Origin of the sequence: Synechococcus sp. L2F (genome assembly GCF_024345695.1) — a bacterium.
Lineage (GTDB): Bacteria > Cyanobacteriota > Cyanobacteriia > PCC-6307 > Cyanobiaceae > MW101C3.
Window position 1 is genome coordinate 283,375 of the sequence record NZ_JAGQBP010000003.1, and the last position, 55,011, is coordinate 338,385.

Genomic DNA, 55,011 nt, shown 5'->3' on the forward strand with positions numbered 1-55,011 from the left:
AGGCGAGGGTGGGCCCGGCCCCCCGCTCCCAGACCCGCATCACCAGATGGCTGGGGCTGATCGCTTCCACGAAGTGCACGTTGGTGCGGGCGGGGAAGGCCGGGTGGCACTCCAGCAGCGGGCCGAGCCGTTCCAGATCCACCGCTGCCACCGCCTCCACCGGCAGCACCACATGCGGGTTGCCCATGCCGGCGGCGGCCACCGCGAAGCTCTCGCCCGCCACGTTCAGTTCCCCCTGGGGCAGGCCGGCCGAACCGATCGCCAGGGTGGTGGGCACCTGCTCAGGCACCAGGAACGGCGTGCCCATGTCGACGCGCACGGAGCCATCGGCCAGCAGCTCCGGCACGATCAGGCCGGCCAGGGTTTCCACCACCCAGCGGCGGCCCGGTGCATCGCCGTCGCTGTCGGCCAGGAAGCGGGCCAGGCAACGGATGCCATTGCCGCACATCTCAGGCTCGGTGCCGTCCGCGTTGAAGATGCGCATGCGCAGTTCTCCATCGTTCTCGGGCGGGAGCGCCAGGATCACCCCGTCGCCGCCCACACCGAAGCGGCGGTCGCAGAGCAGGCTCACCCGTTCTGGGGTGAGATCAAAACAGAAATCAACGGTGGTGGCGTTGCGACCGTCGAGCAACAGAAAATCGTTGCCCAATCCCTGATACTTGCTGAACGCCAGCATCCCGTTCTCCCAGCAGGCCTGGGTCCGATCTTATGGAGATCACCGCCCTTGATTCGAGCCTTCCGGGCGTACGCCAGCTGCAGCACTGGATCCGGGGCCGCAACCAGCTGGAACTGCTGCTGGTGGATTCCGTGCAGGTCACCGGCTCGTTGCTCTGGCAAGACCCCGAATTCCTGGCTTTGCGCGGTGAACACGAGGGCGACCCGGTTCTGATCAATCGCCGCATGGTGGTGTCGATCCGCTCCACGCCCTGAGCCGGGGGCGCCGGAAACGGCTGTGGCACGATCGGGCGTGAGAGTGAACGGCTGATCCCTGCGGCCGCCGCCAAGTCCGTCGTGCCCGAGAAGCTCGTGTCCGAGAAGGTCATCGCCGAGACCGGCCCCACCGATACGTCCCCTTTAGCCGAGAGCGGCCGCGCCACCGCTCCAGAGGTGGGTCGCTACCAGCCCGCGGCGATCGAGAGCCGCTGGCAGGCCCGCTGGCAGGCCGAGGGGCTGGATGCCACGCCAGACCCCGGCCCGTCGTCTGCCGACGCCCCCGCGGCGACGGAGCAGACCTTCTACGCCCTTTCGATGTTCCCCTACCCCTCGGGGAACCTGCACATGGGCCATGTGCGCAATTACGTGATCACCGATGTGATCGCCCGCGTGCAGCGCCAGCGGGGGCGCAGGGTGCTGCATCCGATGGGCTGGGACGCCTTCGGTCTGCCGGCTGAGAACGCCGCGATCGAACGGGGCATCGACCCCGGTGACTGGACCGATCGCAACATCACCCAGATGCGTCAGCAGTTGCAGCGCCTCGGTCTGTCGATCGACTGGAGCCGTGAGCTGGCCACCTGCCACACCGACTACTACCGCTGGACCCAGTGGTTGTTCCTGCAGTTTCTCGATGCCGGCCTGGCCTACCGCAAGGAGGCCACCGTCAACTGGGATCCGGTCGATCAGACCGTGCTCGCCAATGAGCAGGTGGATGGGGACGGCCGCTCCTGGCGATCCGGCGCGCGGGTGGAAAGGCGGCAATTGCGGCAGTGGTTCCTGCGCATCACTGCCTACGCCGATGCCCTGCTCGACGACCTGCCCCAGCTGCAGGGCTGGCCGGAGCGGGTGCGCACGATGCAGGCCAACTGGATCGGCCGCTCTGTGGGGGCAGAGCTGGAGTTTCCCGTGCTGGCGCCGGACGGCACCACCCAGGACACCACCATCACCGTGTTCACCACCCGTCCGGACACGGTCTACGGGGTGAGCTATCTGGTGCTGGCGCCCGAGCATCCGCTGGTGGCCACGCTCACCGCGCCCGAGCAGGAGGACGCGGTGCGTGTGTTCTGCGAGCGGGTGGGGCTGCAGAGCGAGCAAGAGCGGCTGGCCGACGACCGACCCAAGCGGGGCGTGCCGCTCGGCCGTTCGGTGCGCCACCCGTTCACGGGGGAGGCGATTCCGCTCTGGATCGCCGATTACGTGCTGGCCGATTACGGCACCGGTGCCGTGATGGGCGTACCGGCCCACGACCCGCGTGATTTCGTCTTCGCCCGCCAGTACGAACTTCCCGTGCGGCGGGTGATCGTGCCGGAGGGAGCCGATGAACACGACTGGGACGGCACCGCCTGGACCGAGCCCGGTGTGCTGATCCATTCCGGGCCGTTCGACGGGCAGCCATCGGGGCAGGCGAAGGCCGCGATCGTGGCCCATGCGGAAGCACAGGGCTGGGGCCGCGCCCGGGTGCAGTTCCGCCTGCGCGACTGGCTGATCTCCCGCCAGCGCTACTGGGGCTGCCCCATTCCGGTGGTGCACTGCGACCATTGCGGCGTGGTGCCGGTGCCGGCCGAGCAGTTGCCGGTGGAGCTGCCCCGCGGTGTCGCCTTCAGTGGCAAGGGAGCCTCACCGCTCGGCCAGTTGCACGACTGGGTCAACGTGCCGTGCCCCAGCTGCGGCCGTCCTGCCCGGCGCGAAACCGACACGATGGACACCTTCATGTGTTCCTCGTGGTATTACCTCCGCTTCAGTGATCCTCACAACGAATCACTACCGTTCGCCAAGGCGACCGCCGATCAGTGGCTGCCGGTGAACCAGTACGTGGGCGGGATCGAGCACGCGATCCTGCATCTTCTCTATTCCCGATTCTTCACCAAGGTGCTGCGCGACCGCGGCCTGCTCAGCTTCGATGAACCCTTCCAGCGTCTGCTCACCCAGGGCATGGTGCAGAGCCTCACCTATAAGAATCCGCACACCGGCAAATACATTGCTCCGGCCGATGTGGCCGATCCCAATGATCCCCGCGATCCGATCAACGGCGATCGGCTGGAGGTTTTCTTCGAGAAGATGTCGAAGTCGAAGCACAACGGCGTGGATCCCGCGGCCGTGATCGATCGCTACGGCGCCGACACCGCCCGCATGTTCATCCTGTTCAAAGCCCCGCCGGAAAAGGATCTGGAATGGGATGACGCCGACGTGGAGGGCCAGTTCCGTTTCCTGCAGCGGGTGTGGCGGCAGGTTCAGGGCGCCCGCAGCCGTGGCGTGTCGATGGCGGCCACGGTCACTGCCAGCGCCGATCCTGGCGCCGCGGCTGATGCGTCCGAGAGCGACCGGGAGCTGCGCCGTTGCGTGCATGCGGCGATCGCTGCGATCAGCGATGACCTGGCCGACGGGCGCTATCAGTTCAACACCGCCGTGTCGGAGCTGATGAAGCTCAGCAATGCCATGGGCACTCACCTGGAGGCTGTCTCGGCACCGGTGGCCGAGGAGGCGGTGCGCACCCTGCTGGTGCTGCTCGCGCCCTTCGCCCCTCACCTGGCCGCGGAGCTGTGGGAGCAGCTGGGCGGGGCCGGCAGCGTGCACCGGCAGGGTTGGCCCGAGCTGGATCCCGCTGCCCTGGTGCAGGACACCATCGCCCTGGTGATCCAGGTGAAAGGCAAGGTGCGGGGCAGCCTCGATGTGCCCGCCGATGCCGATGCCGCCACCCTCGAGCGCCTGGCCCTCGACAGCGACATCGCCCGTAAGTGGCTGGACGGCCAACCGCCACGCCGCGTGATCGTGGTGCCCGGCAAGCTCGTGAACCTGGTGCCCTGAACCTTGCTCCCCTGCGCCCTTGCCCCATGGCCGGTTCAGGCCAGCAGGGCGGCGGCGTGGTGGCGCAGGTGGTCGTCGATGAAGCTGGCGATGAAGAAGTAGCTGTGGTCGTAGCCGGGCTGTAGCCGCAGCTCCAGTGGGTGGCCGGCGGCGGCAGCGGCGCTGCGCAGCTGATCGGGCTTCAGCTGCTGGTCGAGGAACGGGTCGGCGCTGCCCTGATCCACCAGCAGCGGCAAGCGCTCGCTGGCCTGGGCGATCAGGCTGCAGGCCTCCCAGGCGGCCCAGCTGCCACGCTCAGGGCCCAGGTAGCGGCTGAAGGCTTTCTCCCCCCAGGGGCAGGTGCTGGGCTGGGCGATCGGCGCGAACGCCGACACCGAGCGATAGCGGCCCGGGTTGCGCAGGGCACAGATCAGGGCCCCGTGGCCGCCCATCGAATGGCCGCTCACTCCGCGCCGCTCGTTGAGCGGCAAGGCACTCTCCAGCAGGGCAGGCAGCTCCGCCACCACGTAGTCGTGCATGCGGTAGTGGGTAGCCCACGGGGCTTCGCTGGCATTCAGGTAGAAGCCTGCCCCCAGGCCGAAATCCCAGGCGCCGTCGGGGTCATCGGGCACGCCCTCCCCCCGGGGGCTGGTGTCCGGGGCCACCAGGGCCAGGCCAAGGGCGGCTGCCAGCCGCTGCGCGCCCGCCTTCTGCACCATGGTCTCGTCGGTGCAGGTGAGCCCCGAGAGCCAGTAGAGGGCCGGCACCCGGGCGCTGGCGAGCGCCTGCGGGGGCAGAAACACCGACACATGCATGCTGCACCCCAGCACGCTGGAGCGATGGCGGTAGCGGCGTTGTGCGCCACCGAAGCACCGGCTTTCACTGATGGCTTCGAGAAGGGAGTCGCTCATGGACGAAAACGCCGCAGAAGGGGACGGATCGGTGCTGGGCTGCCGATGGCCAGTGACGATGCCGGAACGCCTGTGCTGAGGCCAGAGCGGCCGTCGATCGGGGTGGCGCGGTGTGCCCCCAGGTTCCAGGTTCAACCGGCGAAATCAATCACCGTGCGGATGCTGGCTCCGGCGTGCATCAGATCGAAGGCTTCGTTGATGCGATCCAGCCCCATGGTGTGGGTGATGAAGGTGTCAAGCGGGATCTCGCCCCTCTGGTAACGCTCCACGTAGCCGGGCAATTCCGTGCGGCCGCGCACGCCGCCGAAGGCCGACCCCCGCCATACCCTGCCGGTCACCAGCTGGAACGGACGGGTGGAGATCTCCTGGCCGGCGCCGGCCACACCGATGATCGTGGATTCACCCCAGCCCTTGTGGCAGCACTCAAGGGCGGCGCGCATCACCGCCACGTTGCCGATGCACTCGAAGGAATAATCCACGCCTCCATCGGTGCGCTCGATCACCACCTGCTCGATCGGGGTGGTGCTGTCTTTTGGATTGATGCACTCGGTGGCACCGAGCTGGCGGGCGATCGCGAACTTGTCGGGATTGGTGTCGATGCCGATGATCCGCGCCGCTCCGGCCATCACCGCGCCGATCACCACCGCCAGACCGATGCCACCGAGGCCGAACACGGCCACCGTGCTGCCCGCCTCCACCTTGGCGGTGTTCAGCACTGCGCCGATGCCGGTGGTGACACCGCAGCCCAGCAGGCACACCTTGTCGAGCGGGGCGTCGCGGTTGATTGTCGCCAGGGCGATTTCCGGCACCACCGTGTATTCCGAGAACGTGGAGGTGCCCATGTAGTGATGAATGGTCTGGCCGTCCTTGGAGAAGCGGCTGGTGCCATCGGGCATCAGGCCCCGTCCCTGGGTGCCGCGGATCGCCTGGCAGAGGTTGGTCTTGCCGGACAGGCAGAAGCTGCAGCTGCGGCATTCCGGCGTATAAAGCGGAATCACGTGATCCCCCACCGCCAGAGAGCTCACCTCCGGCCCCACGGCCTCCACCACACCGGCGCCTTCGTGGCCAAGCACGGCGGGAAAAATCCCTTCCGGATCGCTGCCGGAGAGGGTTAAGGCATCGGTGTGGCACACGCCTGTGGCCACGATCCGCACCAGCACCTCTCCAGCTCGTGGCGGTGCCACGTCGATCGTGGTGATCTCCAGGGGCTGACCGGCCGCCCAGGCCACCGCCGCACGTGAACGGATCATGGACTGCCCCCCGAAACCAGCCCCATCCTGCCCCCAGGGGCTCCGGCTCAGGAGCGGCGAAACACCAGGGAGGAGGGCGTGCCCCAATCGCCGCTGGCCACATAGCCGCGGGGATTGCCGCAGAGGTGGCGCAGGATCCAGAACAGGGGCTCGGGGCTGTCGATGCTGAGCTGCCCCTGAAGGCTGGCCAGATCGTGGGGTTCGCCATCGGCCAGCAGTGCTTCCAGCCGGCTCTGCAGATCCAGGATCACGGCGGCCGCCTTCTTGCCCGCCTCCACGCCCGGCTGGTCGTAGGCGTTGATGTTCACAAGCTCCGCGTAGAGCCCCACAGCGCGTTCGAACAGCGCCACCAGGGCGCCCAGCAGGCGGGCATCGAAGCGCCGCATGCTGAGCGTGATGCTCTGCCGCCCGCCTTCAGACAGGGCAGCGCGGGTGCCCTGCAGGAAGCCGTCCAGGTAGTCACCGGGATGTTCCCCGTGCAACGGCGGCACATCGGTGGGATCTTCCAGCACCTCGATGAAGGTGACGAAGAAGTTGTCGATGCCGTCGCGGAGCTGCTGGACGTAGGCGTGCTGGTCGGTGGATCCCTTGTTGCCGTACACGGCGATGCCCTGGTAGGCGGGTTCACCGTTGCGGTCAAGCCGTTTCCCCAGCGACTCCATCACCAGCTGCTGTAGGTAGCGGCTGAACACCTCGAGGCGGTCGCGGTAGGGCAGCACCACCATGTCGCGGTGGCCCTTGCCGTTGCCCGCCACATACCAGGCCGCGGCCATCAATGCTGCCGGGTTGGCGGTGAGCTCGGGCACCCGGGTGGCCTCATCCATCTCAGCGGCACCGGCCAGGAAGCCGCGCAGATCTGCCTGGATCAATGCGGCCGGCAGCAAGCCCACGGCGCTGGTGATGCTGGTGCGGCCGCCCACCCAATCGAACATGTCGAAACGGCGGAGCCAGCGCTCCTCCACTGCCAGCCGGTCGAGCTGGCTGCCCGCCATCGTGACCGCCACCGCCTGATCGGCCCAGCTGCCGCCCAGCGCTTCCAGCCGGGCCCGCGCCTGCTCCATGCCAAGCCGCGGCTCCGGCGTGCCGCCCGATTTACTCACCACCACCATCAAGGTGGTGCGCAGCCGCTCGCCGAGGCCGGCCAGGGTGCGGCTGAATCCCTGCGGATCGACGTTGTCGAAGAAGTGAAAGGGCAGGCCCTGACCCTGCTGCTGCAACGCCCGCAGGATCAGCAGCGGGCCGAGGCCGGAACCGCCGATGCCGATCCACAGCACATCGGTGAAGGGCGCCAGGCCCGGCGGCTGGATCTCACCGGAGAGCACCTGCTGGGCGAAGGCTTCAATGCCGTCGATCTCCTGGCGGACGTGGGCGCCGATTCCTGGCTCGGGCGCCAGCTGCGGCGCCCGCAGCCAGTAGTGACCCACCTGGCGTCCTTCATCCGGGTTCGCGATGGCTCCGGCCTCCAGCGCGGCCATGGCCGCGAACGCGGAGGTGAAGGCGGGGGCCAGCTCCTCGAAATGTTGAGGCCCCACTGCCATACGGCTCACATCCAGCCACATCCCCAGCCCTTCGTGGTGCCAGAGCAGCGAACAGAACCGTTGCCACTGTTCCGCCGAAGGCTGCGGCTTGAAGTCTGGAAACGTGGTCATGCGCCCTGGTGGAAGTGACAGGTTCTGGCGATGAACCTATCGGTGGAATCGCCCTCTGAACCGTGACACAGCCCATCGCCGTGAGCCGGAACACGCAAGCGGCGTAATTGTATGGACGGCCACACAAACGGCCCAAGGTGCGGGAGCAGCCAGTGGACGACGGTAGAGTTTATTTAACAATTGACTCCAAAACCCGGTTTGAAGGCTGCCTTGAAGCTACGCATTCCGCTTGGCTCCCTTCGCACACCGGCGTTGCTGCGAGCCTCCAGCTGGGTCCTCGCCCTCGGCCTGATCAATGCCCAGGTGGCCACCGTTCGCCACCCCGATGCTGCCTCGTTGCTCAAGCTGCACGAAGCTGCCCTCAGCACCAGTCTCAATGCCCGCAGCGGCAAACCCGCCAAGCTGGCGATGCAGGGTCTGCGGGCGAATCCGGTCGATTTCACCCCGGAAGAGCTGCGTGAGCTGCAGCGCCGTTTCGGCGTGCATGGTCCCCAGCCGAAGCTGGCCCAGTTGCTCACCCACGGCCTGGATCAGCTCACCCCGCTGCGTGCCCACACGGTCAGCCGCATTGAGGAGCTGAGGCCGGTGATCGTGAGCGAGTCACGTCGGCTCGGCGTGAACCCGATGCTCGTTGCCGCCGTGCTTTTCGACGAGATTCAGCGGGCGAAACCCGGTGAAGATCTGCCGATGGCGGCCGATTCCGGCCTCTTCAAGACCCACGGGCCTGCCCAGCTGGGGGTCGATGAGTTCGTGCATCAGGGCTTGCTGCCTGCCGATGCCAGCCCCGAGGAACGGGCTGCCGCCCGGCGTGAGCTGCTGGTCCCCGAGCGGAATGTGCAGCTGCTGGTGGGTAAGTTTCACCGCCTCTCCACCCTGCTGGGATTCCCCACCGACCGCCTCCTGCAAGCCAGCGCTGGTCCCCGCGATGCCAAGGCGCTCGCCACCCTGGCCTACCTCCACAACGGCAAGCTGGATTACCCCGCCCGCATCCTGAGCTACATGCAGGATCCCGCTCTCCACGCCCTCATCTACGGCGAGCGCAAGCCACAGTTTTCTCCGCTGATTTGAGGCGCATACGCGATTGGAGCGTCGGTCCCAGAGCTGTTCGTAACGCCAGGTAGGCCTCCGTCAGCCGGACTTGCAAAGCATGCCGAGGGCTGCGAGACGCGTCTGCAGTTCCGACCATCTGAAGCTGCGGGGATCTGCCCGTTCACCCCCCAGATCCACATACCGGTGGGTGGTGATGTTCTGGGGAGCGATGCCGAAACGGCGCATCCAGTCGGTCAGCACCACCGCCAAGGCGTCGTACTGGGCGTTGCTGTAGCCACTGTGCTCCGCGTCGGCATCCTCACCATCAAGCGGTGTTTCCAGGCTCAGGTGCAGGGCGAAGTTGTTCACCGACCCCCCAACATCCGGGTTGGTCATCACCCACTGGCCGTTGAAGGCGGAGTTGCCAGCGCCGAAAGCACGATAAGCAGGATCGAGCGCCTGCACCACCTGCCCGTTCTCCCCGATCATCAGGTGGTAGCTCACCTGGTCTTCGTCGCGGGGGTGGGGGGTAAGGAAGGTCTGCACCGCCGATTGCATGCCGTAGACCGTTTCGTGCAGCACCACCACGCGAGGTGTGGGGTCCACCGGATTGCCGAACGCATCGCTGCGGAAGCGGCTGCCGTAGTTGGTGGGATCGATGGTGAGGCGCTCCATCTCCAGCGGCAGTGCGGCCACCTTCGCCTCCAGGCGACGGCTCAGCGCCGGATCGGCCGTGCATTGGCGCTTCAGAGGGCTCACCCAGCGGTCGTGGGCCGGTGGCGTGGGGGCTGGGCGGGCATTGAGCGACGGCGTGGCGGCCGGGGCCGAGGACCCGGAACGGGGGGCCCCTACCTGCTCGAGCAGCTCCAGCAGGGAGGGGCTGGCGTCGGAGGGGTTGCTGGCGGAGATCTCGCGCCCCAGCCAGCCCAGGCCACCGAGGCCCAGCACGGCTAAAGCAGCCAGCGCCACCGCCCCGCCCCGCTCGGGCGCCAGCTGGCGGGCGCGCACCACCAGTCCGCGGACGTGGTTCAGCATGGAACCAACTGCAACCATTGCGTGCGCAGGGCCAAGGCCGCCGCCGGGCCGTCGGGATCCGGCTGCAGTCTCCAGCTCTGCACCGCCGGCGCTGTGGGCTGCAGAGAAAGACAACGCAGCCTGCCGTGCCGCCCGATCGTGAGGCTGTGCCTGCGGCCTTCCTGCCACCGGTGCGTGAGTTCGCTGGGCGTGTGCAGCCGCCAGCCATCCAGGGCTATCAGCTCGTCCGCCACGCACAGGCCCGCCGCTTCCGCCGGGCTGTGGCGCGCCACCTTCTGAACGCTCAGGCTCGAATTGGACGTGCTGCAGGCCAGGCCGGTGAAGGGAGCGGTGTCCTTGTGCGGCACCAGCACCAGGCCCACGCTGTGCAGCGCCTCGTGCAGGGGCGGGTCCTCCTGCCCCTCCAGCCAGGCCGGCAGTTGCTTGCGAAGTTCGGGCAGCTGGGCGGCAAAAGCCTCGATCAGATCGGCTTCGCTGTAGCCCCGCCGCCAGCGGCCGTGCGTCTGCCAGAGCGCGCGCAGCACGGCGGCCAGGGACGAACCGGCCCGGCGCAGCTGCAGATCCAGCACCAGGGCCACGACGGCACCTTTGAGGTAGTAACTGATCTGATTGTCTCCGCTGTAGGCGTCCTGCCGGTAGAGCTTCACCCAGGCTTCCTGGCTGCTTTGGCGCAGGGTCTGGCCGAGCAGGCGGCCGGGAGTGAGCAGGTAGCGGCTGAGCTCAGCGCCCAGGTCGTCCCACAGGTCGGCGGCGGTGCCGATGCCGGCGAGCCGCGGCAGAAACTGGTCGTAGTAGCTGGTCACCCCCTCGGCGAACCAGAGGGTGGGCACGACCATCGGGCGGTCGTAGTCGATCGGGGTGAGCTCCGCTGGCCGGAGTCGCCGCACGTTCCATTGGTGCAGGTATTCATGGCCCACCAGTTGGAGAAACCTGCGGTAGCCGCCGGGCTTGGCCAGCTCCTCCAGGCCGTACTGCAGCACGGTGGCGTTGTCGTGCTCGAGGCCGCCGAAGCCCCGCTCCAGCAGGTGCAGCACAAACAGGTAGTCAGCAGCGGCCGGAGCCGCTTCACCCATCAGCCGGCAGCAGGCGGAGCACACCCCCGCCACGTCGTCGAGCAGTTGTGGGTAGCGCTCCAGCAGCGGATTGGGGTCTCCCCCCACCGCCGACCAGCACACCCAGCGGTGCGGCACCCCGTGCACTTCGAACCCATGCCATAGGTGCGGGCCTGCCTCCACCGGGGTGTCCACCAGCTGGTCGAAGCTGGCTGCGATCCAGCGGTGTTCGCTCGGTCCGTCCAGACAGGGCAGCGGCACGAACGGCTCCCAGCCCTCTGGCAGCAGCAGGTGCAGGTGGTGCGGCGTCCAGCGTGCGCCGTTCACCTGCAGGGCCAGGGCGGCCAGAGTCAGGCAGGCGTGGTCGTCGTCGAGGTGGCAGGTGCGCACCGTGAGTTCGGTGGCCATGGCGCCGTAGTTCACCTCCACCGGAAGGAGCGGTTTGAGCTGGGCGGTCCACACCGACGGCTCGCGCCGCACCAGCGGCACCACGGCTCCCGCTTGTACCAGCTCCAGGTTCTGCAGCTGGCGCACGTAATCGCGCTGCAGGTAGGAGCCCGGGGTCCACACCGGCAGGTGCAGCTCCAGGGCCTGGTGGATGGGGGTGAAGCGAAGCCGACAGCGGATCAGATGCTGGCGAGACGCCGTCAGATCCAGCGTGAGCTCCACCGGATCCAAGGGCGTCAGGCAGCGAGATGGACGTGAGCCTGGGGCAGCTCGCGCATCGCCTGGGCCAGGGCGACGCGGGCGGCGTAGCTGCGGGTGACCGCCGCCAGGAAACGCTGCACATCAAGGGAGCGGCTCAGCCGTTGCAGATCTCCCACCACGGCCAGGGAGCCATCACGCTGGCGCTGCCAGCCGAGTGCAGCGCCATCCAGGCGCACCTTCACAGCCACCGGCACCTGCTCGTCGTTGAAGCCCTGCAGCACACCATCGATTTGAGGGCTCGCACCGAGTTCCTCAAGGGTGGCGACCAAGTGATCGAGATCGCTCACGACCGTTGGCAGGATGGAAAGGTGGGACATGAACCCGATGCCTGCTGCGGCAGACCATAGCGACGTGAATGCCGGTATCCAGTGGCCGTTGTCACAGCCCTGGCCGGCGGCGCATCCTCCGCTGCGGCTGGGAGTGATGGCCTCAGGCCACGGCTCGAACTTCGAGGCGCTGGTGGCCAGTGGCCGCCACGGCGACCTCAACGCCAGCGTGGAGTTGCTGGTGGTGAACCAGCCGGGCTGCGGGGCCATCGAGCGGGCCGAGCGGCTGGGCATTTCCTGGCGTCTGCTCGATCACCGTCGCTTCAGCAGTCGGGAGGCGCTCGATGGCGCCCTGATCGAAGCCTTTGGGCAGGCACAGGTGGATCTGGTGGTGATGGCCGGCTGGATGCGGATCGTCACCCCCGTGCTGATCGAGGCCTTTCCGCAGCGCCTGGTGAACATCCACCCGTCCTTGCTGCCCAGTTTCCGCGGTGTCGACGCGATCGGCCAGGCGCTGGCGGCAGGGGTGACCCTGGCGGGCTGCAGCGCCCACCTGGTGACCGCCGAAGTGGATGGGGGTCCGATCCTGGCCCAGGCTGCCGTGCCGGTGTGCCCCGGCGATGACCATGCCCGCCTGGCGGCCCGCATCCAGCAGCAGGAGCATCGGATCCTGCCGCTGGCGGTGGCACTGGCCGCCGAGCGGCTGGCGCAGGCTCAGGGGTAGAAGGGCAGCAGCGGCAGGCCGGTGCAGGCGGGCAGCCCCGCCAGCAGGTTGAGGCACTGAACGCCCTGTCCGGCCTGGCCCTTCACCAGATTATCGATGGCGCACATCACGATCAGCTGGCTGGTGCGCGCATCCACCTGCACCGACAGCAGGGCCCGGTTGGTCTGCCGCACCCACTTGGTGGAGGGGTAGGTGCCCACCGGCAGCACCTCCACGCAGGGGCTCTGGCGGTAGGCGGCCTGCAGCAGGGTGGTGCAGTCGGCGGCGGTGAGGCCGGGATCTCGCAGGCGGCCGTAGACGGTGGCCAGCAGCCCGCGCACCATCGGCATCAGGTGGGGGGTGAACTGCAGCCGGATCGGTAGACCGGCCGCGCGGCTGGCTGATTCCTCGATCTCACTGGTGTGGCGATGGCCCACCACGCCGTAGGGCGCCACCGCCTCGCCGGCCTCGGCCAGCAGCAGGTTCTCCTTGGCGGCCCTGCCCCCGCCGGAGGTGCCGGTCTTGGCGTCGATGATGATCCCGCTGGTTTCAATCAGGCCCTGGCTGAGAAACGGCATCAGCGCCAGCAGGCTGGCCGTAGGGAAACAGCCGGGGGCCGCCACCAGCCGGGCAGCGGCGATCGCCTCCCGCTCCCACTCCACCAGGCCGTACACCGCTTCTTCGCACAGGGCGTCGTCGTGGCGGGGATGCTCCTGGGCTTCCGCTGCATACACACTTTTCCACTGGTTCAACGAGCGGTAGCGGTAGTCAGCGGAGAGATCCACCACCTTCACCCCGCGCGCCAGCAGATCGGGCACGAGACGCGAGGCCAGGCCGTTCGGCAGGCTGAGCACCGCCAGGTCGGCCTCCGCGGCGATGGCGTCGGGTTCAGGCACGCGCACCACCAGGTCCCTGGCCAGCGGCAGAAACGGCGTGATCGCATTCCAGCGCTTGCCGGCACTGCGTTCTCCACCCAGAAAGGTCACCTCCAGGTGGGGATGGTCATGCAGCAGCCGCAGGCTCTGCAGACCGCCATAGCCACTGGCGCCGATCACGGCCACGCGCCGGGCTGGTTCTGTAGGAGCCATGCGGTAGCAATTGGGAGGGGAAAGCGTACTGGTCGTCCAGCGATCTCTTCACGGTGCGCAGGTGTGCTGGTGGAGAATGAAGGTTGATGGTCCACGTCCCCTGGCTCTCCGTTCCGACCCACTCCACGATCGCGGCAGCGTTGAGGCGTCATCGCCAGCGGCGCAGGTGGGAGGCGGCGATGCTGCAGAAGCGGCCATCCGGTTTGATCCCGTAGCGGATGCCTTGGCGGCCATTCGCAACGGCGAGATGGTGGTGGTAGTGGATGACGAAAACCGTGAAAACGAAGGCGATCTGATCTGCGCGGCCCAGTTCGCCACGCCGGAACAGATCAACTTCATGGCCACCGAAGCCCGAGGCCTGATCTGCCTGGCGATGGAAGGGGAGCGCCTCGATGCGCTGGAACTGCCGCTGATGGTGGATCGCAACACCGACAGCAATCAGACCGCCTTCACCGTGAGCGTGGACGCGGGCCCCGAGAACGGCGTGTCCACCGGCATCTCTGCCGACGATCGGGCCCGCACCATCCAGGTGGCGATCCATCCCCAGAGCCGTCCCCACGATCTGCGCCGGCCCGGCCATATCTTTCCGCTGCGGGCCAAGCGTGGCGGCGTGCTCAAGCGTGCCGGCCACACCGAGGCGGCGGTGGATCTTTCACGTCTGGCTGGGCTGTATCCCGCCGGCGTGATCTGTGAGATCCAGAATCCCGACGGCTCGATGGCCCGGCTGCCGCAACTGCAGACGTATGCCCGCCAGCACGGATTGCGGCTGATCAGCATCGCCGATCTGATCAGCTATCGCCTCACCACCGAACGGTTCGTGCGGCGTCAGGCGGAAGCCATGATGCCCAGCGCCTTCGGTACCTTCCGCGCGATCGGCTATCGCAACGAACACGACGGCAGTGAACACGTGGCGATCGTGAAGGGACACCCGGAACGGGCCACCGGGTCGGTGCTGGTGCGGGTGCACTCGGAATGCCTCACCGGGGATGCCTTCGGTTCCCTGCGCTGTGATTGCCGCCCCCAGCTGGAAGCCGCTCTGCGCATGATCGAAGAGGCCGGCGAAGGCATCGTGGTGTATCTGCGCCAGGAAGGGCGCGGCATCGGCCTGATCAACAAGCTCAAGGCCTACAGCCTGCAGGATGGCGGCCTCGACACCGTGGAGGCCAACGAGCGCCTGGGTTTCCCCGCCGATCTGCGCAATTACGGCGTAGGCGCCCAGATCCTCAGCGATCTGGGGGTGAAGCGGCTGCGGCTGATCACCAACAACCCCCGCAAGATCGCCGGGCTGGGAGGCTATGGCCTCCAGGTCGACGACCGCGTGCCGCTGGAGATGGACGCGGGCCTGCACAACGCCGCCTACCTGAGCACCAAGCGCCTGAAGCTGGGGCATCTGCTGATGCAGCCCCCCGGCCTGGAGCCCCCCCAGCCCACCAGCCTCGGCCTCACCGCGGTGCTGGCCTGGCAAGGCAGCGGCAACGATCCCGCCCGCACCGAAGCGGAGCACTGGCCCCAGCTGCGTGCCTGGGCCCAGCAGCGCAGCCTCGATCTGCGGCGGGAGGAGCATCCCCGGCTGCTGGCTCTGCTCCAGCAACCGGAGCTCGCGCTGCTGCTGGCTTCCACCGACGGCCACGCCCTCGGTCGCGGCGATCTCACGGCCTTGCTCGGCCTGCTGGCGGAATGGCCTGGCTGCAGGGCGATCACCCTGCTGCTCACCCCCGATGCCCAGCGGAGCAGCCACCCCAGCGCCACGCTGGAGCCGGAGCTGCGGCCGCTGCTGGAGTTGCGCCAGGACGGGCCCACCCTGCCCCGCCAGCCCGGCTCGCTGCTGCGCTGGCAGTGAGCCAGATCAATCAGTACCGGGCCCGCACCGACCGGCGCTTGGCACTGATCGGCGCTTGCTACTGATCGCCGGTTGGAACCGCCCAATCCGTCCAGGTCGTTGGCCGGCGGACGGGCCGATCCGGCCACAGGCGTTCAGGCCAGGATCGTCACCTTGTTGATCTTGGTGCCCTTGCGGATGGCGAGCACCACATCCAGATTCGCTGCCTGGCCAAACACGGTGTGAACCCCGTCGAGGTGCGGCTGGGCGTCGTGGCACAGGAAAAACTGGCTGCCGCCGGTGTTCTTGCCGGCGTGGGCCATCGAAAGGGTGCCGGCCTGGTGCTTGCGGCTGTTGATCTCACAGGGGATCTTGTAGCCGGGGCCACCGGTGCCGGGGGCGCCGGCGGCGCCGGGTCGGGTGTTGGGGCAGCCGCCCTGAGCCATGAAGCCATCGATGACGCGATGGAAGGCCAGGCCGTCATAGAAACCGGCTTCGGCCAGCTTCACGAAGTTGGCCACCGTTGCGGGGGCATCGGCGTCGAACAGCTCGAGTTCCACGATGCCGGCATCGGTCTCCATCTGGGCTTTGGTCACGGCAGGCTCGGGAAAAACGGACTTTATCCACTCTCAGGTAGAACAGTGCCCCACCCTCCGCTCGGGGATTCCCCCTCACCCCTGACGTCATGAGTGCCACCGCTCCCGCTCCCAACGGCTCCGGTCACGACCTGGGCGGTGCCCGGCTCGGCATCCTCGGCGGCAGTGGCCTCTACGCCATGGAAGGCCTGGAGGATGTGCGGGAACTCTCGCTCGACACCCCATTCGGAGCCCCTTCCGACAGCCTGCGGCTGGGCCGGCTCGGCGGCCTCGAGGTGGTGTTCCTGGCGCGCCACGGTCGCCATCACAGCCTCACCCCCACCGAGGTGCCCTACCGGGCCAACATCTGGGCCCTGCGTTCGCTCGGCGTGCGCTGGATTCTCTCCTGCTCGGCTGTCGGGTCACTGCAGGAGCCGCTGCGCCCGCTCGACATGCTGGTGCCGGATCAGTTCATCGATCGCACCCACCAACGACCGCTGAGCTTCTTCGGCAACGGCGCCGTGGCCCACGTGGGCATCGCCGATCCCTTCTGCCCCAGCCTCAGCCGCCTGCTGGCCGATGTGGCCGACAGCCTCATGCCGGCCGGCCGCCAGTTGCACCGCAGCGGCACCTACCTCTGCATGGAAGGCCCCGCCTTCTCCACCCGCGCTGAATCCAACCTCTACCGCAGCTGGGGCTGCTCGGTGATTGGCATGACGAACCACAGCGAGGCCCGCCTGGCGCGCGAGGCGGAGATCGCCTACGCCACCCTGGCCATGGTCACCGATTACGACTGCTGGCACAGCGACCATGACTCGGTGAGCGTGGAGCTGGTGATCCAGAACCTGCACGCCAATGCACAGCTGGCGCAGCAGGTGGTGAAGGTAGCGGCCGAGCGCATCGCTGCACAACGGCCCGCCAGCAGCGCCCACAGCGCCCTGCGCAATGCCCTGATGACGCCGATGGAGCGGGTGCCGGCTGAAACGCGCGAAAAGCTTGACCTGTTCACCGCTCCCTACTGGGGCCCCTTCGTGCCTGACGAAGCTGCCGCCTAGATCAGCCTGCCCTCCAAGGGCCGCCCCGGGCACTCAGTGGCTGAGCTGGGCGCCGAGGGCGGCCAGAGCAGGCCGCAGGTGACCGCCGGCCGCATCGAGTGCGGCCGCCGCCGCTGCGGCATCCAGATCGGTGACCGCCATCAGCAGGGCCCGCTTAACGGATCCGCCCGCTGCCTCGAGCAACTGGATGCCGCGCGGTCGCTCCACCCCGGCCAGATCCCGCAGGATGCGCAGGGCCCGGTCTTCCAGCTTGCTGTTGGTGACCGCCACATCCACCATGCGGTTGCCGTGCACCTTGCCCAGCTTCACCATCACGCCGGTGGAGAGGATGTTGAGGGCCATCTTGGTGGCGGTGCCGGCCTTGAGCCGGGTGGAGCCGGTCACCAGTTCAGGGCCGGTGAGCAGGCGGATGTCGATGTCGCAGGGCATCGGCGCCTGGGAGGTGGGCACACAGGCCATGCCGATCGTGAGGGCGCCGAGACGGCGCGCATGCAGGAGAGCGCCATGCACGTAGGGGGTGGTGCCCCCCGCGGCGATTCCCACAAGCGCGTCGTCGCTGCAGAAACCGCGGGCTTCCAGGTCGGTCTGCCCGGCTTCGGCGCGGTCTTCCAGTCCTTCGGAGCTGCGCAGCAGGGCCGGCGCCCCCCCGGCGAGCACCCCTTGCACGAGCTCGGGCGGGCTGCAGAAGGTGGGAGGGCACTCGGCGGCATCCAGCACACCCAGGCGGCCGGAGGTGCCGGCACCCAGGTAGAAGAGCCTGCCACCTGCGCGCAGCCGGGCCACGATCGCGTCAACGGCGGCGCTGAGCGCCGGTGCCGCTGCGGCCACCGCCAGCTGGGAGCAGCGCTCCTCTTCGCAGAACAGTTCAACAATGGCGCGGGTTTCCAGCTGATCCAGCGCACTGCTGGCGGGATTCGGCTGTTCGGTGAGCAGGTGACCGCGGTCACCTGCGGCCACGCCGAAGGCTGAAGACTGGCTCATAGCAAGCCTTCAAGCCGGCGCCGAAAGGCTTCCAGTTCATCGCTGGCCGCTGAGGCCTCGGCTTCGGGCACGCCGTCGTCGGTGGAGACCAGGCCGGCGGTGGTTTCTGCCGCACCGCTTGCTGCAGTGCTGGTCCCGCTGGCCTCCTCGTTCCAGTTGCTCACATCCATGTTGCGTTCCGGGGGCGAGATCCACAGCCGCTCCTCCGGCGACTGGGGCAGGAAGCCCGTTGGCACGAAGCGTGCCTCGTAGCCAGCCTGGGCGCAGAACAGCTCCATCTCCTCCCGCTCCAGCGCCTCTACCGAAGGCAGCGGGAAATCCTGCGCTTCCAGCAAGCCCGCGTAGCGCTCGGCGTCGTCGGGGTCTTCGAACAGCAGCACCACCGTGTGGCCGCCGAGTTCAAGCGAATGGATGCCTTCGTTGTCTGTGCCGGCGTCAAACAGCAACACATGGACCGTCATGGAGCGCTCCAACGCCATGGGGTCAGTGTCTCACCCCGCGCCAGTGGTCAGCTCAGGCACCGGTCAGCCGGCTTCTGCTTCCGCTTCGGCCTGCTCGGCCAGTTGCTCCAATCGCCGGTAGAGCGCTGCCTCGGCGTCATCGAGCTGCTCCGGCACGACGATCCGAATCTCCACCAGCTGGTCGCCACGCTGGCCACGGTGGGCGAGCCCCCTGCCCCGCAGCCGCAGCAGACGTCCGCTGGAGGATCCAGGCGGCACGGTGAGCTGCACATCGCCCTGCAGGGTGGGCACCACGGCACGGCAGCCGAGCGCGGCGGCGGGAGGGAAGAGATCCAGGGTGTAGAGCACACGCAGGCCATCGATGCGCAGACCCTCAGGCGTGCATACCCGCAGTTGGATGAAGTGGTCGGCCCCTCCGGGCGCCACCCCGGCCAGCCGCAGGCGCCAGCCGTCCCCGGCCAGCGGCGGGGTCCAGAGCTCCACAACGGTGCCGTCGGGCAGGGACAGTTCCAGTCGTTCCCCGGCCAGTGACTGCTCCGGGGTGAGCTCCACGGTGGTTTCCAGATCAGCGCTGGCCTGCACCGGCGGCGGAGACGCTGGCGCCTGGGTCACCCGCCCGCCGCCATGTTCGCGGCTGCGCCCGGCCGGCGCTGAAGCAGGCGCCGCGCTCGGTTCCGCCGACTCCTCGTCAGCGAGGTCGGTCGGGCCGTCCTCAGGCTCGTCGTCGTCGTCGCTGGCAGCCGTTGTGGTGCGACCGAACAGGGCCTCCAGGTACTCCTCGAATGCTGGGAAGCCACTGGCGAAGCGATCACGGCTGCCGCTCTGCGCCCCGCCGGCTTCCTGCCCCCGTTCCCAGGCCTGGCGACGCTTGGGGTCACTGAGCACCGCGTAGGCCTCATTGACTCGCTTGAAGCGTTCCTCGGCTACGGGATCGTTGCCATTGAGGTCGGGGTGCCAGCGGCGCGCCTGCTGGCGGAACGCCCGCTTGAGGGCAGCGGCGTCCGCACCGGGTTCAAGCCCCAGGGTCGCCCAGTAATCAATGGCCGCCGGGGGGGAGGCGCTGCGGGTCACCGAGGTCAGTCCTCCGACCAGGGGTCATCGGCGGCCGCTCTGACGCGGCGGGGCGGCGGTGCCGACGGCTCCTCATCGCTGGAGGGGCGGTAGCGGTTGTCATCGGCGAAGCTCTGGCGACCGCGGCTGGAGAGGTTGCGAGGGCTGGCGTCGTCAGCTGCTTCGCCATCCACGTCGCTGTAGCGGGGCGTGCCGTAGCTGGTGGTGGGATAAGAGGAGCTGCCATAGCTGGGGGGGCTGTAGCTCGGCGGCTTGTAGGTCGGCGAGCCGTAGCTGGGCGGCCCATAGTCAGTTGGGCCATAGGCCGCCGGAGCGTCGTAGGCGCTGCGGTTCAGCGGTGCGGAGTCCCAGGCCTCACGGCGCGGGCGATCGCGGCCGCCCGGGCGGTCCCAGTCGTCATCGTCGTCGGCGAACAGATCATCCTTGAGGGAGCCGAGCGTGTTCTTGAGGCCTTGCAGCGGCCCGGCCTCGCTCTTGCGTTCACTCACCAGCCGCCGGTTGAGCCCATAGAGGGCCTCCTGCAGCTGGCTCACGGCCAGATCCAGTTCCACCGGATCGTCGCCACCCACCAGCATCTGCACATCGCGGAGCGCCATCTCCACCGATCGCTGCTGCCGCTCCGCCCCATAGGGCCCCAGCTCCAGCGCCGCATCGCGCAGCCGCCGCTCGGCCTGGGCCACCAGCGTCTGGGCGCGGTTGCGGCGGTCCACCTCGGCCCGCTTGCGCCGGTCTTCCACCGCCTTGCGTTCCGCCTCCTCCAGCAGGGCGTTGATCTCGTCCTCGCTGAGGTTCGAGCCCCCCTGGATGCTGACGCTCTGCTGCCGGCCGGTGGTGCGGTCGGTGGCCGACACCTGCAGCAGCCCGTTGGCATCGATGTCGAAGGACACCTGCACCTGAGGCACACCACGGGGAGCGGGGGGGATGCCGGAGAGGCGGAAGCGGCCCAGTGATTTGTTGTCGGCCGCCATCTGCCTCTCGCCCTGCACCACGTGCACCTCCACCGCCGACTGGTTGGCCTCCGACGTGCTGAACACGTCGGAGCGGCGCACCGGGATCGCGGTGTTGCGCGGAATCAGCACCTTCATCACACCGCCGATCGTTTCCAGTCCCAGCGAGAGGGGGGTGACGTCGTTGAGCATCAGGTCGCGCAGTTCACCGGTGAGGATGCCGGCCTGCACTGCCGCGCCGATGGCGACCACCTCATCGGGATTCACCGACTGGCAGGGCTCACGCGGGATGAGGGTGCGCACCATGTCCTGCACCATCGGCATGCGGGTGGAGCCGCCCACCAGCACCACATCGTCGATCTCTTCGGCGGCCATGCCCGCATCCCGCAGGGCGCGCTGCACCGGCCGCAGCAGTCGGTCGAGCAGATCGGGGCAAAGCGCTTCGAACTGGCGGCGCTCCAGCACCACCTCGATGTGCAGTGGTCCTTCCGGACCGGTGGCGATGAACGGCAGGGACACCGGGGTGCTCGCCACCCCGGAGAGCTCCTGCTTCGCCTTCTCGGCCGCCTCGGTGAGGCGCTGCAGTGCCTGGCGGTCGCGGCGCAGGTCGATGCCGTTGCTGCTCAGGAAGCCGTCGGCGAGCCAGTCAACGATGCGGCGGTCCCAGTCGTTGCCCCCCAACTGGGTGTCGCCGCTGGTGGATTTGACGTCGAAGACCCCATTGGCGATGCGCAGCAGTGAGACGTCAAAGGTTCCGCCGCCGAGGTCGAACACCAGCACCCGCTTCACCAGGCTGCGATCGAAGCCATAGGCCAGGGCCGCCGCCGTGGGCTCATTGAGAATGCGCTCCACCGTGAGCCCCGCCAGGCGGCCGGCGTCGCGGGTGGCCTGCCGCTGGGCATCGTTGAAATAAGCAGGAACGGTGATCACCGCCGCTTCCACCGGTTCGCCGAGATAGGTGGCGGCATCGTCCACCAGCTTGCGCAGGATGCAGGCCAGCAGCTCTTCGGGCGCGTATTCCCGCTCGGTGGCAGGGCAGACAGCCCGCACGTTGCCCTGGTCGTTGGCACGCACGGTGTAGGGCACGGCCAGGCTGTCGTCGTCGAGCTCGTCCCAGCTGCGGCCCACGAAACGCTTCAGGTTGGCGAAGGTGTTGCGGGGATTCAGCACCAGCTGGCGCCGGGCCGGTTGGCCCACCAGCAGCTCCTGGTCACGGTTGAAGCCCACCACCGATGGGGTGGTCCGTGTGCCCTCGGCATTGGCGATCACCTGGGGACGGCCGCCCTCCAGAACCGCCACCACCGAGTTGGTGGTGCCCAGATCGATGCCGACGATCCGACCCATTGAGCCTCAAACTGAAGGACCAAACTACCGGCTTCCCTGTCGGGCGGCCGCTGCAACGCCTCCCGCTGGCCAGGTTCAAGAGTGGGTCTCAGCCCAGGACCCCGAACCTCTCCAACCCCGCTGAAGGCCCACGGCCAGGCCCATCTGGGGTTGTCGTTAACGCCCTCTTAGTGGAATTCAAGCAGTGGTCGGCACTAGTTTTTGGGTGGACGCTGAACCATTGAGTTGAACCGACCGTCCTCCCGCGCCCACGATCAATGACATCTGCGCCCCACAAAGATCAATTCACGTTGCGGCGCAGGCCAGCCTCAGATCGCCTGATCGACAGTGGTTTTCGCAACCTCACGATCGTACTTGCCTCCTTTGTTGCGATTACCCTGCTGGCGATTTTCGTCACTGTTTTCCAGGGTGCTAGGGAGGCGATGCATGAGTTTGGCCTCTCTTTCCTGACCACCTCCAGCTGGAACCCCGTCGACAACGAATATGGGGCGTTCACGGCCATTTATGGCACTTTGGTGTCTTCGATCATGGCGCTGGTGATTGCCGTCCCGCTCGGGATCGGTACCGCCATCTTCATCACTGAAAATCTCATTCCCCTGCGCTGGCGCGAGGTGATCGGGGTGATGGTGGAGCTGCTCGCCGCCATTCCCTCGGTGGTGCTGGGCTTGTGGGCCATCTTCGTGATGGAGCCGTTCGTGCGGCCCTTTCTGCAATTCATTTACGACACGCTGGGCTGGCTGCCGATCTTCAACTCTCCGCCCCAGGGGCCGGGCATGGCGCCGGCGATCATCATTCTGGTGGTGATGATTCTGCCGATCATCACGTCGATTTCAAGGGACGCCCTCAACCAGGTTCCCACGGAACTTCGCCAGGGGGCCTATGGGGTGGGCAGTACAAGGTGGGTGGCGATTCTCAACGTCATCCTTCCGGCCGCAGTGTCTTCGATCATGGGCGGGATCATGCTCGCGCTCGGACGGGCCATGGGCGAAACCATGGCCGTCACCATGATCATCGGCAACTCGAACAATTTCAGTTTTTCCTTGCTGGCACCCGGCAACACCATCGCTTCAATGCTGGCCAATCAGTTTGGCGAAGCCGATGGGGTGCAGGTTTCGGCACTTCTCTATGCCGCGTTGATTCTGATGGTGCTCACCTTGACGGTGAACATCATTGCGCAGTGGATCATCAAGAAACTCAGCCTTAAATACTGAATCCCATGACCACCGCCTTTCCTGCCGCTTCAAAGTCGCTTCGCTTCAACCCCTCCCTGAAGCGCAACCGGCTGGATCAATCTTTGACAGCCCTGGCTGGCTTGTTCAGCACCATTGCGGTGCTGCCCCTGGTGCTCGTTCTCCTCTATGTGTTGCTTCAGGGTGGACGCCTGATCAGCATCAGCCTGTTCACCCAGTTGCCGCCGGCACCGGGTCTGGAAGGAGGCGGCATCGGTAACGCCCTGATCGGCACCGTCACGGTGACGTTCATTGCCTCGCTGATCGCCATCCCGGTGGGTGTGGGTGGAGGGGTGTTCCTGGCCGAATACTCCAAGGGAGGCTGGTTTGCGCAGTTCATTCGCGTCGGCAACGACATTCTTGCCGGTGTTCCTTCGATCATCGCTGGTGTGTTCGTGTATGGCGCGATCGTGGCAACGCGGATCTTCTTCGGTCAGTCGTATTCAGCGGCGGCCGGCGGTATCGCTCTGGCGGTGCTGATGTTGCCGACGGTGATCAAAACCACCGATGAGGGTCTCAAGCTGGTTCCTCGCGAGCTCACATGGGGGGCCATCGGCGTGGGCGCCTCCAAGTTCGTGACCGTCACCCGCATCACCCTGCCCAGTGCCTTCACGCCGATTGCCACCGGGGTGGTTCTGGCAATCGCCAGGGCGGCCGGTGAAACCGCACCGCTGATCTTCACAGCCCTCTTCTCTCCCTTCTGGCCGGAGGGCCTCTTCAACCCGATCGCCACCATGTCGGTGTTGATCTTCAACTTTGCGATCATGCCGTTCGAGGCTCAGAACGAACTGGCCTGGGCCGCTTCGTTCGTGCTTGTGGTGATGATCCTCGCGGCGAATCTCTTTGCCCGCTGGCTGCGCCGCTTCGCCTCCAAGTAAGACGGCAAGGCCCCTTCCCCAACCTCACTTCGCCTTCGATCCCACCTCCACCTGATCCCATGACCTCGACTCTGCAAGCGACACCGGCCCCCAGCACCTGTCTGGCCCTTGAGGACGTCACGATCAGCTACGGCAGCTTCGAGGCGGTGCGGAACGTTCACATGGAGATTCCCGCTGGCAAGGTCACGGCCTTCATCGGACCCTCGGGTTGCGGCAAGTCCACCGTGTTGCGAGCCCTCAACCGCATGAACGATCTGATCGAGGGCTGTACGTTAAAGGGCCGGGTGGTGTTCGACTCCCAGGACATCTACGCCAAGGAGGTGGATCCGGTGGAAGTGAGGCGGCGCATCGGCATGGTGTTCCAGAAGCCGAACCCCTTCCCCAAATCGATCTACGAAAACATCGCCTTCGGTGCGCGGATCAACGGCTACAAGGGCGACATGGATGAGCTGGTGGAGCGCTCCCTGCGCAAGGCCTTCATCTGGGATGAAACCAAGGACAAGCTCAAGGAGAGCGGCAATGCCCTTTCCGGCGGTCAGCAGCAGCGTCTGTGCATCGCGCGCGCGATTGCGGTGGAGCCTGAGGTGATCCTGATGGACGAACCCTGCTCAGCGCTTGACCCGATCTCCACCTTGAAGATCGAGGAGTTGATGCACGAACTCAAAAAGTCCTTCTCGATCGTGATCGTTACCCACAACATGCAGCAGGCGGTTCGGGTCTCTGATCAGACCGCCTTCTTCAACGCAGAAGCCGTGGAAGGCGGCAGCGGCAAGGTGGGCTATCTGGTGGAGTTCAACGACACCGAGCGCATCTTCAACGCTCCGGTGCAACAGGCCACCCAGGACTATGTGACCGGCCGTTTCGGCTGATCAACACGCGGCTTCACTCCCTTGGTCTGCTGCCTGCACAGGCAGATTCACTCCCTTGGTTCGCGGCCTACCCGGTCGCGAACTGATCGGTGATTTTCATTTGAAATGAATGGTCTGGTTCAAGCAGCGCCTGATCAGTTGTGCGCCGCTGGGCCTCTCCCCGCAGCAACAAAAAAAGACCGGCGCTAGGGCCGGTCTTGGTGAATCTGGACGGAGAGGGAGGGATTCGAACCCTCGATAGAGTTGCCCCTATACAGCATTTCCAGTGCTGCGCCTTCGACCACTCGGCCACCTCTCCAGCGGCTGTCATGGGGCAGGTGGCAATGTAGCAGCAGGCCGTTTGTGGTTCACGTCAGGCGATGACCAAGCGTTTTCCGATCACGGTGCACTGGCGCCAGCAGAACAGGGTGATCCGGCTGGATGTACCGGAGGGGGAGTACGTGCTGCGCAGCTTTGAGCAGCAGGGCCAGCCGCTCCCGTTCAGCTGCCGCAATGGCTGCTGCACGGCCTGCGCCGTGCGCGTGCTCTCGGGTGAGATCGATCAGCGCGAAGCGCTCGGCCTCTCGCAGGAGCTGCGCAAGCGCGGCTATGGCCTGCTCTGCGTGGCCCGCGCCACCGGTCCCCTGGAGGTGGAAACCCAGGATGAGGATGAGGTCTACGACCTGCAGTTCGGCCGCCACTTCGGACGTGGCCGCATTCGCCCCGGCCTGCCGATCGAAGAGGAGTGAGCCCCCAGCCATGCCCCTTCAGCCATAAACGCCCAGCCATGACTCCCCAGCCATGACCATCAGCCTCCAGCCACCGGCCGCCGGCCATCCCTGTCTTTCCCAGCAGGCTCTGCAGGCCTCTGGCCTCAGCGCTGGGGACCTGGAGCGTCTGGCCGGGGTGGCCCGCCGGGCTGCCGCCGCCGGTGGCGCCGAGCTCACGCGTCATTTCGGCAAGCTGCGCCAGATCCGGGAGAAGGGCCGAGCCGGGGATCTGGTCACTGAGGCCGACCTGGCGGCTGAGCAGGCGGTGCTCGCTGTGCTCGCCGCCGAGAGTGCAGGTGTGGCCGTGCTTGCGGAAGAGAGCGGCCGCAGTGCCACCCGCTCCGACCTGGAGTGGTGCGTGGACCCGCTCGATGGCACCACCAACTTCGCCCACTCCTTCCCGCTGTTCGCCACCTCGGTGGGTCTCACCTGGCGGGGCACGCCGCTGCTGGGGGCAATCGAAGTGCCGGCCCTGGCGGAGCACTACTGGGCGGCGCCTGGCCTGGGCGCCTGGTGCAACGACCAGCCGATCCAGGTGAGCGGCTGCACCGAGCTCTCCGCCTCACTGCTGGTCACCGGTTTCGCCTACGACCGCACCACCCAGCCCGACACCAACTACACCGAGTTCTGCTGGTTCACCCACCGCAGCCATGGGGTGCGCCGCGGCGGGGCTGCCGCCGTGGATCTGGCCTTCGTGGCGGCCGGCCGACTCGATGGTTACTGGGAGCGCGGCCTTTCCCCGTGGGATCTGGCCGCCGGCGTGGTGCTGGTGGAGCAGGCGGGAGGCATCGTCAGTGCCTACGACGGCACGCCGTTGGTGCTGGCCGACGGGCGGCTGATCGCCACCACCCCCGGCCTGCATCGCGCCTTGATGGATGGGTTGGCCCAGTGCCGGCCGTTGCCAGGCGCGTTGTTCGGCGCCCCTGAGCTCTGAGCAGGCCCCACGCCGCTCCATAGGATCCAGCCGCTCCCCTTCACTTTCCTCTGATTTCCCATGGCCCTGCAACCCGCCGCCGGCGCCAGGGATCTCAATCCCGTCCAGGTGGGCGGCAACCGCCGCCTGCGCGAGCGTCTGGCGGAGGTTTATCGGCTCTGGGGATACCAGGAAGTGGCGCCCCCGTCGGTGGAACGGCTCGACACGCTGCAGGCCGGCGGCGGCATCGCCGAGCAGGACGTGGTGCGCCTCGCGGCGGAAGAACCGCTGGGCCTGCGGCCTGAGTTCACGGCCTCAATCGCCCGGGCGGCCTCCACCCGCATGGCTGCGCGCCCACGGCCGCTGCGTCTGTGGGCGGAAGGGCCCACCTTCCGCGCCCTCGTGGGTGATGCGGGCGGGCAACGCATCAGTGAGCAACTGCAGAGCGGTGTGGAGCTGCTCGGGGTGCCCACGGCCTCCGCCGATGTGGAGCTGATCCGCCTGCTGCTGGCCTGCACCGAAACGATCGGGTTGGAGCCCAGCCACGAACCCCAGCTGCTGGTGGGCCACCACGGGCTGCTCAGCACCTTGCTCGAACGCTTGCCTTCCCAGCACCGCACTGCCTGTCGCCGTGCCCTCACGGGCTTCGATCCGCTGGCCCTGGCTGCCATTCCGCTGGAGCCTGCGGAACAGGCGCAGCTGCAGGCCCTGCTGCGCCTGCGCGGCGAACCGGCCTGGGTGCTGAAGGAATTGGAGCGGCACCTGGGGTCCAGCCCCCTGCTGACGGAGCTGGCCACCACGCTGGAGCTGGTGCGCCCAGCGGCCGAGCGCCTTGGGGTGCAACTGCAGCTGGATCCCAGCTTCCAGCCCCACTTCGATCTCTACGACGGCATCGTGCTCAAGCTGGTGTGTCGCGGTGCGGCGGCACCGGTGGATGTGGCCAGCGGCGGCCGCTACGACGCCCTGGTGGGTCGCTTCTGCGCCGATGCGGCCCTGGCCGCCGGTGTGGGTTTCGCCTTTTCGATCGAAGACATCCGCGAGCTGCTCAACGGCACCCCCGGCAACAAGGAAGCGACCAGGCTGGCGGAGCGCCCGCTGCTGGTGGCCTACAGCCACCCCGACGGACTCGCTTCTGCCCTGGAACGGCTCGATCAGCTCCATGCTCAGGGCCGCGCTGCCGAGCTGCTGCCGGAGCCGCTCGGCTCGCACGCTGAGGCGGAGGCGGTCGCCTTCAGCCGCGACAGCCAAGGGCTGGAGTGGCTTGGCTGAGCCGGAGCAGAGCCTGGCGGATTTCTAGGATCGCGCCACGCTTGCGCCCGCCCCGTCATGGCCCACACGATCCTCACCGATGTCTGCGAGGGCGTGGCCGATTGCGTGGATGCCTGTCCCGTGGCCTGCATCAAGCCGGGCTCGGGAGCCAACAGCAAAGGCACCCCCTTTTACTGGATCGAATTCGACACCTGCATCGACTGCGGCATCTGCCTGCAGGTGTGCCCGGTGGAGGGGGCGATCGTTCCGGAGGAGCGGCCGGCCGAGCAGCGTCGCAGCTGAGGTGTCACCCTCCCGCCACCGGCATCCGCTCTGGACGCGGGCCTTCCACGGGTTCAACCTGGTGGTGTTTCTGGTTATGGCTGCCAGCGGTCTGCAGATTTACAACGCCCATCCCGTGTTCGGTGGTCGTGGCGGCGCCACCGTGCCGGAGCTGTTCACCCTGGGCGGTTGGCTGGCCGGCGGCCGCGACTGGCACTTCGGCTTCATGGGCCTCTGCGCCTTGAACCTTGGACTCTGGATCGCCCTGCTGATCCAGCGGCGCCGCGACCGGCTGGCGCAGAGCAGCGATCTGGCCACGCTGAACGCGAGTTCGAATCTGGCCAGGCGACGCCTGGCGGCGCATCGCCTGATCTACACCTTGATGCTTGTTCTGCTGGCCTTTGCGCTGATGACGGGCCTGGCGATGTACAAGCCGGCTCAGTTCTGGTGGCTGTCGGGCTTGTTCAGCTTCGGGGAACTGTTCGGTGCCACCAGCTGGCACACCTTGCGTGTGGCTCACCTGGCCACGATTCCCGCCATCGCTATCCTCACCCTGGCCCATGCCACCCTCTCCTGGCGCGTCGGAGGATGGCGGCTCTGGCGCTCCATGCTCGCTTGACACCGCAGAGCCCCTGGCTGACCCGCCGGCAATTGCTAGGCCTGGGTTACAGCGGTGGGGCTTCTTTGCTGCTGGGCGGGTGCGCTCTCAATCGCTTCAGCGAGCAGGTGGGAAAGGCTACGCAGCCGTTGAACGAGCGTCTTGAAGCGTTGCTGCAGGGGAAGGGCAAGGTGCCCGAGTTTCGCCGGGATCAGGTGGATCCGGCGGCGCTGCTGGTGAACAGCTTCAACGGTGTGCCGCGGCTGGATCCTGCGCGCTACCGCTTGCGCGTGGATGGGCTGGTGCGCCAGCCGCTGACAATGAGTCTGGCCGATCTGGCCGCTCTGCCCCAGCACGAGATCACCATCCGCCATGTGTGCGTGGAGGGTTGGGCGGCGATCGTGTGCTGGTCGGGGGTGCGCCTCGCCGATGTGCTGGCACTGGCTGGATTTTCCAGCCTGGGCGGCTACGTGGCGATCGAATCCGCCGATCAGTTCTTCACCACCTGGGACATCGCTTCCGCGCTGCATCCCCAGACCCTGCTGGCCACCGGCATGAACGGTGCGCCGCTACCGGTGGCCAATGGTGCCCCCCTGCGCCTCGCCTCGCCGATCAAGCTGGGCTACAAGCTCAGTAAATGGGTGACGGGGCTTGAGGTGATCAGCTCACTCGACCCGTTGCGGCGTGGCACCTGGGAAGACAACGGCTACGAGTGGTTTGCCGGGCTTTGAGCGGAATTGAGCAACGAACTCCGCCCTCATGCGCCGAGGTGTGTATTCCCACCAGGGCATTCAGCATGCGCTCAGAGCGATGCCTGAGCTGCTGAGTGGGCTGTTGCTGTTGAGTGCGTGGCCACACGTGCGGTTGGAGCTAAAGACGGCTGATGCACCAACGACTGGCAATGGACCCGATCCGACGGCAGCGAAAGAATCTTTATCAGCTTGCCATCTGTCCGGACCATCCATGCTCCTATCCGCAGGGATGTTGCTCTGTATCCCCCCAGATGGCTCGATGCTGCGCGTAAGGCCCCGCGCTCATCCCATGCCAGGCAAGAAGGAATCAGATCCCCGTTGGCTTGTGGCCGGTGAAAGCAATCTCAGCGCTGAGGACTATCCCCCCCTTCCAAGGTCCATCCGGCTGTCCACTTCATCCGTTCAGATGGCCATCGCTGGCGGCTGACCATCCCTGCTCCAAGGCGTCGCCTGGTGCTGCTGGGCTCCGCATGGCAGCGCAACCGGCAGGCCGCCACAGCGTGCCCAAGGGGTAGGCGCAAGCACCCATGCAAGGCGCGGCCAGGACCTGGACCTGCACTGGTGTCTCCCCCTCCATGCGCTTGGCACGCGTCCATGGCGCCCGCGCCGCCCGCGATGCCCTTGCCACCACACCGGGTGTTCGGAGACCCCTCCCTGCCACGGCTTGAGCCCGTCCAGGGGGATCCCTAAGGTCGCGTCAGTGACTCAACTGCCATGACGGTGCTGGAACAGGGCCAGATTCAGATCCACACCGAGAACATCTTTCCGATCATCAAGAAGGCCGTGTATTCCGGCCATGAGGTGTTCCTGCGGGAGCTGGTGAGCAATGGGGTGGATGCCATCAGCAAGCGCCGCATGGCAGCGATGGCTGGAGATTGCAGCGAGGGTGAGGAAGGCCGGATTCAGATCCGCATCGATCGCGAAGCCAAGACCCTCACCATCAGCGACAACGGCATCGGCATGACGGCCGATGAGGTGAAGCGCTACATCAACCAGGTGGCCTTCTCCAGCGCCGAGGAGTTCCTGGAGAAATACAAACGGGAAGACGACGCCATCATCGGCCATTTTGGCCTTGGCTTCTACTCCAGCTTCATGGTGGCGGCAAAGGTGGAGCTGGTGAGCCTGAGCGCACGCCCCGAATCCGAGGCTGTGCGCTGGAGCTGCGACGGCTCCCCCAACTTCAGCCTCGAATCGGGTGACCGCGCCGAGCCTGGCACCGATGTGATCCTGCACCTGCAGGAGGAGGAGATGGAATACATCGAGCCATCCCGCATTCGCTCGCTGATCACCACCTACTGCGATTTCCTGCCGGTGGAAGTGCAGTTGGAAGGCGAAACGGTCAACAAGCGGCAGGCACCGTGGCGCCAGAGCGCCCGCGACCTCACCGAGAACGACTACATCGAGCTCTACCGCTATCTCTACCCCTTCCAGGGTGATCCCCTGCTCTGGGTTCACCTCAACACCGACTACCCCTACAACCTTCAAGGCATTCTCTACTTCCCCAAACTCACAGGCCGGGGCGATTGGGAGAAAGGCGAAATTCGCCTGTACTGCAACCAGGTGTTCGTCAGCGATTCGATCAAAGAGGTGGTGCCCCGCTACCTGCTGCCGCTGCGCGGCGTGATCGACTCTCCCGACATCCCCCTCAACGTCAGCCGCTCCGCTCTGCAGACCGACCGGCGCGTGCGCTCGATCGGTGGCTTTGTGGCCAAGAAGGTGGGTGACCGGCTCAAGCAGCTCCAGAAGGACGAACCGACCCGCTACGCCGAGATCTGGGAGGGCATCGCTCCCTTCATCAAGATCGGCGCCATGGAAGACGACAAGTTCGCCGAGCAGGTGGCCGATCTGGTGCTGTTCGGCACCACGGCCGCTGCCGCCGACCCCGAGCCGATCGCCGTGGGCGGTAAGGCGTTCACCACCCTCGCCGCCTACCGCAGCCGGCTGGCTCCTGAGAACGACAAGCGCATCCTCTATTGCACCGATGAGGCCGGCCAGGCCGGAGCTCTGGCCCTCTGGCAAAGCCAGGGCGCCGAGGTGCTCCTGGCCGATGCCCTGATCGATGCCCAGTTCATCCCCTGGCTGGAGGCACGCCACGAGGAGCTCACCTTCAACCGCGTTGACGCCGAACTCGACGACAGCCTCCAGGAGAAGGAGAGCGAGCTCACCGATTCCCAGGGGAAGGACAGCTCCGAGCAGCTGCGCAGTCTGTTCAAGCAGGCCCTCGCCAACGACAAGGTGACCATCCAGGTGCAGGCCCTCAAGGGGGACAACGCCCCAGCCGCCTTGATCCTGTTGCCGGAGCAGATGCGGCGCATCAATGACATGGGCGCCTTCATGGAGCAACGTCTGCCCGGCCTGCCCGACCACCACGTGCTGCTGATCAACCGCCGCCATGCCCTGGTGGAGGGGCTGCTGAAGCTGTCCGCCGGCGCCGTGATCACCGGTGGCGGCAGCTCCCCCAGCCAGCAGCTCGCCGACGACCTCAGCCGTCACATCTACGAGCTGGCCCGCCTTTCGGTGGGAGGCCTTGAACCCAACGAGCTGGCGGGCTTCCAGCAGCGCAGTTCCAACCTGATGGGTCGCCTCATGGAGCGGGGCCTCTGAGGCCTCGCCTCCCCTTTGCTAGATTCGCCCCTTCGGGCCAGGCCCGTTTGTCATTTTCAGCAGCTGAACGTCATGTCCCGGGTTTGCCAACTCACCGGTAAGCGTGCCAACAACGGCATGGCGGTCAGCCATTCCCACGTGCGCACCAAGAAGCTCCAGCAGGTGAATCTGCAGGAGCGTCGCCTGTGGTGGGCTGAAGGCAACCGCTGGGTGAAGCTGCGCGTGGCCACCCGCACCCTTCGCACCATCCAGAAGAAGGGTCTGGGCGCCTACGCCCGCGAACTGGGCATCAACCTGGCCAAAATCTGAGCCGGTACGTTCCGGTTCGGTGAAGCGTCGACGACTCCTGCAGGGTTCCGCCCTGTTTGTATCCGCATGGCTGGCCCGACCGCGTGCGGCCACAGCGATGGGTGGAACCCTTCCGGAGCTCGACCGTCCAGCTCCTTCGTTTCGTTTGCCGGCCTTCACGGCCGATCAGCTGGAACCCACCACCCTCGGGCTTGAAGATTTCCGCGGCCACTGGCTCGCGCTCTACTTCTATCCCAAGGATTTCACCGGCGGTTGCACGCTGGAAGCGAGAGGCTTTCAGAACGATCTGGCCCGCTTCCACAGCCTTCAGGCTGAGGTGGTGGGCATCAGCGCCGATGCACTCGATGATCACGCCGCCTTCTGCGACAGCGAGGGACTGGCCTTTCCGCTGCTTTCCGACCCCGGCGGCAAGGTGAGCCAGCGTTACGGCTCCTGGCTGCCGCCCTTTTCCCAGCGTCACACGTTCCTGATCGATCCTGAAGGGATACTGCGGACCCGCTGGGTGGCCGTGCGGCCCAGCGGCCACAGCAAGGAAGTGCTTGATGAACTCGAGCGCCTTCGCGGGCTATCCAGCGGTTCGCTTACCACCTGATGGCGGGGGGGACCTGCTGCACTTGCGGCAGCGAGCATGGGGTGAGCGTTCTGCTGCGTGCATCTGGTGAGAGGGACGCAGAGTGCCTCTGCTGCACCCTGGCACGTTGTACGTGCCATCCCGCCGTGCCAAGACCTCAACATTCGGTTGACGTGAGGCTCAGGAAACAGCAGCGTTCTGCTGCACCCCGATTCTCTCTCCGTGCCTGAGAGCCTCGCCCTGATCACTGCGATCGTCGTTCCGTTCATCTTCAAGCTGGTGGGCGCTGTTGCCCTCTGGATTGCCGGCGGCTGGCTCATCACCCTGGCCGTGCGCCTGTTGCGCAGCTCTCTGCGCCACAGCAGCCTCGACGCGACGGTGGTGTCTTACCTGCTCAACATCCTCGCGGCAGTGCTGCGGGTGATCCTGGTGGTGGCCATCCTTGGCTTCTTCGGCATTGAAACGGCCAGCTTCGCCGCCCTGCTGGCCGGTGCAGGCGTGGCCATCGGCGCGGCCTGGAGCGGCATGCTGGGCAATTTCGCCGCCGGGGTGTTCCTGCAGGTCTTCCGCCCCTTCAGCGTGGGCGATTTCATCACTGCCGCCGGCGTCACCGGCACCGTGGAGGAAATCGGCATGTTCGTGAGCTCGGTGCTCTCTCCCGATAATGTCCGCAATATCATTCCCAACGGCAAGCTCTTCAGCGACAACATCCAGAACTATTCCGTGCATCCGTTCCGGCGGGTGGAACTGGTGGCCCAGCTCGACAACAGCGCCGATGTGGCCCGTGCCGTGGCCCTGCTCAAGGAGGGCATCAAGAGCGTTCCCAACCAGTACGACGGCATGCCGGCAGATGTGGAGGTGCTGGAGTTCACCGAGCGCGGCCCGAAACTTGCCGTTCGCCCTTACACCCATACGGACAACTACTGGCAGGTGTACTTCGACACCAACCGCATGATCGTGGATGTGCTGGGCAGCAATGGCTTCCCGGTGCCGCGCATCCCGCTGGCGATGGCCGCTCCTGCCAGCAACTAGAAGGCTGCGGTCACTGGCCGCTGACCACCGTCCGCGGCCAGGTTCACGGCTTGTCGAAGAAGCCGAGCGTGCTCAGCCAGTAGGCCATCGCCCCCAGCGGGATCAGCACGCTGAGCAGGATCTGCAGTTTCACGCGGTCCATCGGAGAGGGGCAAAGGTCACCGGCTTGCTAGTCAAACCACCCGCCAAGCCGGCCGCGAGCCACAGACGGCAAACAGCTGCGCTTCGAGCCGGATCCTGCCAACAATTCCGTTGCCAGCCGGATGTGTCAGCACTTCTGATGCGTGCCGCGGGGCCGTCGTCCTTCGGTTCTGCGAGCCGAAGCCGGTGGTCAGCCCAGCTGCTGATGCAGCAACGCAGCGTGAACTGCCGTTTGCTGGCGCAACTGCTCAATGGTGGCTCCTGCCGGGGGAATCTCGGCAGCGCTCAGCCAGCTCTGCGCCAGGGGTCCTGCCTGGTGCGCCGCCAGGGCCGTTGCCTCCAGATCGAAGCAGGGGCAGGCGAGAGCATCAGCGGCCCTCCTCACCTTGGGGTCGTAGCTGAGTGCTGCGCAGGGGGCTCCTGCCAGGGCAGCCAGGATCAGGCCATGCAGCCGCATCGACACCACCAGCGCGGCCCCATGGAACTGCTCGCAGGCCTCCTCTGGAGTCCTCACCTGCAGCTCCCGGCTGCGGGCCTCAAGCCCCTGCGACAACAGGCTCCTCTCCTTCAACTCCTGCAGCAAGCCCGTGTCCTGCTCCCGGTGGAAGGGCAGCCAGTGCACCGGCCGGTCCAGGCGGCGCGCCACCTGGTCAAGGGCCTGCAGCAGCACAGCCCAGCCGCTGTCATTGAGCAGCCTGGTGGGGCGCCAGCAGAGCACGATCGGTCCGCCCGGCCCCTGCCAGCACTGAGCCGGCAACGACCACACCGGATCACTGCCCACTGGCGCCTGCACGCCCCACTCAGCAGCCAGGGCCGCTGAACCGGCATCCCGCCAGGTGATCCCCTGCACCAGAGGCAGCAGGCGCTGCACCAGCAGGCGGCTGCGGCGGCGGCGCAGTGGGCCCAGCCCCTGTCCCCAAAGCAGCACCGGCAGGCCAGCCAGGCGCGCCCGCAGGATCAGTCCCGTGTAATAGATCAGGCTGCCGAAGCTGGTGACGTCCTGCAGCAGGCTGCCGCCACCCAGCACCAGCGCATCGCAGCCACCCAGGGCCTGTAACACCGACGCCAGGCGCCGACGGTCCACGGTGCGCACCCCGAAGCAGCGCTCCACCTCCTCGCGATCGAATGCGGTCACGAGTGGATCGCATCCCGCTGGCAGCTGCGCCAGCAAGGCGGTGAGCAGGGCGTCGTCGCCGAGGTTGTGCTCGCCGTAGTAGCCGCAGAGCAGAGGACGGTTCGGCATCAGGGGGTCGGCATCAGTCGGGCTGCCAGTGACGTGGCAGGCAGGGGCGCGGCAGGCAGGGGCGAGATCGGAACTGCCAACGCTGGCATGGTCGCAGCGGGCTCCTTCATGATGAGGCCACTCAAGCGGACGCTCCGATGCACGCGCTCTCGCTGCCCACCTGGTGGATCCACATCGCCTCGGTGCTGGAGTGGATGCTCGCCATCGCAGCGATCGTGCGCTGGGGGGAACGGCGCCATGAACCGCAGTGGCGCTGGCTGGCCCTGGCCATGCTGCCTGCCCTTGTGAGCGCCATGGCGGCCTGCACCTGGCACCTGTTCGACAACACCGAAGCTCTGCGTGGCCTGGTGGTGTTTCAGGCCTTCACCACCTTGGTCGGCAACATCGCACTGGCGGTAGCTGGCTGGCAGTTGCTGCCGTCTCCGCGTCAGGCCTGACGGAGATCATGCCGCTTCTTGTCATTCCGTTGTCTGTCATCGCTCTGCTCACTGCTCCCCTCCACTCCATCAATCAGCTTGCTGCCCCTTTCCATGCGTTCGTCATGGCCAGCAGCGCTGCAGGCAGCTCCGGTCTGAGCGGGGCCGTTGGCGCTGTTCAGGATGGATGGCGCCACGGCCTCTGGTTGCTGCAACCGCTGGCAGCTGTGGATCCTGCGCCCCTGTTCGTGCTCTCTTTGCTGCCCTACCTGGCCTTCCTGCGCTGGGCCGGGCGCAGCGGCCGCTTCCCGCCGCTGGCCTTGCGAGGCTTTCAGTTCACGCTGGTGTTCGTTGCCGTCACGATCGTGGCCGCGGTGGTGGCAGAACTCCGTTTTGGCCAGCAGCTGGCGGATGTGGACCCCTTGCATGGCGCTGCCGAGGCCTTCCTCACCGTGGCCAATCTGATGGTGTTGCTGGGTTTCAGCACCGCCTCCGCGGACGGCCCACCGCCTCAGGGCCATGAACAAGTTTTACGCCCGGGTGAGGATGGAGTGGTTCACCCGGAAGATGGGGCGTCGGTTTCAGATCCAAGATGATCGCTCCGCTCCTCGCGCTTGCCCCCGCTTCGATTTCCTGGTCACCGAAAGTGGCTCTGGTGATGATTGTCTGCAATGTGATTGCCATCGGCATCGGCAAGGCCACCATTAAGTACCCCTCCGAAGGCGCCCAGCTGCCCAGCCCGCAGTTCTTCGGGGGCCTGAGCCATGCCTCCCTGCTGGCCACCACCAGCCTGGGCCACATCTTCGGCATCGGCGCCATTCAGGGCCTGGCCTCCCGGGGTGTGCTCTGAGTTCAAGGGCCGTGTGGGTGGCGCTTCAGCGCCACCCCAGCAGGTAGGGGAGCATCCGCCCCCCGTAACGCTCGAAGCGGTAGTGGAACAACAGCGCGGAGAGATCGCCGGCGGCAGCGGTCTGCTCGAGGCCGTGCAGCAGAGCTGAAAGTCTGCGGTCTCCCCGCTCGTCCACCAGGCCAAGCCAGGTGCGTTGGGCCAACCTGCCGCTCAGGCTCCAACGCCAGCCCAGCATGCGCTTGAGTTGGCCTGGGTAGCGGTCAAGCGGCCGTTCGTTGCCGGCCAACGCCTCCACCAGCGCTGGTACCAGCAGGCGGCCACTTGCCATGGCGTGGCGAATCCCCTCACCGCCCAGCAGGTTGGCGGTGCTGATGGCATCGCCCAGGCCCATCAACCTGCCGCGGCGGTGGGGTTCCCGGCGACGTACCGAGCTGCGGATCACACCGCCGTGCCGATCCACCACCTCTGCCTCCTGTAGCAGCCAGCGGCGCTGCAACTGCTGCAGGCAGGTGCCAAGGGCCGGTTGAGTTCCCTGGCGGCGAGGATCTTCCAGGCGGCACACACCCAGTTTCAACAGGCCGGGCTGCATGGGAAACACCCAGCCGTAGCCCTGGGGCATCCACTGGGAGCCGAGGCAGAAGCTGAGCCGGTTGCTCCAGCGGCGCCAGAGCGGCTCCGGCACCTGCAGCAGCCATTCCACCCCCACCCCACGCACCAGCGGATCGCGGCTGGGGGGAGGGTCACCGATCAAGGCTCGCCCCTGGCCACTGGCGTCCACCACCCAGTCGCTCTCCACCTCCACCAGAGCACCTGACGCCCCGACCAACGAAGTGCGCAGGCGATCGCCCACCGCGTCGCAGCGCTTCGCCCGCAGGCCCAACGCAAGGCGAGCTCCCCAGCCACTGGCCTGCAGCCCCAGCCAGTGGCGCAGGGCCCCGAAGTCGAGCACGGCCCCTAGCGGTTGCTCCTGGCTCCAATGGCGCTGGTCGTCGCCGGGGCCGAACAGCTGCCAACCGCTCCAGCGGCTGGCCACCACCTCCGGCGGCAGACCGAAGCGTTCGATCGCCTGCAGCGGTAGCGCGGCGCTGCTGAAGGCACGCGTCCGTAGATCCGGCAGGGCATCCACCACCAGCACATCCACGCCGCTGCGGGCCAGGCCCCGGGCCAACTCTCCGCCCGCCGGTCCGCAGCCCACGACCAGCACCTGGCAGCGCAGCCGTTCGCTTGAGCTCAAGGCGCGATTCAGACCGTGAGTGGCTGGCGCAGCACGCCGAGTTGAAAGCGCTGCAGGATGCGGGTGGCCATCTGCGGCGGGGTGAGCCCCAGCGCCTGCTTGCTCTGGTCGGGGCTGGCGTGATCCACCAGCACATCTGGAATGCCGATGCGCAGCACCGGCACCAGCACGTCGTTGTCGTTGAGGGCTTCCACCACGGCAGCGCCGAAGCCACCGGGCAGAGCGCCTTCTTCCATGGTGACCACGCGGCCGATGCGCTGGGCCAGGGGCACGATCAGGGAGTCGTCGAGAGGGCGCAGGAAGCGGGCATTGACGACGGCCGCCCGCACACCCTGCTCCTGCAGCAGCCCTGCGGTGGCCATGGCCGGGTAGACCATGGCGCCATAAGCCACGATCAGCAGGTCGTCGCCATCGGCGAGCTGTTCGCCCCGGCCGATGGCGATCGGCTCCCAGCCTTCCTCCACCAGCGGCACCCCTTCGCCTTCGCCCCGGGGGAATCGGATCGCGGTGGGGCCGGTATGGGCGATCGCCGTGACGAGCATGCGCTGGAGCTCGGCTTCATCCTTGGGCGCCATCACCGTGAAGTTGGGAACGGCGCGCAGGTAGCTGATGTCGTACTGGCCCTGGTGGGTGGGGCCATCGGCACCGACGATGCCGGCGCGGTCGAGCACGAAGGTGACCGGCAGGTTCTGGATGCCGACATCGTGGATGAGCTGGTCGTAGGCGCGCTGCAGGAAGGTGCTGTAGATCGCCACCACAGGCTTGACGCCGTTGCAGGCCATGCCCGCCGCCATGGTGACGGCGTGCTGCTCGGCGATACCGACGTCGAAGTATTGGTCGGGGAGTGCCTTTTCGAGCAGATCGAGGCCGGTTCCGGTGGCCATGGCGGCCGTGATGCCCACCACGGTGGGGTCGAGCTCGCAGATCTTCACCAGCGTCTGGCCGAACACCTTGCTGTAGCTGGGTGGCTTCGGCTTGCTGGAGGGGTAGGCCTTGCCGGTTTTGAGATCGAAAGCCGACTGGGCGTGATAGGCCACCTGATCGGCCTCGGCGTAGGGGTACCCCTTGCCCTTGGTGGTGACCACATGCACGAGCACCGGGCCTTCGCAGCGGTGTGCCGCCTGGAAGGTGCGCATCATCCCGGCGATGTCGTGGCCGTCGACCGGGCCCATGTAGGTGAAGCCCAGCTCTTCGAACACCGCGCCCACCTTGGGCACCGAGAGCCGCTTCATGCTCTCTTTGAGGGTCTTGAGCTCAGGCGGCAGCTCGCCGTGCATGAAGGGCAGGTGCTTCACCGCCTCTTCAGCGCTGCCGGAGAGAAACTGCAGCGGCGGGCTCAGCCGCATGCGGTTGAGGTATGTGGAGAGCGCACCTACTGGTGGCGAGATCGACATGTCGTTGTCGTTCAGCACCACCAGCAGCCGGGTGTGCGGCAGGTGGCCGGCATGGTTGATTGCCTCCAGCGCCATGCCGCCGGTGAGGGCGCCATCGCCGATCACCGCCACGCACTTGAAATCCTCGCCGCGCCGATCGCGGGCCAGGGCCATGCCCAGGGCTGCCGAGATGCTGGTGGAGGCATGGCCGGCGCCGAAGGCATCGAAACGGCTCTCGCTGCGCTTCAGATAGCCGGCCACGCCACCCTGCTGACGCAGGGTGTTGAAGCGGAGGTAGCGGCCGGTGACCAGCTTGTGGGGATAGGCCTGGTGGCCCACGTCCCACACCACTTTGTCGTGGTCGAGATCCAGGGTTTGGTAGAGGGCGAGGGTGAGTTCGACCACCCCCAGGCCGGGGCCCAGGTGGCCGCCGCTGCTGGAGACCACCTCCAGGTGGCGCTCTCTGATCTGCCTCGCGATGCCTTCCAGCTCGGCGACGCTGAGCCCATGCAACTGATTGGGATGGCTCAGCTCGCTGAGATGCATGCCCCGGCCTGTTCAGTACAGGTCAATCTACGTTCCCCCTCCCGCCGGTTGGCGGCAATGGTCACCAATGGGCAGGGGAAGGCGAGTGCTGAGGGAGTGAGCCGCCTGTGAACGGCCTCCAGATCGAGGTTGAGCGGTCTGCAGCCAGCCACCGGCCGGCCCTTGTCACACTGGGTCAATGAGCGATTACCTCCAGCGGATCCTGCGTGCCCGCGTCTACGACGTGGCGATCGAGTCGCCGCTCGACCCGGCGCCCAATCTCTCGCGCCGCATCGGCAACCACGTGCTGCTCAAACGGGAGGACCTCCAGCCGGTGTTCTCGTTCAAGCTGCGCGGTGCTTACAACCGCATGACCCACCTCACCGCCGAGGAGCTGGAACGGGGGGTGATCGCCGCCAGTGCGGGCAACCACGCGCAGGGTGTGGCGCTGGCGGCGGGTCGCCTCGGCTGCCGGGCCGTGATCGTGATGCCGCTCACCACCCCGGAGATGAAGGTGCGCGCTGTTGTCGCGCTCGGGGCCGCGGTGGTGCTCCACGGCGACACCTATGACGAGGCCTGCCTGGAAGCCCGGCGCCGCGCGCGGGAGGCGGGCCTCACCTTCATCCACCCTTTCGACGACCCTGAGGTGATCGCCGGCCAGGGAACGATCGGCCTGGAGATCCTGCGCCAGTGCTCCTCACCCCCCGATGCGATCTACGTGGCGGTGGGCGGCGGCGGCCTCATCGCCGGCATCGCCGCCTATGTGAAAAGTGTGTGGCCGGAGGTGGAGGTGATCGGTGTGGAGCCGGTGGATGCTGACGCCATGGCCCGCTCCCTGGCGGCCGGCCGACGCATCCGCCTGGAGACGGTGGGCCTGTTCGCCGATGGGGTTGCGGTGCGGGAGGTGGGTGAACACACCTTCGCTCTGGCCCAGCAGCACGTGGATGCCATGGTGACGGTGACGACCGACGAGATCTGCGCAGCGATCAAGGACGTCTTCGAAGACACCCGCTCGATTCTGGAGCCGGCCGGCGCCCTGGCGATCGCCGGCATGAAGGCAGACGTGCAGCGCCGCCAGCTGCAGGGACGCACCTTGGTGGCGGTGGCCTGCGGCGCCAACATGAACTTCGACCGCCTGCGTTTCGTGGCCGAGCGGGCCGAGCTGGGCGAGGCGCGCGAAGCGATGGTGGCCGTGGAGATCCCGGAGCGGGCCGGCAGCCTGCGGCAGCTGTGCGAGCTGCTGGGTTCCCGCAGCCTCACGGAATTCAGCTACCGGATGGCAGACCCGAAGCTGGCGCACATCTTCCTGGGGGTTCAGATCAGCGGCGCCGACGACACGGCCGGCCTGATCGCCCAGCTGCAGGCGAGTGGCTTCCCCTGCCTCGATCTCAGCGGCAACGAGCTGGCGAAGCTGCATCTGCGCCACATGGTGGGGGGCCGCCGGCCCCAGGGCTTCAGCGGCGAGGGGCAGGAACTGCGCCAGGAACTGCTCTACCGCTTCGAGTTCCCGGAACGGCCGGGCGCCTTGATGGCGTTTGTCAACGCCTTGCACCCCAACTGGTCGATCAGCATCTTCCACTACCGCAACCAGGGCGCCGACGTGGGGCGGATCGTGGTGGGGGTGCAGGTGGAACCGGAAGACAATGCCGCCTGGCACACCTTTCTCGAAGGGCTGGGCTACCGCTACTGGGACGAGACCGACAACCCCGCCTACCGCCTTTTCCTCGGACCCGTCCTGCCGCCGATCCCTGCCCTGGCCTGAGCCTGAACGGCTGCGGTACGTTCGGCCCAGATTCTGCTGGTCGGCTCCATGTCCAGCGACGACACGACGGGCCTCACCGGAGGCTCCCTGGGTGCGGCGGCCACGGGCGCGGCTTCCCTGTCGCTGGCGGCGCGCATCGAGGCGATCCTCTATCTCAAGGGACGGCCCCTGGATCTGGCCGAGCTGGCCCGGCTTGCCAGCCTGGAGCCTGGCGTGGCGCTGGTCCCCGAAGCGGTTGAGCTGGCCCTGATCACGCTGATGGCCGACTACGCCCATCGGGACACGGCTCTGGAGATTCGCCAGGAGGGGCGCCAGTACAGCCTCCAGCTCCGCGAGAGCCTCAGCGGCCTGGTGCAGAACCTGCTGCCGGTGGAGCTTTCCACCGCCACCCTGCGCACGCTGGCCACCATCGCCCTGAAGAAACGCATCCTTCAGTCAGATCTTGTGGAACTGCGCGGTTCCGGGGCCTACGACCACATCAAGGAATTGCTGGCCCAGAACTTCATCGAACGTCGCCGGCAGAGCGACGGCCGTTCCTATTGGCTCAGCCTCAGTGAGAAGTTCCACCGCACGTTCGCCGTGCGTGGTGAGGCGGAACTCCCTGGCGGCCGCACGCCACCGCGCACCTCCCCATAAAGTCGAAGCACGAGCCGATGGCGCCCATGTCCCTGACGATCCTGAGCCAGTTGTTTGCGGTGCTGGCCCAGACCCTCAGCATCTACAGCCTGGTGCTGCTGGTGCGGGTGCTGCTGAGCTGGTTCCCCAATCTCGACTGGAGCAACCCGGTGCTCTCCACCGTGAGCTCGATCACCGATCCCTATCTCAACGCCTTTCGGGGGCTGATTCCGCCCATTGGCGGCCTTGACCTTTCTGCCCTGATCGCCTTCCTGGCGCTCAGCCTGGGCCAGAGTCTGCTGGGTGCAGCGAGTGGCTCGCTGATGGGCGCCGGCTCCGGCTTCGGTTACTGACTCCCCCCGCTGATCACGGCGGCTGAGGCCTGCGCGATCAGCTCAATTCCTGCTCCTGCACCGCCTCCTCCAGTGGCAGCAATTCATCCCCTTCCGCCGCGCGTGTGCGCACGGGGGCGCTGAAGCCATGGGCACGGGCCTTGCGCACCTGCAAGGGTTCTGGCGTGCCGGCGGGAACGGCCAGGCGCAGGGCGAAGTCGGAGCGGCCGGGCGGCACATCACCGATCGAGCCCACCCGGCTGCGGTTCTGCAGCACCGGCTCGCCGCTGGCATCCACGATCACGGCGAACACATCAGTGTCGACAACGGGCTTGCGGCCCGGGTTCTCCACCACGCCCCGCAGGGCATAGCAGCTGGCTTCGGCGGCACGGCGCAGGAGGGGTTGGGCGCCCGCATCAGCGGCCGGGCAGGCCTCCAGGGACACGTCACTCACCACCAGATCGGCGGCCCAGCCCGGCGGCACAGGGCCGAGCAGCACGAAGGCCACCAGCAGGGAAGCCAGTATCACAGGGGTCAGGAGGGGCCCCAGCAGGCGCTGAGGACGGCGAGCCAGGCAGGCTTTCAGGGCGCGGGCAGACCGCCGGCTCAAAGCTTGTGTCGCGTCCTGGATCGGTGCGGAGAATCGCCCCCAGCACATGGCATGAACAAGGCGATCACGCAGGTTCTGCATGGCACTCCAGGAACGCAGGGGGATCGGAAAACAATGGCGAAAGACGGGCTCAGGCGCACCAAGAGCGACAGGGGGCTGGTCATGCCCTGCAGTTGCGAGTGGGCCCGGGTGAGGCCAGGTGCCCGGGGTACGAGCGCGTGCCGGCCCCGTCGGATGCTGCCGCTGGGTTCAGCGCTGATCGCCGCTGCCACCGATGACATTGCGGCATTGGCGGTCGGCAAGCTTGGCGAGGTTGGCGGCTGCCACGGTGTTGAGATCGAAACCGAGCTCGCTTGACAGCTGAGCCACGTACCAGAGCACGTCTCCCAACTCCAGCATGATCGCGCTTCGCACGTCCGCGTCGAAGCTCCCGTCCCCGTCGCGCAGCACCTTCTTGACCTTGTCTGCCACTTCGCCGGCCTCTCCGCAGAGCCCCAGGGTGGGGTAGATGGGATTGCTTCCCACCGAGGGGTAGCGGGCGGTGGAGCGCGCTTCCTGCTGGTAGTGGTTGAGCTCCATGGCGACGGGCGCGGCGGGTGCCTGGTGGTTTCGGATGGTAGTTTCCGCTCACCGTCCGGCGCTCCGATGGCTGCTCCCGATCTTTCGCGTCGCACCAAGATCGTGGCGACCATCGGTCCGGCCACCGAAAGCCCCGAGCGCCTGCGTGAACTCATTCACGCCGGTGCCACCACCTTTCGCCTGAATTTCTCGCACGGCGATCATTCCGAGCACGCCCTGCGCATCGCCACCATCCGTCAGGTGGCCCATGAGCTGGGCATCCACGTAGGCATCCTGCTCGACCTTCAGGGACCGAAGATCCGGCTCGGTCGCTTCGAGCAGGGGCCGATCACCCTCGCCAACGGCGATCCCTTTGCGCTCACCTCCAGGGAGGTGCCCTGCACCCAGTCGGTGGCCACGATCACGTACGACAAGCTGGCCGATGAGGTGCCCGCCGGCAGCCGCATCCTGCTGGATGACGGCCGGGTGGAGATGGTGGTCGACGCGGTGGATCAGACGGGTCGCACACTCCACTGCACGGTGGTGGTGGGCGGCGTGCTCTCCAACAACAAAGGGGTGAACTTCCCCGATGTGCAGCTCTCGATCCGGGCTCTCACCACCAAAGACCGCCAGGACCTCGCCTTCGGTCTGCAACAGGGGGTCGATTGGGTGGCGCTCAGCTTCGTGCGCAACCCCTCCGACATGCAGGAGATCCGCGAGCTGATTGCCACGCTTGGGCACAGCACTCCGGTGATCGCCAAGATTGAGAAGTTCGAGGCGATCGATCAGATCGACGCGATCCTGCCCCTCTGCGACGGGGTGATGGTGGCCCGCGGAGACCTGGGCGTGGAGATGCCTGCCGAGGAAGTGCCGCTGCTGCAGAAGGACCTGATCCGCAAGGCCAACATGCTCGGGATCCCGATCATCACGGCCACGCAGATGCTTGACAGCATGGCCAGCTGTCCGCGGCCAACCCGCGCCGAAGTGAGCGACGTGGCAAACGCCATCCTGGATGGCACCGATGCGGTGATGCTGTCCAACGAAACCGCCGTGGGTGACTATCCCGTGGAGGCGGTGGCCACCATGGCCCGCATCGCCTTGAGGATCGAGCGCGACTACCCCACCCGGCACGTCGATTCGCATATGGCGAGCACGATCCCCAATTCCATCAGCCAGGCGGTGAGCACGATTGCGCGCCAGCTCCAGGCGGCGGCGATCCTGCCGCTCACCAAAACCGGTGCCACCGCCCGGAACGTCAGCAAGTTCCGCCCCTCCACCACGATTCTGGCGATCACCAACGATGTGAACGTGGCCCGCCAGCTGCAGCTCGTGTGGGGGGTGAACCCCCTGCTGATCAGCAACCAGGACTCCACCACCAGCACCTTCACCCTGGCGATGGGGGTGGCTCAGGAGCAGGGCCTGCTCAAGGACGGCGACCTGGTGGTGCAGACCGCCGGCACCCTGGCGGGTGTCAGCGGCTCCACCGATCTGGTGAAAGTGGGCATTGTTTCGGCCGTGCTCGGTCGCGGTCTGGGCATCGGCGATGGCTCCGTCAGTGGCCGGGTGCACGTGGCCAACAGCCCTGAAGACGCAGCGCGGCTGGAGGCAGGTGAAATCCTGGTGGTGCGTGAAACCACCGTGGCCTACGTGGAGGCGATCCGCAAATCGCGGGGCGTGATCGCCGAAACGGATGGCAGTGACAGCCATGCCGCCGTTATCGCTCAGCGCCTAGGCGTACCGGTGATCGTGGGCGTGGCCAATGCCACCACCGATCTCCGCCACGGCGAGTTCGTCACGCTCGAGCTGCGCGAGGGCCTCGTGCACCGCGGCGCACGCAACCACACCCAGGGCGGCCGCCAGACCCCAGAGATCTGACACGCCCGGGCGCCGTTCGGGCTGGCCATGATGAGCCCTGAACCCGTTTCAGGCATGGCGTCGAAGCTGCCCATTGGCGAAACCATCCGGATGTCGCTCTCCACGCTGGGGGCCAACCGCATGCGCAGCCTGCTGACCATGCTCGGCATCGTGATCGGCAATGCCTCGGTGATCACCCTGGTGGGGGTGGGCAAGGGGGCCCAGAACCTGGCGGAAGGGCAGCTCAGCACCCTGGGCGCCAACGTGCTCTTTGTGGTGCCCGGCAACAACGACACCCGCCGCCAGGGGCTCCAGACCCCCCGCACTCTTGTGTTGGAAGATGCGGAAGCGATCGCCTCCCAGGTGCCTTCTGTGCGGCGGGTGGCCCCCCAGATCACCATGAATCTGGTGGTGCAGGCAGGCGCGCGCAGCTCCAGCGCGTCCGTGTCGGGCATCACGCCTGAATTCCTGCCAGTGCGCCGCTTCGAGATCGCCCAGGGCCGCTTCTTCAGCGAAGAAGATCTCAGCTCCGCCCGCAACGTGGTGGTGATCGGCCCGGATCTGCGCAACAAGCTGCTGCCTGGCGATTCCCCGATCGGCAAGATCCTGCGCATCCGCGACCAATCCTTTGAGGTGATCGGCGTGACGGCCGCGAAGGGGGCGGTGTTCGGCAACAACCAGGACGAGGCTGCTTACATCCCGCTCACCACCATGGTGAGCAAACTGAGCGGCCGCGATCCAACGTACGGCGTGGTGCTGACGTTCATCAGCGTGGAGGCGCGCGATGAGGCCAGCACCGGCGCCGCCAAGTTCCAGATCACCAACCTGCTGCGCCAGCGGCACCGCATCCTGCGCGAGGACGACTTCGCGGTGCGCTCCCAGCAGGATGCGCTTTCGATCGTGGGCACCATCACCGGCGGACTCACCCTGATGCTCGGCGCGATCGGCGGCGTGTCCCTGCTGGTGGGCGGCATCGGCATCATGAACATCATGTTGGTGTCGGTGAGCGAGCGCACTCAGGAGATCGGGCTACGCAAAGCGGTGGGCGCCCGCAGCGGCGATGTGCTGGCCCAGTTCCTGGTGGAGTCGCTGGTGCTGGCCAGCCTCGGTGGCTTGATCGGCAGCGCGGTGGGACTGGCCACGGTGGCAGGGGTCGCCCGCTTCACGCCCCTGCCGGCTTCGATCGATGCCGGCAGCGTGCTGTTCACGGTGGGGCTATCCGGCTCGATCGGATTGTTCTTCGGGGTGGTGCCGGCGCGGCGCGCGGCGCGGCTGGATCCGATCGTGGCCTTGCGGAGCCTCTGAACCGATCAGGCCCCGCCACACAATCCCGAGAAAAGATTAAGAAAGCCTATTGGTGGTCACTGTGACCAAACGGGAGGTGCCGATGGTGCGTTTATGAGGGTTCTGAGATGAGGCACCAACCGTGGCACTACTCCCCTGCGGGTATCGCAACGCCAGCGACCGCATGGTGATCCTTCGTTGCTGCGGCCCTGAAACCTTCTATCTGGAACGGGTGGCGTTTCCCTTCGAGTTCCTCAGCTTCGAGGCCCCCCCCAGCAGTGAAGTGGAGATCTGGACCCACACCCTGGGCGGCCCCGACCTGATCGAAACGCTGTCGGTGAACGACCTGCTGATGGAAAGCGAGCCAGGTGTGGTGCTGGCCGAGGGGCTGCAGCCGGATTCTCAGGAAACCCGCCCCACCATGGCAGGCTGAGGGAAGCGCGGATCTGGAGGGAGCAGTCTCCATCTTGGATCCCGAGCTTTACAGTTGTTAAAACAACCTCTCAGCCATGAACCAGCGCTGGCGTCTGATCGCACTTTGGCTTCTCCCTGTGGGAGTGGCTGTGTTCCTTGGCTGGCAGGTGCTCGGCAGTGGCGGCCCCGCCCGCTTCGCTGATAGCACCGGTGCCGGCATCTCCAGCGCACGTAACACGGCTGTGGCCCGCATGAGCTACGGCCGCTTCCTCGACTACGTGGAGGCGGGACGCGTCACCGCGGTGGACATCTACGACGGCGGCCGCAGTGCCGTGATCGAGGCGGTGGACCCGGATCTCGACAACCGCGTGCAGCGCCTGCGTGTGGATCTGCCCGGCGTGGCCCCTGAGCTGATCAACAATCTCAAGCAGAAGGGCATCAGCTTCGACATCCACCCGCCGCGCAATTCGCCGCCGGCCCTGGGCCTGCTGGGCAACCTGCTGTTCCCGCTGCTGCTGATCGGTTCCCTGATTTTCCTGGCACGGCGCTCCTCGGGCATGCCCGGCGGTCCTGGCCAGGCCATGCAGTTCGGCAAAACCAAAGCCCGCTTCGCCATGGAAGCGGAAACCGGTGTGAAGTTCGCCGATGTGGCCGGGGTGGAAGAAGCGAAGGAAGACCTGCAGGAGGTTGTCACCTTCCTCAAGCAGCCCGAACGCTTCACTTCCGTGGGCGCCAAGATTCCGCGTGGACTTCTGCTGGTGGGCCCCCCCGGCACCGGCAAGACCCTTCTGGCCAAGGCGATCGCCGGTGAGGCCGGTGTGCCTTTCTTCTCCCTCTCCGGCTCCGAGTTCGTGGAGATGTTCGTGGGCGTCGGCGCCAGCCGCGTGCGCGACCTGTTCAAGCGGGCCAAGGAAAACAGCCCCTGCCTCATCTTCATCGATGAAATTGACGCGGTGGGACGCCAGCGCGGCGCCGGCATCGGCGGTGGCAACGATGAGCGCGAGCAGACCCTCAACCAGCTCCTGACGGAGATGGATGGCTTTGAAGGCAACAGCGGCATCATCATCATCGCGGCCACCAACCGCCCCGATGTGCTCGATTCAGCGCTGATGCGTCCGGGCCGCTTCGACCGTCAGGTGAGCGTCGACGCGCCTGACATCAAGGGCCGCCTCTCGATTCTGGAAGTGCACTCCCGCAACAAGAAACTCGCCGAGGATGTGTCGCTTGAGGCGATTGCGCGTCGCACCCCAGGCTTCACTGGGGCCGATCTCGCCAACCTGCTCAACGAGGCGGCCATCCTCACCGCGCGGCGCCGCAAGGAGGCCACCAGCCTGGCTGAGATCGACGACGCTGTGGATCGGGTGATCGCCGGCATGGAAGGCAAGCCGCTCACCGATGGACGCAGCAAGCGCCTGATTGCCTATCACGAAGTGGGGCATGCGCTGGTGGGCACCCTGGTGAAAAACCACGACCCCGTGCAGAAGGTCACACTGATTCCTCGCGGCCAGGCCCAGGGCCTCACCTGGTTTGCCCCCGATGAAGAGCAGATGCTTGTGAGCCGCTCCCAGTTGCAGGCACGGATCATGGGTGCCCTGGGCGGGCGTGCTGCTGAAGCCGTGGTGTTCGGCCACGCCGAAGTCACCACCGGTGCTGGCGGTGACATCCAGATGGTGGCGGGCCTTGCCCGCCAGATGGTCACCCGCTTCGGCATGAGCGATCTCGGCCCCGTTTCGTTGGAGGCAGGCAACCAGGAGGTGTTCCTTGGCCGCGACCTGATGACCCGCAGCGACGTGTCGGAATCGATCGCGCGCCGCATCGATGAGCAGGTGCGCCTGATCGTGGACCGTTGCTACCAGGACACCCTTGAGCTGGTAGGCAATCACCGCGAATGCATGGATCGCCTGGTGGAACTGTTGATCGAAAAGGAAAGCCTCAACGGCGACGAGTTCCGCAGCATCGTGGCTGAATTCAGTGTGATTCCAGAAAAGGAACGCTTCTCCCCCCTGCTGCCAGCCACCACCTGAGCCAGGCCAAGGGCTGATGACCTTGCGACATCAGCCCCTTCCTTTATCTGCTATTAACCCTGATCAGTCCTTTCATCGCGGTTGGTCCGATAAAATTGACCTCATTGCTTCACGGCGTTGAGCGATATCAAATCCCCGATGGAGTCGTTCAGTCGTTACCACGGTGACGACTGGACCCCTGAGGGCGCAGCCTTTCACCAAAACCTTGAGCAGTTCGCCGACCGTGTGGGACTGATCGTGGGATTGCAGGCCAATGGCAAGATCACCCAAGCCGATGCCTACGACCAGATCCGCTCTCTTTGGAAAGAGCTGAAATTCAGCAAGAGCTACTTGCTTAAGTCGGATCAGCCGAAAGATTGAGCCTTGGTTTCGACTCCTCGCTTGCAGGAAGCCGGCATGCACCCTTGCTTGGAGTTGAGCTTCCAAAGCAGCATTCCAGAAGGCAGGTAAAATCTGAAGGATTCAACCTCAATAGGCTTCAATAGTCCAGTTCTCCGAAAACTGTTTACAGAACGTTAAGTTAATAGATGGTTGATCATCAAGTCATTGATTTCGCGATCATCCAAGTCCTGCGTTATCCATTCTCGGAGAACCAATCCTAATAATGTGTATCAATGCACGGCAAGTTCTTGCTTGTTTGCGCGGATCGTCATCGATTGAGGGTTGGCTCTATCGTTTGCCTCCTTCCACCCTCTCTCTCGGGGCGCTTTTGAGTCAGTTGGCAGGCTTAGATTGTAGGGTCAGATTCTAGGGTCAGTGTTCAAGTTATCCTTCGGGCCTATTTGTTGCAAGTGACAAGCCTTAGCAGTTAGCTGACCCTTAGGTAGGCGTAAAGTCGGCGGTGCGCGTCTGGGCGATGAACTGAGTGCTGATGGCGCTGGCACAGTGCGCGTTGAGAAATACGCCTGGAAGCAACAGAAGCTGGTGAGGATCACCGCGCTTTGGCCTTTGGCTCCAGGCGTGAAGAGTTGCGGATGTGCCGGCAACCAGGACCTGACGTCTCAATCCACAGGGCGGATCGGGCGGCGTTCGATCACTTTGTCGATCAGGCCGTAGCTCACCGCTTCTGCCGGTGACATAAAGAAGTCACGGTCGGTGTCGACCTGGATGCGATCGAGGGGTTGGCCGGTGCGATCAGCCAGTTCGCGGTTGAGCTTGTCTTTGAGGAAGAGGATTTCGTTGGCCTGAATGCGGATATCGCTGGCCTGGCCGCGGGCGCCACCGAGCGGCTGGTGGATCATGATGCGCGAGTGGTGCAGGCTGCTGCGCTTGCCCTTGGCGCCGGCCGTGAGCAGAAAGGCCCCCATGCTGGCGGCCAGGCCCACGCAGACGGTCTGGACGTCGGGCTTGATGTGCTGCATCGTGTCGAAGATGCCAAGGCCGTCGTAGACGGAGCCACCAGGAGAGTTGATGTAAAGGAAGATGTCCTTTTCAGGGTCTTCTGCTTCCAGAAACAGCAACTGAGCCACCACCCGGTTGGCAGATTCCGCCGTGACCGTTTCACCAAGAAAAATGATGCGCTCGCGCAGCAGCCGGGAATAAATATCGAACGCGCGCTCGCCCCGGCCCGAATCCTCAATCACGATCGGGATCATGGACGAAAAATCAGCAACTCCCCCATCTTACCGAGGCCAGTGCACCCACGGTTCCCCCCTCGCTGGGCCTGGGCCAGCTCGCCGGAGCAGGTCCAGCTCAGTGAGCGCTAGCGGTGGCGCCGGCCCATCGGGCGGGAGGGGGCAGCGCTAAGGTCCAGATAACCAGGAGAATCAGTGTGGGCGCCTGCCTCACCGTCGCTGACAGCAAGCGTTCGTTCCATCGTGCGTTTCCCCATGTGATCGCGCCCCTCTACCGGCGCATGGTGGACGAATTGCTGGTGGAGCTGCATCTGCTAAGCCGCCAGAAGGGTTTTCAGATTGATCCGCTGTTCGCGGTCGGCCTGACCCAGGTGTTCGACGGCTTCGCCCGTGGCTATCGGCCTGAAGCGCAGCGGGAACCGCTGTTCCAGGCCCTGTGCGCGGCCTGTGGCTATGAGGCCGATCATTTCCGCCGCCTGCGCAATGAGGCAGTGGCGGCCGTGGGCCAGCACAGCGTCGAAGACGTGCGCCGCTGGATCACCGAGCAGGGCACCGGTGCTCCTGAGCCGATCGCTGGTGTTCTCCAGGCGGTGAAGCGCCCGGACTTCCACTATTCGCGTCTGCTTGCCGTCGGGCTGCTCAGCCTGCTGCAACAGGCCAAGGGGGCTGACGCTCTGGAACCCCAAGCCCTGCGCCAGGCCGCCCACGACACCGGCGAAGCCATGGGTCTGCTCAAGGATCGTGTCGACAAGGACCTCAGCCTGTATGTGTCCAACCTCGAGAAGATGGCCCAGGCCGTTGAGCTGATGGAGGAAACGGTGGCGGCTGAGCGGCGGCGGCGTGAGCGCCAGAGCCTTGGCGCTACCTCTGAAGCCCCTGCCGCGGAGCCCGGTGTGGCTGTGGCCTCCGGCTCCGCTGACATCGCCGCAGGTCCTGAAGCGGGCAGCGGCACCGCAGCTCCCAGCGCCTGAAGCTGGCTTGCCCTGGGGCTGACCCTCAGGGCCTTGGCGGTGACTCCGCCGGTGCGGTGCCCGGTGCAGCGTCAAGCGTGAGAGAGCCTGCCAATAAGGCCTGGGCCTGACCACTACTGCTTCCTTTCGCGACAGCTGGCCAACGGGCGACGAGCTCTAACTGGTCAGATTGCTGCAGCACCGGAGGCAGAGCCGGGGGCAGCAGTCCCAACGCAGCCAGCGCCTGGGGTCTTGCACGCAGCCGCAGGGTCTGCGGAAGTGTGGCAACTGCAGGAGTGAGCTCGATCCTCGGCAGCGGCGGCGCCGGCACGGGTGGCGGCAACGAGCCCAGAAACAGGGACAGCAGCGGCGGGGCGCCGGCGGTCGGCCGGATCCAGCGCCATCCCCCCACCACGGTGCCGTCCTGGCGCAGCCACACGCCCGTGGGCAAGGGTGGGGCCGGGTCGGCAGCAGCTCCACCAGCACGCTCCGCTGCTGACGGCAGCTGCTCCACCAGCCCCTGTTGCTTGAGCACCTCACGCAACTGGGCCAGCCACTGGATCCACTCCTGCCGTTGCTTGCCCACCTGCAGTTGCAGGTCGAGGGACGCCTGGAAGGCCCCCGCCGGCTGGGGGCTCAGCCGCAACCGGAACGGGCTGCCGCCTAACCGCCGCAGCAGGGTTTCCTGCAGTCCATACCGATCCACCAGCGGCTGGCGGATCAACTGACGGCTGAGCAGGCCTTCGAACAGCAGATCCAGGCGATCCCCCTCCACGTCGAGCAGCAGGGTTGCGGGCAGGGGCTGACGCGACGGCACGGCCGGCAGCTCAGCCAGCTCTGCCGCAGCTGCGGCCTTGCCGGATCCTGTGGCTTCCCCCCGCCAGGTGAGGCCCGTGGCATCTCCCGCCAGCACCAGGCAACCCTGTTGAAAACGGCCCAGCAGCGGCGCCAGGGCTCCGGTCAGCTGGCTGACAGCCGTGCCCGTCCAGGCGACCGTCTGGGCGGAACGCAGCTGGTCCACGCAGCGCTTCTCCATTCCCTTGGGCGGGCGAGCCGTGCGGCTCAGCTGCTGCTGCAGCTGCTGCCGGGAGAGGGGATCCGCGGCAATCACCAGCAGATCGTCAAGGCGAAAGCTGTTGGCAGGCAGTGCGCGCTCGGGCAGTCCTTCGAAGGCCCTGCCACTGATCGCCAGCAGGGTGCCCCCATCACCGCTCTCTCCCCACAGCTGCCACCATTGCCCCTGCTGCCGTGCCCACAGCCGCGCGGCCAGTGGCTGCGACAGCCGCTCCTGCCAGAGGGCGGGCACGGGGCGAGCGGGCGCAGCGGCAAAGCTCTGAATCAGGGCAGCGACGGGGACCAGCCGCTCTAGGCCCGCGGCATTGGAGCGGGGGAACCGCTGCAGCTGAAGCGCCGGCAGCAGCAGGAGCACGATCACGCCGCTTGTGACCGGCAGCAGCGAGCGCCAACGAGGCAGCCTGGGAGTGGGCAGACCTGGCCGGGGGAGCGGAGGCAGGCGCCAGTGCGTGAGGCGCCAGCGAGGGAAGGTGAGGCTCATGCGGGCAACGCCTCAGCCGCAACAGGCCCGTACAGGGTGGTGCGCTGCCGCACCGGGCGGCCCAGACCCAGGGCGGCGCTGCTCAGCTCCTGGGGGCTGCGGCTCGTGCCGCCAGTGGCGCCGGCCATGGTGGTGATGTGTTCTTCCATCAAGGTGCCGCCGATGTCGTTGCAACCCCAGCGCAGGGCCTCGGTGGCCCCATCAAGGCCAAGCTTTACCCAGCTGGGCTGATGGTTCACCAACCAGCGCCCCAGCAGCAGGCGGGCCTGGGCGGTGAGTGTGAGCATGGCGGCGCGATCGGGCTGATCGCGGCCCACCCGGCGCCGCAGCGGCTCAGGCGCGGCGGCGCCGATGAACGGCAGCAGCACAAACTCGGAGAAGCCCGGCACCCCTGCCTGCCAGGCCCGCTGCTGCAGCGCCACCAACGTGAACCAGTGGGCCACACGATCGGCGGCCGCTTCGATGTGACCCGCCATCATCGTGGCGGTGCTGGCCAGACCGTGGCGCTGCACCTGCAGCACCACCGCGCACCAGGCGCGCGCCGACAGCTTTTCGGGACACAGCTGCCGACGCACCCGCTCACTCAGCACCTCGGCGGCGGTGCCGGGCACCGAGCCCAGACCGGCTTCCCGCAAGCGTTGAATCACGGTGTCGAGCGGGCAATCGTCCTGCTCGGCGATGAAGAGCAGCTCCTGGGGCGAGAAGGCATGCAGATGGATCCCCGGGGCGGCTTCCAGCAAGGCTCCAAGCAGCGCCTCGTAGTAGCGCAGGGCGCTGCCCGCCTCGCGGGCCATCGGGTTGAGGCCGCCCTGCAGACACAGCTCAGTGGCGCCCCACGCCTGAGCGGCGCGGGCTTTCTCCTGCAGCAACGCAAAGCCATGCCAGAACGCCCCCTCGGCGCCGGCATCCCGGCGAAAGGCACAGAACCCACAGCGCTTCACGCAGTGGTTCGTGAAGTTGAGATTGCGGTTGATCACGTAGGTGACCGTTTCTCCCGCCAGTTGCCTGCGCAGCGCGTCAGCGCCGTGCTGCAGGGCTGCCGCAGGATGGTCGCCGCCGCAAAGTGCCAGGGCAGCGCCAGGATCGGGGAGCTGCTCCTCGTCAGAGGCCAGGCTGGCGATCAGCTCGTCCGTGGGGACTGAGCTCCATCGATCGGCAGCAGAGGGTGGGGGAGGCGGCACCAGCGCGTCACCCGCTTCGCGCCAGGCCCACGGCGCGATGGGCCTGAGCGGGTCGAGGGTCATCGACGCGGGTTGGCGGCGCGCTGACGGCGGCGGCGATCCCGCCACTCGACGGTGGACAGGTAAACGACGCCTCCACTCACGAACACAAGCAGCACAGAGGCCACGACCGCCAGAGCGTTCGTGAGGGTGAAGGCTGTTTCAGGCATCAGTCGCGCCGAACGGGGCTCAGATCAGAAGTTGATGCTGCCGTCGCCGTTGCGGCCCCACACCACCATGGCGATCGAGAAGCTGAAGAGGGCGGCGAGCGAGGACCAACCCAGGGTGATCAGCATGGCGTGGACACGACTTTGACTCGGCGCACTTTACCTAAGCTGCTGCCTTGCCGGTATTGGCCGGTCGCGATGGCCATGGTTCGTCTTTTCTTCGCCACGCCAGGGGCAGGGGTGTCTGCCAACCCATGGGCCGGGTCTGCCCCTTGGAACGTTGCTCCTGGCAAAGCCGCCACGGTGCTGGAGCCTGTGCGCCTGCAGCAGCCCTATCCCAACTTCAAGGTGGTGGTGCTCGACGACGACGTGAACACCTATCAGCACGTGGTGGCCTGCCTGCTGACCTACATCCCCGGCATGCAGCCGGACCACGCCTGGGCCCTGGCCAAGCGGATCGACACCGAAGGCTCGGCGGTGGTGTGGTGTGGTCCGCAGGAGCAGGCGGAGCTGTACCACCAGCAACTCGCCGCCGAAGGGCTCACCATGGCGCCCCTGGAGCGGGCATGACCGGCTCAGGCCAGATCACGCGTCAGCGAGGAGAGTTCCAGCAGA

General features: G+C 66.7%; 56 protein-coding genes and 1 tRNA gene (2 of these 57 cut by a window edge). 32 read left to right on the top strand and 25 right to left on the bottom strand.

The genetic code is table 11. The features are described 5' to 3' along the window. A protein-coding gene (gene dapF, locus KBZ19_RS10495; protein WP_255100893.1) for a diaminopimelate epimerase crosses the window boundary here: on the bottom strand, positions 1-676 show its 5' portion. Its footprint begins 527 nt before the window's first position; the window shows 676 of its 1,203 coding nt (coding positions 1-676); the start codon lies at positions 674-676; its stop codon lies off the left edge, out of view. Positions 677-708: 32 nt separating this feature from the next. Here dapF and KBZ19_RS10500 point away from each other — a divergent pair, with 32 nt between their 5' ends. Together KBZ19_RS10500 and leuS are read left to right on the top strand one after the other, a co-directional pair. Continuing rightward, positions 709-930: an Hfq-related RNA-binding protein gene (locus KBZ19_RS10500; RefSeq protein WP_094512834.1), complete on the top strand. Its 222-nt coding sequence runs from the start codon at positions 709-711 to the stop codon at positions 928-930. A 177-nt stretch (positions 931-1,107) separates the two neighbouring features. After that, positions 1,108-3,738: a leucine--tRNA ligase gene (gene leuS, locus KBZ19_RS10505; protein ID WP_255100979.1), complete on the top strand. Its 2,631-nt coding sequence runs from the start codon at positions 1,108-1,110 to the stop codon at positions 3,736-3,738. Between the two features lie 35 nt (positions 3,739-3,773). Here the strand turns inward: leuS and fghA are convergent, their stop codons facing one another. From fghA to KBZ19_RS10520, 3 genes are all read right to left on the bottom strand, one after another. After that, positions 3,774-4,628, bottom strand: coding sequence for an S-formylglutathione hydrolase (gene fghA, locus KBZ19_RS10510; RefSeq protein WP_255100894.1), 855 nt, complete (start codon positions 4,626-4,628; stop codon positions 3,774-3,776). Between the two features lie 131 nt (positions 4,629-4,759). Then, positions 4,760-5,878, bottom strand: coding sequence for an S-(hydroxymethyl)glutathione dehydrogenase/class III alcohol dehydrogenase (locus tag KBZ19_RS10515; RefSeq protein ID WP_261346443.1), 1,119 nt, complete (start codon positions 5,876-5,878; stop codon positions 4,760-4,762). A 47-nt stretch (positions 5,879-5,925) separates the two neighbouring features. Continuing rightward, positions 5,926-7,527, bottom strand: coding sequence for a glucose-6-phosphate isomerase (locus tag KBZ19_RS10520; RefSeq protein WP_094512831.1), 1,602 nt, complete (start codon positions 7,525-7,527; stop codon positions 5,926-5,928). Between the two features lie 210 nt (positions 7,528-7,737). On the opposite strand from KBZ19_RS10520, the gene KBZ19_RS10525 reads away from it, so the two are divergent. Next, positions 7,738-8,595, top strand: a complete 858-nt coding sequence (locus KBZ19_RS10525) for a helicase DnaB (RefSeq protein WP_233132965.1) — start codon at positions 7,738-7,740, stop codon at positions 8,593-8,595. Positions 8,596-8,655: 60 nt separating this feature from the next. Here the strand turns inward: KBZ19_RS10525 and KBZ19_RS10530 are convergent, their stop codons facing one another. Genes KBZ19_RS10530 through KBZ19_RS10540 form a run of 3 tightly spaced genes read right to left on the bottom strand, consistent with a single transcriptional unit; the run spans position 8,656 to position 11,668 of the window. Further along, entirely contained in the window at positions 8,656-9,591 is a 936-nt protein-coding gene (locus KBZ19_RS10530) for an N-acetylmuramoyl-L-alanine amidase (protein ID WP_255100895.1), read from the bottom strand. Continuing rightward, positions 9,585-11,312, bottom strand: coding sequence for a M61 family metallopeptidase (locus KBZ19_RS10535; RefSeq protein ID WP_255100981.1), 1,728 nt, complete (start codon positions 11,310-11,312; stop codon positions 9,585-9,587). The genes KBZ19_RS10530 and KBZ19_RS10535 overlap by 7 nt, the downstream gene beginning before the upstream one ends. A gap of 14 nt (positions 11,313-11,326) precedes the next feature. Next, a complete protein-coding gene (locus tag KBZ19_RS10540) occupies positions 11,327-11,668 on the bottom strand; it encodes a DUF1257 domain-containing protein (protein WP_255100896.1) in 342 nt (113 codons plus the stop codon). Between the two features lie 7 nt (positions 11,669-11,675). On the opposite strand from KBZ19_RS10540, the gene purN reads away from it, so the two are divergent. Further along, a complete protein-coding gene (purN, locus tag KBZ19_RS10545; RefSeq protein ID WP_094513006.1) occupies positions 11,676-12,341 on the top strand; it encodes a phosphoribosylglycinamide formyltransferase in 666 nt (221 codons plus the stop codon). Here the strand turns inward: purN and argC are convergent. Next, positions 12,332-13,408: an N-acetyl-gamma-glutamyl-phosphate reductase gene (gene argC / locus KBZ19_RS10550; RefSeq protein WP_094512828.1), complete on the bottom strand. Its 1,077-nt coding sequence runs from the start codon at positions 13,406-13,408 to the stop codon at positions 12,332-12,334. The genes purN and argC overlap by 10 nt on opposite strands. A 247-nt stretch (positions 13,409-13,655) precedes the next feature. Here argC and ribBA point away from each other — a divergent pair, with 247 nt between their 5' ends. Then, positions 13,656-15,248 (top strand): bifunctional 3,4-dihydroxy-2-butanone-4-phosphate synthase/GTP cyclohydrolase II, encoded by a 1,593-nt coding sequence (gene ribBA, locus KBZ19_RS10555; RefSeq protein WP_399220150.1) that lies wholly within the window; start codon positions 13,656-13,658, stop codon positions 15,246-15,248. 134 nt (positions 15,249-15,382) lie between these two features. On the opposite strand, the gene KBZ19_RS10560 is transcribed toward ribBA, so the two are convergent. Then, positions 15,383-15,823 (bottom strand): peptidylprolyl isomerase, encoded by a 441-nt coding sequence (locus KBZ19_RS10560; protein WP_255100897.1) that lies wholly within the window; start codon positions 15,821-15,823, stop codon positions 15,383-15,385. Positions 15,824-15,912: 89 nt separating this feature from the next. Between KBZ19_RS10560 and KBZ19_RS10565 the strand changes: the two genes are divergently transcribed. Beyond that, on the top strand, positions 15,913-16,857 hold the full coding sequence (locus KBZ19_RS10565) for an S-methyl-5'-thioadenosine phosphorylase (protein WP_255100898.1): 945 nt from the start codon (positions 15,913-15,915) through the stop codon (positions 16,855-16,857). A 33-nt stretch (positions 16,858-16,890) separates the two neighbouring features. Here KBZ19_RS10565 and murQ read toward each other — a convergent pair whose 3' ends face one another. The 4 genes from murQ to dnaK form a co-directional block, all read right to left on the bottom strand. Beyond that, a complete protein-coding gene (gene murQ, locus KBZ19_RS10570; RefSeq protein ID WP_094510479.1) occupies positions 16,891-17,838 on the bottom strand; it encodes an N-acetylmuramic acid 6-phosphate etherase in 948 nt (315 codons plus the stop codon). Beyond that, positions 17,835-18,299 (bottom strand): DUF3110 domain-containing protein, encoded by a 465-nt coding sequence (locus KBZ19_RS10575; RefSeq protein WP_094510480.1) that lies wholly within the window; start codon positions 18,297-18,299, stop codon positions 17,835-17,837. Before KBZ19_RS10575 ends, murQ begins: the two co-directional genes overlap by 4 nt. A 63-nt stretch (positions 18,300-18,362) precedes the next feature. Then, on the bottom strand, positions 18,363-19,370 hold the full coding sequence (locus KBZ19_RS10580) for a DnaJ domain-containing protein (protein ID WP_255100899.1): 1,008 nt from the start codon (positions 19,368-19,370) through the stop codon (positions 18,363-18,365). Between the two features lie 5 nt (positions 19,371-19,375). After that, the gene (gene dnaK, locus KBZ19_RS10585) at positions 19,376-21,661 is read right to left on the bottom strand and encodes a molecular chaperone DnaK (RefSeq protein WP_255100900.1); all 2,286 of its coding nucleotides are present in this window, start codon (positions 21,659-21,661) and stop codon (positions 19,376-19,378) included. Positions 21,662-21,918: 257 nt separating this feature from the next. Here dnaK and pstC point away from each other — a divergent pair, with 257 nt between their 5' ends. The 3 genes from pstC to pstB are packed head-to-tail and all read left to right on the top strand — an operon-like array spanning position 21,919 to position 24,637. Further along, positions 21,919-22,872 carry a phosphate ABC transporter permease subunit PstC gene (gene pstC / locus KBZ19_RS10590; protein WP_255100901.1) on the top strand — a complete coding sequence of 318 codons (954 nt, stop codon included), beginning with the start codon at positions 21,919-21,921 and terminating at the stop codon, positions 22,870-22,872. Positions 22,873-22,877: 5 nt separating this feature from the next. Next, positions 22,878-23,768, top strand: a complete 891-nt coding sequence (gene pstA / locus KBZ19_RS10595; protein WP_094510484.1) for a phosphate ABC transporter permease PstA — start codon at positions 22,878-22,880, stop codon at positions 23,766-23,768. Between the two features lie 59 nt (positions 23,769-23,827). After that, entirely contained in the window at positions 23,828-24,637 is an 810-nt protein-coding gene (pstB, locus tag KBZ19_RS10600; RefSeq protein WP_094510485.1) for a phosphate ABC transporter ATP-binding protein PstB, read from the top strand. Positions 24,638-24,848: 211 nt separating this feature from the next. Here the strand turns inward: pstB and KBZ19_RS10605 are convergent. Continuing rightward, positions 24,849-24,935: transfer RNA gene (locus KBZ19_RS10605), tRNA-Ser, on the bottom strand. A gap of 61 nt (positions 24,936-24,996) precedes the next feature. Between KBZ19_RS10605 and KBZ19_RS10610 the strand changes: the two genes are divergently transcribed. From KBZ19_RS10610 to KBZ19_RS10655, 10 genes are all read left to right on the top strand, one after another. Beyond that, positions 24,997-25,365 carry a 2Fe-2S iron-sulfur cluster-binding protein gene (locus KBZ19_RS10610; protein WP_255100902.1) on the top strand — a complete coding sequence of 123 codons (369 nt, stop codon included), beginning with the start codon at positions 24,997-24,999 and terminating at the stop codon, positions 25,363-25,365. 52 nt (positions 25,366-25,417) lie between these two features. Continuing rightward, the gene (locus tag KBZ19_RS10615) at positions 25,418-26,320 is read left to right on the top strand and encodes an inositol monophosphatase family protein (RefSeq protein ID WP_255100903.1); all 903 of its coding nucleotides are present in this window, start codon (positions 25,418-25,420) and stop codon (positions 26,318-26,320) included. 60 nt (positions 26,321-26,380) lie between these two features. Continuing rightward, the gene (locus KBZ19_RS10620; RefSeq protein WP_094510488.1) at positions 26,381-27,568 is read left to right on the top strand and encodes an ATP phosphoribosyltransferase regulatory subunit; all 1,188 of its coding nucleotides are present in this window, start codon (positions 26,381-26,383) and stop codon (positions 27,566-27,568) included. A 57-nt stretch (positions 27,569-27,625) separates the two neighbouring features. After that, entirely contained in the window at positions 27,626-27,850 is a 225-nt protein-coding gene (locus KBZ19_RS10625) for a ferredoxin family protein (RefSeq protein WP_094510489.1), read from the top strand. Position 27,851: 1 nt separating this feature from the next. Continuing rightward, positions 27,852-28,448 carry a cytochrome b/b6 domain-containing protein gene (locus tag KBZ19_RS10630; RefSeq protein WP_255100904.1) on the top strand — a complete coding sequence of 199 codons (597 nt, stop codon included), beginning with the start codon at positions 27,852-27,854 and terminating at the stop codon, positions 28,446-28,448. A 128-nt stretch (positions 28,449-28,576) separates the two neighbouring features. Next, positions 28,577-29,158 carry a molybdopterin-dependent oxidoreductase gene (locus tag KBZ19_RS10635; protein ID WP_255100905.1) on the top strand — a complete coding sequence of 194 codons (582 nt, stop codon included), beginning with the start codon at positions 28,577-28,579 and terminating at the stop codon, positions 29,156-29,158. A 735-nt stretch (positions 29,159-29,893) separates the two neighbouring features. After that, entirely contained in the window at positions 29,894-31,783 is a 1,890-nt protein-coding gene (htpG, locus tag KBZ19_RS10640) for a molecular chaperone HtpG (protein ID WP_094510492.1), read from the top strand. A 72-nt stretch (positions 31,784-31,855) separates the two neighbouring features. Continuing rightward, a complete protein-coding gene (rpmB, locus tag KBZ19_RS10645) occupies positions 31,856-32,092 on the top strand; it encodes a 50S ribosomal protein L28 (RefSeq protein WP_094510493.1) in 237 nt (78 codons plus the stop codon). Positions 32,093-32,111: 19 nt separating this feature from the next. Continuing rightward, complete coding sequence (locus KBZ19_RS10650) at positions 32,112-32,684, top strand: peroxiredoxin (protein ID WP_399220141.1); 573 nt, start codon at positions 32,112-32,114, stop codon at positions 32,682-32,684. 201 nt (positions 32,685-32,885) lie between these two features. Next, a complete protein-coding gene (locus KBZ19_RS10655; protein WP_094510495.1) occupies positions 32,886-33,695 on the top strand; it encodes a mechanosensitive ion channel family protein in 810 nt (269 codons plus the stop codon). Positions 33,696-34,026: 331 nt separating this feature from the next. Here the strand turns inward: KBZ19_RS10655 and csaB are convergent, their stop codons facing one another. Continuing rightward, positions 34,027-35,079, bottom strand: a complete 1,053-nt coding sequence (csaB, locus tag KBZ19_RS10660; RefSeq protein WP_255100907.1) for a polysaccharide pyruvyl transferase CsaB — start codon at positions 35,077-35,079, stop codon at positions 34,027-34,029. Between the two features lie 137 nt (positions 35,080-35,216). Between csaB and KBZ19_RS10665 the strand changes: the two genes are divergently transcribed. The 3 genes from KBZ19_RS10665 to psaK all read left to right on the top strand — a co-directional run bounded on the left by KBZ19_RS10665 (position 35,217) and on the right by psaK (position 36,345). Next, the gene (locus KBZ19_RS10665; protein ID WP_255100908.1) at positions 35,217-35,516 is read left to right on the top strand and encodes a DUF2499 domain-containing protein; all 300 of its coding nucleotides are present in this window, start codon (positions 35,217-35,219) and stop codon (positions 35,514-35,516) included. A gap of 104 nt (positions 35,517-35,620) precedes the next feature. Next, positions 35,621-36,091 carry a DUF3593 domain-containing protein gene (locus KBZ19_RS10670; RefSeq protein ID WP_094510752.1) on the top strand — a complete coding sequence of 157 codons (471 nt, stop codon included), beginning with the start codon at positions 35,621-35,623 and terminating at the stop codon, positions 36,089-36,091. Beyond that, the gene (gene psaK / locus KBZ19_RS10675) at positions 36,088-36,345 is read left to right on the top strand and encodes a photosystem I reaction center subunit PsaK (protein WP_094510498.1); all 258 of its coding nucleotides are present in this window, start codon (positions 36,088-36,090) and stop codon (positions 36,343-36,345) included. The genes KBZ19_RS10670 and psaK overlap by 4 nt, the downstream gene beginning before the upstream one ends. 25 nt (positions 36,346-36,370) lie before the next feature. Here the strand turns inward: psaK and KBZ19_RS10680 are convergent, their stop codons facing one another. Together KBZ19_RS10680 and dxs are read right to left on the bottom strand one after the other, a co-directional pair. Next, complete coding sequence (locus tag KBZ19_RS10680) at positions 36,371-37,579, bottom strand: NAD(P)/FAD-dependent oxidoreductase (protein WP_255100909.1); 1,209 nt, start codon at positions 37,577-37,579, stop codon at positions 36,371-36,373. A gap of 8 nt (positions 37,580-37,587) precedes the next feature. Beyond that, a complete protein-coding gene (dxs, locus tag KBZ19_RS10685; RefSeq protein WP_094510499.1) occupies positions 37,588-39,498 on the bottom strand; it encodes a 1-deoxy-D-xylulose-5-phosphate synthase in 1,911 nt (636 codons plus the stop codon). 178 nt (positions 39,499-39,676) lie between these two features. On the opposite strand from dxs, the gene ilvA reads away from it, so the two are divergent. The 3 genes from ilvA to KBZ19_RS10700 are packed head-to-tail and all read left to right on the top strand — an operon-like array spanning position 39,677 to position 42,207. Continuing rightward, positions 39,677-41,239 (top strand): threonine ammonia-lyase, biosynthetic, encoded by a 1,563-nt coding sequence (ilvA, locus tag KBZ19_RS10690; protein ID WP_255100910.1) that lies wholly within the window; start codon positions 39,677-39,679, stop codon positions 41,237-41,239. Positions 41,240-41,287: 48 nt separating this feature from the next. Continuing rightward, entirely contained in the window at positions 41,288-41,875 is a 588-nt protein-coding gene (gene scpB / locus KBZ19_RS10695; protein WP_094510501.1) for an SMC-Scp complex subunit ScpB, read from the top strand. A 26-nt stretch (positions 41,876-41,901) separates the two neighbouring features. After that, a complete protein-coding gene (locus KBZ19_RS10700) occupies positions 41,902-42,207 on the top strand; it encodes a YggT family protein (protein WP_255100911.1) in 306 nt (101 codons plus the stop codon). Positions 42,208-42,244: 37 nt separating this feature from the next. On the opposite strand, the gene KBZ19_RS10705 is transcribed toward KBZ19_RS10700, so the two are convergent. Continuing rightward, entirely contained in the window at positions 42,245-42,709 is a 465-nt protein-coding gene (locus KBZ19_RS10705) for a hypothetical protein (RefSeq protein ID WP_261346484.1), read from the bottom strand. 336 nt (positions 42,710-43,045) lie between these two features. Further along, complete coding sequence (locus tag KBZ19_RS10710; protein ID WP_094510502.1) at positions 43,046-43,375, bottom strand: nucleoside triphosphate pyrophosphohydrolase family protein; 330 nt, start codon at positions 43,373-43,375, stop codon at positions 43,046-43,048. Between the two features lie 66 nt (positions 43,376-43,441). Between KBZ19_RS10710 and pyk the strand changes: the two genes are divergently transcribed. The 5 genes from pyk (at position 43,442) to KBZ19_RS10735 (ending at position 49,290) form a co-directional block, all read left to right on the top strand. After that, a complete protein-coding gene (gene pyk, locus KBZ19_RS10715; RefSeq protein WP_094510503.1) occupies positions 43,442-45,229 on the top strand; it encodes a pyruvate kinase in 1,788 nt (595 codons plus the stop codon). A gap of 54 nt (positions 45,230-45,283) precedes the next feature. Continuing rightward, positions 45,284-46,513 (top strand): ABC transporter permease, encoded by a 1,230-nt coding sequence (locus KBZ19_RS10720; RefSeq protein ID WP_255100913.1) that lies wholly within the window; start codon positions 45,284-45,286, stop codon positions 46,511-46,513. Between the two features lie 121 nt (positions 46,514-46,634). Beyond that, positions 46,635-46,925 (top strand): DUF1830 domain-containing protein, encoded by a 291-nt coding sequence (locus KBZ19_RS10725; RefSeq protein WP_255100914.1) that lies wholly within the window; start codon positions 46,635-46,637, stop codon positions 46,923-46,925. A 76-nt stretch (positions 46,926-47,001) separates the two neighbouring features. Further along, positions 47,002-48,930, top strand: a complete 1,929-nt coding sequence (gene ftsH / locus KBZ19_RS10730; RefSeq protein WP_094510506.1) for an ATP-dependent zinc metalloprotease FtsH — start codon at positions 47,002-47,004, stop codon at positions 48,928-48,930. 117 nt (positions 48,931-49,047) lie between these two features. Further along, the gene (locus tag KBZ19_RS10735; RefSeq protein WP_315856352.1) at positions 49,048-49,290 is read left to right on the top strand and encodes a hypothetical protein; all 243 of its coding nucleotides are present in this window, start codon (positions 49,048-49,050) and stop codon (positions 49,288-49,290) included. 641 nt (positions 49,291-49,931) lie between these two features. On the opposite strand, the gene clpP is transcribed toward KBZ19_RS10735, so the two are convergent. Further along, on the bottom strand, positions 49,932-50,525 hold the full coding sequence (clpP, locus tag KBZ19_RS10740; protein ID WP_094510508.1) for an ATP-dependent Clp endopeptidase proteolytic subunit ClpP: 594 nt from the start codon (positions 50,523-50,525) through the stop codon (positions 49,932-49,934). A 176-nt stretch (positions 50,526-50,701) separates the two neighbouring features. Between clpP and psb29 the strand changes: the two genes are divergently transcribed. Continuing rightward, positions 50,702-51,475 carry a photosystem II biogenesis protein Psp29 gene (psb29, locus tag KBZ19_RS10745; protein ID WP_255100915.1) on the top strand — a complete coding sequence of 258 codons (774 nt, stop codon included), beginning with the start codon at positions 50,702-50,704 and terminating at the stop codon, positions 51,473-51,475. A 25-nt stretch (positions 51,476-51,500) separates the two neighbouring features. On the opposite strand, the gene KBZ19_RS10750 is transcribed toward psb29, so the two are convergent. The 4 genes from KBZ19_RS10750 to petN are packed head-to-tail and all read right to left on the bottom strand — an operon-like array spanning position 51,501 to position 54,525. Continuing rightward, the gene (locus KBZ19_RS10750) at positions 51,501-53,009 is read right to left on the bottom strand and encodes a hypothetical protein (protein WP_255100916.1); all 1,509 of its coding nucleotides are present in this window, start codon (positions 53,007-53,009) and stop codon (positions 51,501-51,503) included. Continuing rightward, positions 53,006-54,253 (bottom strand): CofH family radical SAM protein, encoded by a 1,248-nt coding sequence (locus tag KBZ19_RS10755; RefSeq protein ID WP_255100917.1) that lies wholly within the window; start codon positions 54,251-54,253, stop codon positions 53,006-53,008. Before KBZ19_RS10755 ends, KBZ19_RS10750 begins: the two co-directional genes overlap by 4 nt. Continuing rightward, positions 54,250-54,399, bottom strand: a complete 150-nt coding sequence (locus tag KBZ19_RS10760; protein WP_198948206.1) for a hypothetical protein — start codon at positions 54,397-54,399, stop codon at positions 54,250-54,252. Before KBZ19_RS10760 ends, KBZ19_RS10755 begins: the two co-directional genes overlap by 4 nt. A gap of 24 nt (positions 54,400-54,423) precedes the next feature. Next, positions 54,424-54,525, bottom strand: coding sequence for a cytochrome b6-f complex subunit PetN (gene petN, locus KBZ19_RS10765; RefSeq protein WP_094510511.1), 102 nt, complete (start codon positions 54,523-54,525; stop codon positions 54,424-54,426). 75 nt (positions 54,526-54,600) lie between these two features. Between petN and clpS the strand changes: the two genes are divergently transcribed. After that, the gene (clpS, locus tag KBZ19_RS10770) at positions 54,601-54,966 is read left to right on the top strand and encodes an ATP-dependent Clp protease adapter ClpS (RefSeq protein WP_094510757.1); all 366 of its coding nucleotides are present in this window, start codon (positions 54,601-54,603) and stop codon (positions 54,964-54,966) included. 5 nt (positions 54,967-54,971) lie between these two features. Here clpS and KBZ19_RS10775 read toward each other — a convergent pair whose 3' ends face one another. Then, positions 54,972-55,011, bottom strand: partial view of a hypothetical protein gene (locus KBZ19_RS10775; protein WP_094510512.1) — the end only. 176 nt of this gene lie beyond the right edge of the window; 40 of the gene's 216 nt are visible here — the last part of the coding sequence; the start codon falls outside the window, past its right edge — the gene reads right to left on this strand; it ends in the stop codon at positions 54,972-54,974.

Excerpts from the sequence above, each read along its gene's own strand:
- KBZ19_RS10500 (WP_094512834.1), top strand. The coding sequence starts at position 709 with ATGGAGATCACCGCCCTTGATTCGAGCCTTCCGGGCGTACGCCAGCTG.
- fghA (WP_255100894.1), bottom strand. The coding sequence starts at position 4,628 with ATGAGCGACTCCCTTCTCGAAGCCATCAGTGAAAGCCGGTGCTTCGGT.
- KBZ19_RS10515 (WP_261346443.1), bottom strand. The coding sequence starts at position 5,878 with ATGATCCGTTCACGTGCGGCGGTGGCCTGGGCGGCCGGTCAGCCCCTG.
- KBZ19_RS10520 (WP_094512831.1), bottom strand. The coding sequence starts at position 7,527 with ATGACCACGTTTCCAGACTTCAAGCCGCAGCCTTCGGCGGAACAGTGG.
- KBZ19_RS10530 (WP_255100895.1), bottom strand. The coding sequence starts at position 9,591 with ATGCTGAACCACGTCCGCGGACTGGTGGTGCGCGCCCGCCAGCTGGCG.
- KBZ19_RS10540 (WP_255100896.1), bottom strand. The coding sequence starts at position 11,668 with ATGTCCCACCTTTCCATCCTGCCAACGGTCGTGAGCGATCTCGATCAC.
- purN (WP_094513006.1), top strand. The coding sequence starts at position 11,676 with ATGCCTGCTGCGGCAGACCATAGCGACGTGAATGCCGGTATCCAGTGG.
- argC (WP_094512828.1), bottom strand. The coding sequence starts at position 13,408 with ATGGCTCCTACAGAACCAGCCCGGCGCGTGGCCGTGATCGGCGCCAGT.
- ribBA (WP_399220150.1), top strand. The coding sequence starts at position 13,656 with ATGGTGGTGGTAGTGGATGACGAAAACCGTGAAAACGAAGGCGATCTG.
- KBZ19_RS10565 (WP_255100898.1), top strand. The coding sequence starts at position 15,913 with ATGAGTGCCACCGCTCCCGCTCCCAACGGCTCCGGTCACGACCTGGGC.
- murQ (WP_094510479.1), bottom strand. The coding sequence starts at position 17,838 with ATGAGCCAGTCTTCAGCCTTCGGCGTGGCCGCAGGTGACCGCGGTCAC.
- KBZ19_RS10575 (WP_094510480.1), bottom strand. The coding sequence starts at position 18,299 with ATGACGGTCCATGTGTTGCTGTTTGACGCCGGCACAGACAACGAAGGC.
- dnaK (WP_255100900.1), bottom strand. The coding sequence starts at position 21,661 with ATGGGTCGGATCGTCGGCATCGATCTGGGCACCACCAACTCGGTGGTG.
- pstC (WP_255100901.1), top strand. The coding sequence starts at position 21,919 with ATGACATCTGCGCCCCACAAAGATCAATTCACGTTGCGGCGCAGGCCA.
- pstA (WP_094510484.1), top strand. The coding sequence starts at position 22,878 with ATGACCACCGCCTTTCCTGCCGCTTCAAAGTCGCTTCGCTTCAACCCC.
- pstB (WP_094510485.1), top strand. The coding sequence starts at position 23,828 with ATGACCTCGACTCTGCAAGCGACACCGGCCCCCAGCACCTGTCTGGCC.
- KBZ19_RS10610 (WP_255100902.1), top strand. The coding sequence starts at position 24,997 with ATGACCAAGCGTTTTCCGATCACGGTGCACTGGCGCCAGCAGAACAGG.
- KBZ19_RS10615 (WP_255100903.1), top strand. The coding sequence starts at position 25,418 with ATGACCATCAGCCTCCAGCCACCGGCCGCCGGCCATCCCTGTCTTTCC.
- KBZ19_RS10620 (WP_094510488.1), top strand. The coding sequence starts at position 26,381 with ATGGCCCTGCAACCCGCCGCCGGCGCCAGGGATCTCAATCCCGTCCAG.
- KBZ19_RS10625 (WP_094510489.1), top strand. The coding sequence starts at position 27,626 with ATGGCCCACACGATCCTCACCGATGTCTGCGAGGGCGTGGCCGATTGC.
- htpG (WP_094510492.1), top strand. The coding sequence starts at position 29,894 with ATGACGGTGCTGGAACAGGGCCAGATTCAGATCCACACCGAGAACATC.
- rpmB (WP_094510493.1), top strand. The coding sequence starts at position 31,856 with ATGTCCCGGGTTTGCCAACTCACCGGTAAGCGTGCCAACAACGGCATG.
- csaB (WP_255100907.1), bottom strand. The coding sequence starts at position 35,079 with ATGCCGAACCGTCCTCTGCTCTGCGGCTACTACGGCGAGCACAACCTC.
- KBZ19_RS10665 (WP_255100908.1), top strand. The coding sequence starts at position 35,217 with ATGCACGCGCTCTCGCTGCCCACCTGGTGGATCCACATCGCCTCGGTG.
- KBZ19_RS10670 (WP_094510752.1), top strand. The coding sequence starts at position 35,621 with ATGGCCAGCAGCGCTGCAGGCAGCTCCGGTCTGAGCGGGGCCGTTGGC.
- psaK (WP_094510498.1), top strand. The coding sequence starts at position 36,088 with ATGATCGCTCCGCTCCTCGCGCTTGCCCCCGCTTCGATTTCCTGGTCA.
- dxs (WP_094510499.1), bottom strand. The coding sequence starts at position 39,498 with ATGCATCTCAGCGAGCTGAGCCATCCCAATCAGTTGCATGGGCTCAGC.
- ilvA (WP_255100910.1), top strand. The coding sequence starts at position 39,677 with ATGAGCGATTACCTCCAGCGGATCCTGCGTGCCCGCGTCTACGACGTG.
- scpB (WP_094510501.1), top strand. The coding sequence starts at position 41,288 with ATGTCCAGCGACGACACGACGGGCCTCACCGGAGGCTCCCTGGGTGCG.
- KBZ19_RS10700 (WP_255100911.1), top strand. The coding sequence starts at position 41,902 with ATGTCCCTGACGATCCTGAGCCAGTTGTTTGCGGTGCTGGCCCAGACC.
- KBZ19_RS10710 (WP_094510502.1), bottom strand. The coding sequence starts at position 43,375 with ATGGAGCTCAACCACTACCAGCAGGAAGCGCGCTCCACCGCCCGCTAC.
- pyk (WP_094510503.1), top strand. The coding sequence starts at position 43,442 with ATGGCTGCTCCCGATCTTTCGCGTCGCACCAAGATCGTGGCGACCATC.
- KBZ19_RS10720 (WP_255100913.1), top strand. The coding sequence starts at position 45,284 with ATGGCGTCGAAGCTGCCCATTGGCGAAACCATCCGGATGTCGCTCTCC.
- ftsH (WP_094510506.1), top strand. The coding sequence starts at position 47,002 with ATGAACCAGCGCTGGCGTCTGATCGCACTTTGGCTTCTCCCTGTGGGA.
- clpP (WP_094510508.1), bottom strand. The coding sequence starts at position 50,525 with ATGATCCCGATCGTGATTGAGGATTCGGGCCGGGGCGAGCGCGCGTTC.
- KBZ19_RS10750 (WP_255100916.1), bottom strand. The coding sequence starts at position 53,009 with ATGAGCCTCACCTTCCCTCGCTGGCGCCTCACGCACTGGCGCCTGCCT.
- KBZ19_RS10755 (WP_255100917.1), bottom strand. The coding sequence starts at position 54,253 with ATGACCCTCGACCCGCTCAGGCCCATCGCGCCGTGGGCCTGGCGCGAA.
- KBZ19_RS10760 (WP_198948206.1), bottom strand. The coding sequence starts at position 54,399 with ATGCCTGAAACAGCCTTCACCCTCACGAACGCTCTGGCGGTCGTGGCC.
- petN (WP_094510511.1), bottom strand. The coding sequence starts at position 54,525 with ATGCTGATCACCCTGGGTTGGTCCTCGCTCGCCGCCCTCTTCAGCTTC.
- clpS (WP_094510757.1), top strand. The coding sequence starts at position 54,601 with ATGGTTCGTCTTTTCTTCGCCACGCCAGGGGCAGGGGTGTCTGCCAAC.